At 54.7% G+C, this 57,671-nt stretch carries 52 protein-coding genes, 1 tRNA gene and 1 riboswitch; of the genes, 27 read left to right on the plus strand and 26 right to left on the minus strand.

Annotated elements, in window-relative coordinates:
• Nucleotides 1-444 precede the first annotated feature (444 nt).
• Entirely contained in the window at nt 445-1,197 is a 753-nt protein-coding gene (locus WBY09_RS00005) for a glycerophosphodiester phosphodiesterase family protein (RefSeq protein ID WP_336231717.1), read from the plus strand.
• 98 nt (nt 1,198-1,295) lie between these two features.
• Complete coding sequence (locus tag WBY09_RS00010) at nt 1,296-2,735, plus strand: MATE family efflux transporter (RefSeq protein WP_336231718.1); 1,440 nt, start codon at nt 1,296-1,298, stop codon at nt 2,733-2,735.
• 77 nt (nt 2,736-2,812) lie between these two features.
• Here WBY09_RS00010 and WBY09_RS00015 read toward each other — a convergent pair whose 3' ends face one another.
• Nucleotides 2,813-4,078, minus strand: a complete 1,266-nt coding sequence (locus tag WBY09_RS00015) for a hypothetical protein (RefSeq protein WP_336231719.1) — start codon at nt 4,076-4,078, stop codon at nt 2,813-2,815.
• A 145-nt stretch (nt 4,079-4,223) separates the two neighbouring features.
• A complete protein-coding gene (locus WBY09_RS00020; RefSeq protein WP_336231720.1) occupies nt 4,224-5,183 on the minus strand; it encodes a helix-turn-helix transcriptional regulator in 960 nt (319 codons plus the stop codon).
• A gap of 224 nt (nt 5,184-5,407) precedes the next feature.
• On the opposite strand from WBY09_RS00020, the gene WBY09_RS00025 reads away from it, so the two are divergent.
• From WBY09_RS00025 to WBY09_RS00035, 3 genes are read left to right on the plus strand one after another with little or no spacing between them, the layout of a single operon-like run.
• Nucleotides 5,408-5,884, plus strand: coding sequence for a low molecular weight protein-tyrosine-phosphatase (locus WBY09_RS00025; protein WP_336231721.1), 477 nt, complete (start codon nt 5,408-5,410; stop codon nt 5,882-5,884).
• 23 nt (nt 5,885-5,907) lie between these two features.
• Nucleotides 5,908-6,780, plus strand: a complete 873-nt coding sequence (locus tag WBY09_RS00030) for a fructosamine kinase family protein (RefSeq protein WP_336231722.1) — start codon at nt 5,908-5,910, stop codon at nt 6,778-6,780.
• 60 nt (nt 6,781-6,840) lie between these two features.
• Complete coding sequence (locus WBY09_RS00035; protein WP_158586094.1) at nt 6,841-7,290, plus strand: c-type cytochrome; 450 nt, start codon at nt 6,841-6,843, stop codon at nt 7,288-7,290.
• A gap of 85 nt (nt 7,291-7,375) precedes the next feature.
• Here the strand turns inward: WBY09_RS00035 and folE are convergent, their stop codons facing one another.
• From folE to metZ, 3 genes are all read right to left on the minus strand, one after another.
• Nucleotides 7,376-7,966, minus strand: coding sequence for a GTP cyclohydrolase I FolE (gene folE, locus WBY09_RS00040; RefSeq protein WP_008889129.1), 591 nt, complete (start codon nt 7,964-7,966; stop codon nt 7,376-7,378).
• 88 nt (nt 7,967-8,054) lie between these two features.
• Nucleotides 8,055-8,447, minus strand: a complete 393-nt coding sequence (gene apaG, locus WBY09_RS00045; protein WP_008889128.1) for a Co2+/Mg2+ efflux protein ApaG — start codon at nt 8,445-8,447, stop codon at nt 8,055-8,057.
• Between the two features lie 200 nt (nt 8,448-8,647).
• Nucleotides 8,648-9,850, minus strand: a complete 1,203-nt coding sequence (gene metZ, locus WBY09_RS00050) for an O-succinylhomoserine sulfhydrylase (RefSeq protein WP_336231723.1) — start codon at nt 9,848-9,850, stop codon at nt 8,648-8,650.
• 82 nt (nt 9,851-9,932) lie between these two features.
• A riboswitch (SAM riboswitch) is annotated at nt 9,933-10,007 on the minus strand.
• A gap of 226 nt (nt 10,008-10,233) precedes the next feature.
• On the opposite strand from metZ, the gene WBY09_RS00055 reads away from it, so the two are divergent.
• From WBY09_RS00055 to WBY09_RS00065, 3 genes are all read left to right on the plus strand, one after another.
• Nucleotides 10,234-11,028, plus strand: a complete 795-nt coding sequence (locus WBY09_RS00055) for a TVP38/TMEM64 family protein (RefSeq protein ID WP_008889126.1) — start codon at nt 10,234-10,236, stop codon at nt 11,026-11,028.
• Nucleotides 11,021-12,448 carry a dihydrolipoyl dehydrogenase family protein gene (locus WBY09_RS00060; RefSeq protein WP_336231724.1) on the plus strand — a complete coding sequence of 476 codons (1,428 nt, stop codon included), beginning with the start codon at nt 11,021-11,023 and terminating at the stop codon, nt 12,446-12,448. The genes WBY09_RS00055 and WBY09_RS00060 overlap by 8 nt, the downstream gene beginning before the upstream one ends.
• A gap of 80 nt (nt 12,449-12,528) precedes the next feature.
• Nucleotides 12,529-14,010 (plus strand): sensor histidine kinase, encoded by a 1,482-nt coding sequence (locus WBY09_RS00065; protein WP_336231725.1) that lies wholly within the window; start codon nt 12,529-12,531, stop codon nt 14,008-14,010.
• 371 nt (nt 14,011-14,381) lie between these two features.
• Here the strand turns inward: WBY09_RS00065 and WBY09_RS00070 are convergent, their stop codons facing one another.
• The 5 genes from WBY09_RS00070 to WBY09_RS00090 all read right to left on the minus strand — a co-directional run bounded on the left by WBY09_RS00070 (nt 14,382) and on the right by WBY09_RS00090 (nt 17,990).
• Entirely contained in the window at nt 14,382-14,990 is a 609-nt protein-coding gene (locus WBY09_RS00070; RefSeq protein WP_336231726.1) for a DNA-3-methyladenine glycosylase I, read from the minus strand.
• Nucleotides 14,991-14,993: 3 nt separating this feature from the next.
• Nucleotides 14,994-15,281 carry a YciI family protein gene (locus WBY09_RS00075; RefSeq protein WP_336231727.1) on the minus strand — a complete coding sequence of 96 codons (288 nt, stop codon included), beginning with the start codon at nt 15,279-15,281 and terminating at the stop codon, nt 14,994-14,996.
• A gap of 3 nt (nt 15,282-15,284) precedes the next feature.
• Complete coding sequence (locus WBY09_RS00080) at nt 15,285-15,881, minus strand: TetR/AcrR family transcriptional regulator (protein WP_336231728.1); 597 nt, start codon at nt 15,879-15,881, stop codon at nt 15,285-15,287.
• A 153-nt stretch (nt 15,882-16,034) separates the two neighbouring features.
• Nucleotides 16,035-17,594 (minus strand): TrkH family potassium uptake protein, encoded by a 1,560-nt coding sequence (locus tag WBY09_RS00085; protein WP_336231729.1) that lies wholly within the window; start codon nt 17,592-17,594, stop codon nt 16,035-16,037.
• A gap of 135 nt (nt 17,595-17,729) precedes the next feature.
• On the minus strand, nt 17,730-17,990 hold the full coding sequence (locus tag WBY09_RS00090; RefSeq protein WP_336231730.1) for a hypothetical protein: 261 nt from the start codon (nt 17,988-17,990) through the stop codon (nt 17,730-17,732).
• On the opposite strand from WBY09_RS00090, the gene WBY09_RS00095 reads away from it, so the two are divergent.
• On the plus strand, nt 17,977-19,464 hold the full coding sequence (locus tag WBY09_RS00095; protein WP_336231731.1) for a sensor domain-containing diguanylate cyclase: 1,488 nt from the start codon (nt 17,977-17,979) through the stop codon (nt 19,462-19,464). The genes WBY09_RS00090 and WBY09_RS00095 overlap by 14 nt on opposite strands.
• A gap of 86 nt (nt 19,465-19,550) precedes the next feature.
• Here WBY09_RS00095 and WBY09_RS00100 read toward each other — a convergent pair whose 3' ends face one another.
• From WBY09_RS00100 to WBY09_RS00110, 3 genes are all read right to left on the minus strand, one after another.
• The gene (locus tag WBY09_RS00100) at nt 19,551-20,558 is read right to left on the minus strand and encodes an aspartate-semialdehyde dehydrogenase (RefSeq protein ID WP_008889118.1); all 1,008 of its coding nucleotides are present in this window, start codon (nt 20,556-20,558) and stop codon (nt 19,551-19,553) included.
• 328 nt (nt 20,559-20,886) lie between these two features.
• Complete coding sequence (locus tag WBY09_RS00105) at nt 20,887-21,075, minus strand: DUF3012 domain-containing protein (RefSeq protein ID WP_008889117.1); 189 nt, start codon at nt 21,073-21,075, stop codon at nt 20,887-20,889.
• Between the two features lie 137 nt (nt 21,076-21,212).
• Complete coding sequence (locus WBY09_RS00110; protein ID WP_336231732.1) at nt 21,213-22,670, minus strand: TrkH family potassium uptake protein; 1,458 nt, start codon at nt 22,668-22,670, stop codon at nt 21,213-21,215.
• Between the two features lie 218 nt (nt 22,671-22,888).
• Here WBY09_RS00110 and WBY09_RS00115 point away from each other — a divergent pair, with 218 nt between their 5' ends.
• The 3 genes from WBY09_RS00115 to WBY09_RS00125 all read left to right on the plus strand — a co-directional run bounded on the left by WBY09_RS00115 (nt 22,889) and on the right by WBY09_RS00125 (nt 24,769).
• Nucleotides 22,889-23,620, plus strand: coding sequence for a thermonuclease family protein (locus WBY09_RS00115; protein WP_336231733.1), 732 nt, complete (start codon nt 22,889-22,891; stop codon nt 23,618-23,620).
• Between the two features lie 84 nt (nt 23,621-23,704).
• Nucleotides 23,705-24,163 carry an ArsI/CadI family heavy metal resistance metalloenzyme gene (locus tag WBY09_RS00120; protein ID WP_336231734.1) on the plus strand — a complete coding sequence of 153 codons (459 nt, stop codon included), beginning with the start codon at nt 23,705-23,707 and terminating at the stop codon, nt 24,161-24,163.
• Nucleotides 24,164-24,169: 6 nt separating this feature from the next.
• Entirely contained in the window at nt 24,170-24,769 is a 600-nt protein-coding gene (locus WBY09_RS00125; protein WP_336231735.1) for a sigma factor, read from the plus strand.
• A gap of 21 nt (nt 24,770-24,790) precedes the next feature.
• Here the strand turns inward: WBY09_RS00125 and WBY09_RS00130 are convergent.
• From WBY09_RS00130 to WBY09_RS00145, 4 genes are all read right to left on the minus strand, one after another.
• A tRNA-Gly gene (locus WBY09_RS00130) sits at nt 24,791-24,864 on the minus strand.
• 94 nt (nt 24,865-24,958) lie between these two features.
• Nucleotides 24,959-26,116, minus strand: a complete 1,158-nt coding sequence (locus WBY09_RS00135) for a PQQ-dependent sugar dehydrogenase (RefSeq protein ID WP_336231736.1) — start codon at nt 26,114-26,116, stop codon at nt 24,959-24,961.
• Nucleotides 26,117-26,441: 325 nt separating this feature from the next.
• Complete coding sequence (gene gpt, locus WBY09_RS00140; RefSeq protein ID WP_008889111.1) at nt 26,442-26,921, minus strand: xanthine phosphoribosyltransferase; 480 nt, start codon at nt 26,919-26,921, stop codon at nt 26,442-26,444.
• A 161-nt stretch (nt 26,922-27,082) separates the two neighbouring features.
• Nucleotides 27,083-28,636, minus strand: coding sequence for a tetratricopeptide repeat protein (locus tag WBY09_RS00145; protein ID WP_336231737.1), 1,554 nt, complete (start codon nt 28,634-28,636; stop codon nt 27,083-27,085).
• Between the two features lie 459 nt (nt 28,637-29,095).
• Here WBY09_RS00145 and WBY09_RS00150 point away from each other — a divergent pair, with 459 nt between their 5' ends.
• Nucleotides 29,096-30,754 carry a methyl-accepting chemotaxis protein gene (locus WBY09_RS00150; protein ID WP_336231738.1) on the plus strand — a complete coding sequence of 553 codons (1,659 nt, stop codon included), beginning with the start codon at nt 29,096-29,098 and terminating at the stop codon, nt 30,752-30,754.
• Between the two features lie 72 nt (nt 30,755-30,826).
• Here WBY09_RS00150 and WBY09_RS00155 read toward each other — a convergent pair whose 3' ends face one another.
• Genes WBY09_RS00155 through ubiE form a run of 3 tightly spaced genes read right to left on the minus strand, consistent with a single transcriptional unit; the run spans nt 30,827 to nt 33,658 of the window.
• Entirely contained in the window at nt 30,827-31,267 is a 441-nt protein-coding gene (locus tag WBY09_RS00155; RefSeq protein WP_336231739.1) for a GNAT family N-acetyltransferase, read from the minus strand.
• Between the two features lie 41 nt (nt 31,268-31,308).
• A complete protein-coding gene (gene ubiB, locus WBY09_RS00160; protein ID WP_336231740.1) occupies nt 31,309-32,871 on the minus strand; it encodes a 2-polyprenylphenol 6-hydroxylase in 1,563 nt (520 codons plus the stop codon).
• A 13-nt stretch (nt 32,872-32,884) separates the two neighbouring features.
• The gene (gene ubiE / locus WBY09_RS00165; protein ID WP_336231741.1) at nt 32,885-33,658 is read right to left on the minus strand and encodes a bifunctional demethylmenaquinone methyltransferase/2-methoxy-6-polyprenyl-1,4-benzoquinol methylase UbiE; all 774 of its coding nucleotides are present in this window, start codon (nt 33,656-33,658) and stop codon (nt 32,885-32,887) included.
• Nucleotides 33,659-33,814: 156 nt separating this feature from the next.
• Between ubiE and WBY09_RS00170 the strand changes: the two genes are divergently transcribed.
• From WBY09_RS00170 to WBY09_RS00180, 3 genes are all read left to right on the plus strand, one after another.
• Entirely contained in the window at nt 33,815-34,459 is a 645-nt protein-coding gene (locus WBY09_RS00170) for a phosphoribosylanthranilate isomerase (RefSeq protein ID WP_008889105.1), read from the plus strand.
• A gap of 109 nt (nt 34,460-34,568) precedes the next feature.
• Nucleotides 34,569-35,561, plus strand: a complete 993-nt coding sequence (locus WBY09_RS00175; protein ID WP_336231742.1) for an ion transporter — start codon at nt 34,569-34,571, stop codon at nt 35,559-35,561.
• 228 nt (nt 35,562-35,789) lie between these two features.
• Nucleotides 35,790-38,054, plus strand: coding sequence for an anthranilate synthase component I (locus WBY09_RS00180; RefSeq protein ID WP_336231743.1), 2,265 nt, complete (start codon nt 35,790-35,792; stop codon nt 38,052-38,054).
• A gap of 143 nt (nt 38,055-38,197) precedes the next feature.
• Here WBY09_RS00180 and WBY09_RS00185 read toward each other — a convergent pair whose 3' ends face one another.
• The gene (locus tag WBY09_RS00185; RefSeq protein ID WP_063085702.1) at nt 38,198-38,815 is read right to left on the minus strand and encodes an RNA methyltransferase; all 618 of its coding nucleotides are present in this window, start codon (nt 38,813-38,815) and stop codon (nt 38,198-38,200) included.
• A gap of 275 nt (nt 38,816-39,090) precedes the next feature.
• Between WBY09_RS00185 and WBY09_RS00190 the strand changes: the two genes are divergently transcribed.
• Together WBY09_RS00190 and WBY09_RS00195 are read left to right on the plus strand one after the other, a co-directional pair.
• Nucleotides 39,091-39,288 (plus strand): CsbD family protein, encoded by a 198-nt coding sequence (locus WBY09_RS00190; protein ID WP_063085705.1) that lies wholly within the window; start codon nt 39,091-39,093, stop codon nt 39,286-39,288.
• A gap of 138 nt (nt 39,289-39,426) precedes the next feature.
• Entirely contained in the window at nt 39,427-39,624 is a 198-nt protein-coding gene (locus WBY09_RS00195) for a DUF1289 domain-containing protein (RefSeq protein ID WP_336231744.1), read from the plus strand.
• On the opposite strand, the gene WBY09_RS00200 is transcribed toward WBY09_RS00195, so the two are convergent.
• Both WBY09_RS00200 and WBY09_RS00205 read right to left on the minus strand, forming a co-directional pair.
• A complete protein-coding gene (locus WBY09_RS00200; RefSeq protein ID WP_064780420.1) occupies nt 39,625-41,592 on the minus strand; it encodes a sensor histidine kinase in 1,968 nt (655 codons plus the stop codon).
• Complete coding sequence (locus WBY09_RS00205; protein ID WP_157097710.1) at nt 41,585-43,819, minus strand: EAL domain-containing protein; 2,235 nt, start codon at nt 43,817-43,819, stop codon at nt 41,585-41,587. Before WBY09_RS00205 ends, WBY09_RS00200 begins: the two co-directional genes overlap by 8 nt.
• A 423-nt stretch (nt 43,820-44,242) precedes the next feature.
• Here WBY09_RS00205 and WBY09_RS00210 point away from each other — a divergent pair, with 423 nt between their 5' ends.
• From WBY09_RS00210 to WBY09_RS00220, 3 genes are all read left to right on the plus strand, one after another.
• Nucleotides 44,243-45,016, plus strand: coding sequence for a HugZ family pyridoxamine 5'-phosphate oxidase (locus tag WBY09_RS00210; protein ID WP_336231745.1), 774 nt, complete (start codon nt 44,243-44,245; stop codon nt 45,014-45,016).
• A 218-nt stretch (nt 45,017-45,234) separates the two neighbouring features.
• A complete protein-coding gene (locus WBY09_RS00215) occupies nt 45,235-46,860 on the plus strand; it encodes a phosphoenolpyruvate carboxykinase (RefSeq protein ID WP_120223664.1) in 1,626 nt (541 codons plus the stop codon).
• Between the two features lie 255 nt (nt 46,861-47,115).
• On the plus strand, nt 47,116-47,916 hold the full coding sequence (locus WBY09_RS00220) for a substrate-binding periplasmic protein (RefSeq protein WP_336231746.1): 801 nt from the start codon (nt 47,116-47,118) through the stop codon (nt 47,914-47,916).
• A 67-nt stretch (nt 47,917-47,983) separates the two neighbouring features.
• Here WBY09_RS00220 and WBY09_RS00225 read toward each other — a convergent pair whose 3' ends face one another.
• Nucleotides 47,984-49,666: an EAL domain-containing protein gene (locus tag WBY09_RS00225; RefSeq protein ID WP_336231747.1), complete on the minus strand. Its 1,683-nt coding sequence runs from the start codon at nt 49,664-49,666 to the stop codon at nt 47,984-47,986.
• Nucleotides 49,667-50,125: 459 nt separating this feature from the next.
• On the opposite strand from WBY09_RS00225, the gene WBY09_RS00230 reads away from it, so the two are divergent.
• The 4 genes from WBY09_RS00230 (at nt 50,126) to WBY09_RS00245 (ending at nt 54,359) form a co-directional block, all read left to right on the plus strand.
• Nucleotides 50,126-50,821: a pyrimidine 5'-nucleotidase gene (locus tag WBY09_RS00230; protein ID WP_336231748.1), complete on the plus strand. Its 696-nt coding sequence runs from the start codon at nt 50,126-50,128 to the stop codon at nt 50,819-50,821.
• Between the two features lie 263 nt (nt 50,822-51,084).
• Entirely contained in the window at nt 51,085-51,930 is an 846-nt protein-coding gene (gene dapD, locus WBY09_RS00235) for a 2,3,4,5-tetrahydropyridine-2,6-dicarboxylate N-succinyltransferase (RefSeq protein ID WP_336231749.1), read from the plus strand.
• Between the two features lie 154 nt (nt 51,931-52,084).
• Nucleotides 52,085-53,230 carry a succinyl-diaminopimelate desuccinylase gene (gene dapE, locus WBY09_RS00240; protein ID WP_336231750.1) on the plus strand — a complete coding sequence of 382 codons (1,146 nt, stop codon included), beginning with the start codon at nt 52,085-52,087 and terminating at the stop codon, nt 53,228-53,230.
• Nucleotides 53,231-53,276: 46 nt separating this feature from the next.
• A complete protein-coding gene (locus WBY09_RS00245) occupies nt 53,277-54,359 on the plus strand; it encodes a 2OG-Fe(II) oxygenase family protein (protein WP_197146496.1) in 1,083 nt (360 codons plus the stop codon).
• A 17-nt stretch (nt 54,360-54,376) separates the two neighbouring features.
• Here the strand turns inward: WBY09_RS00245 and WBY09_RS00250 are convergent, their stop codons facing one another.
• Nucleotides 54,377-55,045: a TetR/AcrR family transcriptional regulator gene (locus WBY09_RS00250; protein WP_197146495.1), complete on the minus strand. Its 669-nt coding sequence runs from the start codon at nt 55,043-55,045 to the stop codon at nt 54,377-54,379.
• Nucleotides 55,046-55,191: 146 nt separating this feature from the next.
• Here WBY09_RS00250 and WBY09_RS00255 point away from each other — a divergent pair, with 146 nt between their 5' ends.
• Complete coding sequence (locus tag WBY09_RS00255; protein ID WP_197146494.1) at nt 55,192-55,860, plus strand: glutathione S-transferase family protein; 669 nt, start codon at nt 55,192-55,194, stop codon at nt 55,858-55,860.
• A 127-nt stretch (nt 55,861-55,987) separates the two neighbouring features.
• Here the strand turns inward: WBY09_RS00255 and WBY09_RS00260 are convergent, their stop codons facing one another.
• Complete coding sequence (locus tag WBY09_RS00260; RefSeq protein WP_197146493.1) at nt 55,988-56,596, minus strand: glutathione S-transferase family protein; 609 nt, start codon at nt 56,594-56,596, stop codon at nt 55,988-55,990.
• 157 nt (nt 56,597-56,753) lie between these two features.
• Here WBY09_RS00260 and WBY09_RS00265 point away from each other — a divergent pair, with 157 nt between their 5' ends.
• Entirely contained in the window at nt 56,754-57,632 is an 879-nt protein-coding gene (locus WBY09_RS00265; protein WP_197146492.1) for a LysR family transcriptional regulator, read from the plus strand.
• The last annotated feature ends 39 nt before the right edge of the window (nt 57,633-57,671 follow it).

A 57,671-nucleotide genomic window follows, 5' to 3' on the forward strand; every position in this document is an offset into this window, starting at 1 on the left:
CGCCGTCTCGTTGGCGCCGCACCCCGTCGGTGGAGGCGGGTTATAGGGCCCCTATCCCGACCTGTAAACACCTTTTTTCGAGATTTATCGAGATTTTCGGCGTTTGTTTTTTTCACCCCCGAAACGGTCCGCACAAACCCTTGGCTTTCGGGGGTTTCACGTAGAAATCGGATATGTGCATAGCTCGACCCACATCGGTGCATAACGCCGAAAACCACAGGGAAAACCGACTCTGCGCCAATAATTACAATATGGAGTCCAATGACTTCGCAGCAAAAACGAAAAAGGAAACGTTCAAATCGCAACAAGATTTTCGCTTTTTCGCACAATCCAAGTCGCGTAAGAGAATCGCATTGATGTTCTTGCACCACCAGAACAGCCGATGGCCTGATCCATCATCTGTTTTGGCGGTTGCAGCCCCACATATATAAAAGGCCCATATCCGTGATCGATATCCCGCACATTGTCGCCCATCGCGGCGCTTCGATTGAAGCCCCGGAAAATACCATTGCCGCATTCCGGGTTGCCGGCGCACGCGGCGCCAAATGGATTGAGTGTGATGTCACGCTAAGTGCGGATGACAAATGCGTGCTTATCCATGACGACACGCTTGAACGGACCACCGACGGTACCGGCCCCATCCATCACAGCGATTTCGACGCCTTACGCAACCTTGATGCCGGGGGATGGTTTTCAGACATATATAAGGGCGAACGAATCCCCAGCCTGAAAGACACGCTGGAAACCCTGTATTTCATGGATATGGGGGCCAACCTTGAAATCAAGCCATCAGGCTGTGATCCGGTCCGCCTGTGCGAGGAAGTCATCAAGGAACTCCGCACGTCAAAAACCGTACCGCCAATTCTGATTTCAAGTTTTGATGACACCGCGGTTGCCCATATGCGCAAACATATGCCAGACCTGCCGTGCGGCTGGTTGCTGGAAACCCTGCCAAAAAACTGGAAGGCCGAGTATGCGCGTCTTGGCGCATCGGCCATTCATATTGACCACAAGGCACTGACACCGGTGAGTGCTGCCGAGATTGTCGATGCTGGTGTCCCGCTGGTTTGCTATACCATCAATGATGTCGAACGCGCCAAGGAGCTTTTTTCCTGGGGAGTAACATCGGTGATTACCGATGATCCGGCCAAATTGCTGATGGCGATTCCCCGCCGACCGTTCGCTGCTCACAGATAGACCCTGGATCAAACCAAACCAGGGCAAAACGGTATCACGGCTCTGATCGCCACCACGACCCAGAGCCTGATCGCCAGATAAAAACAGGAAACAGTCCAATGTCCATTGCCCCACAAGATGGTGCTCCGGCTCCGCCGCCACTTGATCCGGCACTTGATCCGACACTTTCGCCAACCCCGCTTTATCCCAATAACCGGGTAAAGCGTCATCTGAGCGAATTATTCAGACTGGCCCTGCCGGTGACAATTGCCCGTCTTGGCATGCTGATCATGGCGGTTGTCGATACCATCGTGGTTGGCAACTATGACAGTGCGGCACTGGCCTACCTTAATATTGCACATGCGCCCTTTACATCCTTGATGGTGACCGGCATCGGACTTCTGACCGGGGTCATGGTCATGACGTCGCATGCCAAGGGTCGCGACAACCTGATTGCGGCCGGGGCTGTGTGGCGCAATGCCATGCCTTATGCTGTCCTGATCGGCATTGCCTTTACCGTTCTGACCATGCAATCGGACTGGCTGTTTAAGATCACCGGTCAGCCGGTCGAAATCACCGACCATGCCGGCGATCTGGCCATGATTCTGGCAATCGGAATGCCCGCCGCACTGATTTACATTACCTGTGCCTTTTTCCTTGAAGGATTGCAGCGTCCGCTGCCGGGCATGGTGTTGATGATCGCAGCCAACCTGGTCAACCTCGTTCTTGATTACGGGCTGGTTTACGGGGCGTTTGGTTTGCCGGAACTGGGTGCCGAAGGTGCGGCATGGACATCAAGCGTCATCCGCTGGTTCATGGCGCTTGGTCTGCTGGGTTATATCCTGCTGATGAAAAGCCATCACCTTTATGGCATTCGCAACGGCTTTGCCGGGTGGTGGCGCGGATCGCGCGATGCCCGCCATCTGGGCTATGCTGCGGGTGCCAGTCAGGGGATGGAAACCGGCGCCTTTGCCGCCATGCAGCTTTTCGCTGGCCGTCTTGGCGTGATTGCCGCGGCAAGTTACGGCATCAGCATGACGCTTTTGGCCCTGATGTTTATGGTAGCACTTGGTCTGGCCTCGGCAACATCGGTTCGGGTCGGCATTGCCTATGGCAGGCGGGACCGGCCGGACATGGCGCTTGCCGGGTGGATTGGTCTTTTGACCACGATGTGCGTGATGCTGGCCCTTAGCATTCCGCTTTATCTGTTCCCCGATGCGGTTGCGCATCTGTTTACCCAGGATGTTGCGGTGCTTGCCACCACGGTTTCAGTGCTGGTTTTGATGCCGATCATTTTTCCGACCGATGGCGGGCAGAATGCCGCGATCAGTGCGCTTCGCGGGGCTGGCGATAAATGGGCACCAACGATTTTGCATCTGGTGTCCTATATCTTTGTCATGATCCCGGTTGGCTATTACCTGTCATTCGTTCTTGAGATGGGGGTGCGCGGCCTGTTTTGGGGCATTGCGATTGCAAGCCTTGTCGCGGTCAGTGGCCTGGCGATCCGGTTCCTGATCGTGTCATCGCGCGACATTCCGGAACATCCCGAACAGATCTAGTCATCGACAGCCAACAAACAAAAAGCGCCGCCGGTTTCGCCCAGCGGCGCTTTTTTTAACCCATGCCATGCACGTGATCAGGAACGCGCGGCATCAAATTGGCGCTTCGGCATCAAAAGATCACAGAACGGCAGGACCAACGTGTCGAACGCCGATGCGGCGCGCGCGGCATCAATCCGGATGATGTGCTGTTCGATATCGCGCTGGGTGGCAAACGCGCCAAGCGGTGCCAGTTCCGGCAAGGCATCAACCATGATCGCGTAGAATGCGACCTGATCCTCCCGCGCTGTTCCCGCCGCCAGATTGCCCAGATGGTTATAAAGCGCCATGGCCAGGAACCAGCGGCAATAGGGCATCAGACCTTGCAATATCTCGGATCGTTGTTGCGGCTGGACATATTGTTGCAGGTCATGATCAAGCCAGACGGCATTTTGCACGCCGGCCACAAAGGCATTGCGAAGGGCGGGATATTCATCACTAAAGAACACGGTCGTCAGCCAGGATGACACATCATCAAGGGCTGCACGGCGCGATGCCGGTGTGCTGTCATTCCCGAAATCAAGGGCCGGCATCGGCGGTTTGCCCGACATGGCAAGACTTGCCACCGCCGGATCAATCAACGCATTGGCAAGCCATGCCTGATGCCAGATTTTCATCGGACGGAAATAGGGTTCCTTTTGCGAACCACCGGCTTCGATCCAGCTTTCGATCAGATGCGCGCGCCCCAATGCGACACCAAGGCGCAGGGCGTCTTCAAACCCCATGCCGTTTTGCAAGAAAGCATCACCGAGCATATCTTCAAGCAAGGGCAGCATGCTTGTGACATTGTCAGACCGAAGTCCTGCACCAAGTGGCTGATAGAATGATGCCGCATCACTGTGCCCAAGAATGGCGCGGGCATGCTTGGCAAAATCACCCCAGAAAACAAGCTTTACCGGCTCGGCGCGTTTGCGCCAAAGCGGACGGGTCATGTGCCAGCTTTCGCATTCAAAACTGGCCATCGGCAGGGCATCAACAAGGCGCGCCAATGGTTTGGCCACCGCCCGTTCCAGATCGTCCTCGGATCCGACATGCCCGATGGACAGACGCCAGCCCGGTTCTTCATGCGGATGACGATCGAGCCACAACATGGCAAACCCGGTTGCATTCGACCGGCCCGCTGCCGGGGCAACCAGATCAAAAAACAGCGACAGCGGTGCTGGCATTTCCGGCACGCTATGATCGGTCAGTGCGTCCCCAACGGTCCATGTTTTGACCAAAACATCATCGGCATCCGGTCGATTGTCAAAACGCGGCGGCAGAAAACCGGAATATTCGTTTGCAGGACGGATTGGGTCAGTCATGACAGCCTCATGGATGCGAAGGGGCACGATGATTTAAACGAAATCATTCATGGCGCTGCTGATACCCAAGGAAACCGGGCAGGTCAATCACCGGGCAAACAGCTAGTCCCCTTAAATAGCCGCAGCCGCCCAGACGGGTTGGGTATCACGCCCGGGTCAAACCGGCATGGCCTATGCTGGCCTCGCGGTAGACCGAGGGCGGCATCGCCATCAAACGTCTGAAATCGCGTGAGAAATGCGCATTGTCTGTAAAGCCGCACCAGAACCCGATTTCACCAACCGAAAGGGTGGTGCCATATAAAAGTCGGCAGGCTTCGCGCACGCGCACCAGACGCAAAAGGTCGGAAAACCGGCTGTTGGCCTGTTGCAAGCGGCGCTGCAAGGTGCGCCCGGATGTATCAAGTGCTGCAGCAACTTCATCAATCGTCCAGCTGCGCCCGATGTCATGTTCCAACACCGTACAAAGTTGTTGCACGATCGGGCGTTGCGCCCCGATTGAGGGCGCGGTGCCGGGCATATTGGCCATGAATGGATAGGAGGACGAAACCTGTTCGAAACTGCCCCAGTTAATCCGAAAACGAAGGCCGCGACCGGAAAATGCCAGTTTGTCGCTAATGCGGCCCTTGCGCGTTACACGCACTGCCGGACCGTGGCTGGGCAAAATGGTCGCGTCAATATTCTCGGCCCCGGCCGCCTCAAGCAGGCCGATCAAAAATCCCAGCAAAAGTAGGTTTTCCACCCGTGCCGGTGGCTGACCGCGCACGACCCCGCGATGGATGGTCATGGATTTTCCGGTGACAGAAAAGTCGCTGCGCGCACGTGCGTGTGAATAGCCTTCAAGCCGGCGCCAGCGATCTGCAATCACCGACGGTGTTGCCGAGTGGCGCAACATGGTCAGGACCGGTTCCTGTTCCTTGGCGGCCAGATACCGCCCAAGACGCACCAGCACCGCCGGACCATTGATCTCTTCAAGTGCGAGCATGATGCTACGCAGCTTGGCAGAAGTTACAACCGTCCCGCCCGGGACAAGGTCATAGCCCCGCGGCAACCATGCCAGTTGCCGGATCAGGGCAACATGCAAACCAAAAGAAACAAATTCCTGCATCAAAACGCGCCAAATTAAAGGTAATTGGCGCGATCATACAAACTAATGACTGACCTGTCAGTGTCACATTCAAAATGTCACGAAGCTGTTACATTGATCACGATTTTTAAAATACCTGCTGAGATGAAGGTCACTTGGCGCAACGACAAGCCATTGCCGACCGGGTGCGGACATGGCACTTTTAAACATCTCCTGCCCCTTCCCAGACAATACGGATTGATAGTGTGATCAAGGTTCTTTTCGTCTGCACCGGCAATATATGTCGTTCGCCCACGGCCGATGGCGTTTTCCGCAAGATGGTTCGCGACGCCGGACTGGATGACCATATCAGCGTCGATAGCTGCGGGCTGTCGGCCTATCATGTTGGTGAACTGCCGGACCCGCGGTCGCGTGAAATGGCCAAAAGTCGCGGCATTGATCTAAGCGATATTCGATCCCGCAAGATCAGGCCTACCGACTACCATGAATTTGACTATGTTCTGGCCATGGATGACGGACATTTGCGCGATATGCGCCGCCAGGCACCCAATACCCATCAGCACCGTATTGAGCTGTTTCTCGATTATCATCCAACGATGGCCGGACAAAGTGTCCCCGATCCCTATTACGGCGGTGCCAACGGGTTTGTCGATGTGTTTGACATGATTGAGGAAGCCTCAAACAACCTGCTGTCGCACATCCGCGAAAAACACGAAATCTAGGAGTCCAGCCCCCGGATAGGATTATGGACAAACGCGCGCTTGCAGATTTGATCAAACGCCATACCGGGGCGTCGGTGCGATCCGTCGCACCACTTTCGGGTGGGTGCGTTGCCAATGTAATGCGCGCCGATCTGGATAATGGGCGGCAACTGGTGATCAAGCACAGCCCGACAAATGATGTGCAAAATGATGCGGGTCTTTTGATCGAGGCGGAAATGCTGCGTTATTTCAAAACGCACTCTCCGATCCCCTGTCCCGAGGTCATCCATGCCGACGCAAATTGTCTGGTGATGACATTTATCGCCAACGACAACCGGATGACTGGACGTGTGCAGCGCGATCTTGCCGAACAGTTGGCAAGCCAGCATCAGGTAACGTCCGAAACGTTCGGACTTGGCTTTGACACTTTAATTGGCGGCCTGGCGCAACCAAATACACCCGAGGAAAGCTGGATCACGTTCTTCGCCGAACACCGTTTGCGTCATATGGCGCAACACGCACATCGCGAGGGCAAGCTACCGGGTAGTATGGCCGCACGCGTTGATCGATTGATCGACAGGCTTGGTGATCTTTTGCCAGACCAGAGCACAGCGGCACTGCTGCATGGTGACTTGTGGGGTGGCAATATCCTGTGTCAGTCTGACAAGCTTGCGGGCTTGATTGATCCGGCGATCTATTACGGCGATCGGGAAATCGAACTGGCCTTTGGGACGTTGTTTGGGGATCTGACACCGGAATTTTTCGCGCGGTATGATGAAATACTGCCGATAGAGCCGGGGTTCTTTGAAGAACGCCGTGATTTGTATAATCTTTATCCGTTACTGGTCCATGTTCGCCTGTTTGGCGGCCATTATGTCGGTTCGGTTGACCATATCCTTGCCCGATTTGGGCACTAAAGCACGTGAACAAACACAAAATACTATCAGTTAGGCACGCCTAGAATGGGGAAGAGAGAGTTGAAAGTACTAGCAGGAGCCGCCATCGCCTTGACCATGACGGTCAGCATCGCCGCCATCGCTCATGAAGGCGCGACCGGTGTTGTCAAGGAACGCATGGAAGGCATGAAGGCCATTGGCCAACAGGTCAAAATCATGGTCCCGATGATGAAGGGTGCATTGCCCTATGACCCGGATCAGGTCGCGAAAGCCGCGACGATTATCGAAGGTCACTCAGGCGAGACCTTTACCGCCCTTTTCCCGGAAGGCAGTAATGGCAAACCGTCTGAAGCACTGTCAGACATCTGGGAAGACTGGTCAAAATTCACCAATCTGGCAAACGAACTGCACGCCAAGGCCAGCGATCTAAAATCGGTCGCAGTTAGCGGCGGATCAGAAGACGACTTCAAGGCATCACTTGGTGAAATGATGCAGACCTGCAAATCCTGCCATAGCGATTTCAAGGAATAGATCGCGCGAATTTGCGGTCCCGACGCAAAAAAGGTCGCAGCATTTTGGTGCTGCGACCTTTCTTTTTGGATCATCTGACTGCGTCTTAGCGACCGATCATGGCAAAGAATTCGCGGCGTGTGATCGGGTCATCGCGAAATGCGCCAAGCATCCGGCTGGTCACCATTGATACGCCGGTCTTGTGCACGCCACGGGTGCTCATGCATTGGTGATTGGCATCAATCACCACCGCCACGCCAAGCGGATCAAGCTCTTCCTGAATGGTGTTGGCAACCTGTGCGGTCATCTTTTCCTGAATCTGCAGGCGCTTGGCATAAACCTCGACCACGCGGGCCAGTTTGGAAATACCAACAACACGGCGGCGCGGCAGATAGGCGACATGTGCGACACCAATGATCGGCACCATGTGATGTTCGCAATAGGATTCGACGCGAATGTCGCGCAGAACGACCATTTCGTCATAGCCGTCGGTTTCTTCGAATGTCCGACGCAGAATCTCGGCCGGGTCTTGCTGATAGCCAGCAAAGAATTCACCATAAGACCGTGCCACACGGTCAGGGGTTCCGCGCAAACCTTCGCGGTCGGGATCATCCCCGGCCCAACGCAGAAGTGTCCGAACCGCTTCTTCTGCTTCTTCGCGTGTCGGACGCTTCACCGGGTTATGTTCGCTGCACATACCAAATCCTTTGTCATTTTATTACAGGATTGAACCTGCCTTGGTGGGGCTCTCGGCCCGCGCTACCTGATACTGTTTTTTGACGCGATCAGTTCACAGTGTGTTGCCCATGCGGACTGTCCAGCGAAAAGGCTGGAATCGCAATATCAAAATGATTGCCGTCCATATCCGTCATTTCGAAAGTGCCCACCATGAAGCCGCTTGGCGTGGTCAGTGGCGCGCCACTTGTGTAGTTGAAACTTTCGCCACATGCCAAAACAGGCTGTTCGCCGACAACCCCCGGGCCTTTGACTTCCTGGGTTTCGCCGCGCGAATCCGTAATCCGCCAATGACGGTTAAGCAACTGAACAGTTTTCGAGCCGAGATTCTCGATCTCGATGCGATAAGCCCAAATGTAACGATGGGTGTCCGGGTCTGATTCGTCCTCAAGGAACATCGGCTTTACCGATACCTTGATGTCGTGGGTTACGGTCGAATACATGCATATCTCCGGGCCAAGTGTGTTCCAGTCAATTTGCATCAGCCAAGAATGCGATGGATGGACCCTTTATGTAGACAATCCTTCCCGAAAGTACCAGTCAGCAGTCAAAACAAACTGGCATTATCCCCCGGATCGGAAACGAAAAGGCCCGCACAATGTACGGGCCGGATCGATGTCAGGATTACTGTTGGTCCATGCTTTTAAACGGCAAGGGCCGCCAACAGGTCTTCCTTGAGGTCATCAATATCTTCCAGACCGACAGATAGACGCAGCATGCCCTCGGTAATGCCCATTGCGACCTTGTCCTCGGCCGGTACACGCTGATGCGTGGTGGTCCAGGGATGGGTTGCAAGGCTTTTTGCATCGCCAAGGTTGTTGGAAATATCAATCAGCTTGAGATTATCAAGCAACGAGAAGGCTGCTTTCTTACCACCGGCAAGCTCAATTGCGATCAATCCACCACCACGGCCAGACATTTGCTTCATTGCCAGTTCATGCTGCGGGTGACTTTTCAGCCCCGGATATAGAACGCGTGACACTTGCGGCTGTTCCGTAAGAAACTCAGCCAATGCAGTTGCATTGCGAATATGCTGATCGACACGCAGGCTAAGTGTCTCAAGCCCCTTAAGAAGAACCCAGGCATTGAACGGGCTCATGCTTGGCCCGGTATGACGCAGGAAGGTGGTCAGATGTTCGTCATGCCATTCCTTGTCATTAAACAGGATCGCCCCGCCAAGGCAGCGCCCCTGACCATCGATATGCTTGGTCGCGGAATAGACGACAATATCCGCCCCCAGTTCCATCGGCTTTTGCAGGATCGGTGTGGCAAAGACGTTATCGACAATCACCTTGGCACCGGCCTTGTGCGCCAGTTCGGAAATGAAGGCGATATCAAGAACCTCAAGGGTCGGGTTCGACGGTGTTTCAAGGAAAACCGCATCGGCCGGTTTCGAAAGTGCCTTCTCCCAAGCGTCCTTGTCCGTGCCGTCCACCAGTTCGGTCTCAACACCAAACCGCGGCAAAAGCGTGGTCAGGATAAATTCACACGACCCGAACAGCGCACGTGACCCAACCACACGGCCACCAGCCTTGGTGCTGGCCGCCAACGCATTCCAGACAGCCGACATGCCCGATGCCGTCGCGCGGCAATATTGCGCGCCCTCGATCAGGGCAAGGCGTTCTTCGAACATGCCAACGGTCGGGTTGGCGAAACGCGAATACACAAAACGTTCCGGACCGCTGCCATCAAAGGAGGCCTCGGCCTCGGCGGCAGTTTCATACACATAGCCGGAATTCATAAAGATGGCTTCGGAGGTCTCGCAGAATCCGCTGCGCGCTGTACCGCCACGCACGGATCGGGTCGCTGCGCGCCAGTTATCGGAAGCCTTTTTGTCGGTCGTCATCGTCTTGCTCCTACATGCCCGGAATGTATGCATACCGTAATCCGGACACAAAAAAACCCTGACCGGCATGAATGGGTCAGGGCCGAAGCCATAGCACCCCTCTTTAGCGATTTTTTACGTGGCCGCAAGCCGGTCGACAAATCCCACGATGCGCAGACGATACGTCCAGTTTTCCCCTACGTCAAGCGCCTCTCCCTCAGGTTTATTGCGCATGTTCCTGCGCCATCCGGCCAGGCTTTGTACAATTTGCCCTCACGCAATGGTGAAGGCAGTTCATAAGCAAGTTTTGAAATTTCTCTCTAATGTTGGGTCAAATAATGCGATCCTGTCTTCAGGGATATGCATTTCGACCCGAACGAACGACTTGCAAGAGCCTGAAATCAATGACCAAAACCAGCTCAATGGCGTCACACTTGTCCGACCAGAAACCAGATACCCACAGCGAAATCAAAGGCACGTCAAAGCCCCTATGGCGCAAGCTTTTGCCGGTGATTGTTCTGGTTGTCGGACTTGTCATTGCATGGGCCAGCGGCGTTGTGGATTTGCTGTCATTTGAGTCCCTGCGTGAAAACCGCGACCTGTTGCAGGGCTTTGTTGCCGATAACCCGGTTTCCAGTGTTCTGGTCTTTATGGGGCTTTATGTCGTTTCGGTCGCACTTTCCCTGCCAATCGGGTCGATCCTTACCATCACAGGGGGCTTTCTGTTCGGGGCGTTTCTTGCCACCAGTTATGTTGTGGTCTCTGCAACCATCGGCGCGACGATCGTTTACCTTGCGGCCCGCTATGCATTTTACGATCTGATGCGCGCCAAGGCTGGAAACGCCGTCCGCAGGATGGAGGAAGGCTTTGCTGAAAACGCCTTTAGCTACTTGATGGTTTTGCGCCTGATCCCGATCTTCCCGTTCTGGCTGGTCAATCTTGTGCCGGCCCTTCTTGGCGTCAAACTACGATCCTTTGTCTTTGGCACCATGATCGGCATCATTCCGGGCACTTTTGTTTATGCCTCGATCGGGGATGGTCTTGGCGCACTGTTTGATCAGGGCAAGACACCTGATCTTGGCATCATCTTTGAACCCCGTATTCTGACCCCGATCATCGGGCTCGCCGTGCTGGCGCTTTTGCCGGTGGCCTACAAGAAATTGCGTAAACGTAAAATCGGGGCGAACGCCGATGAATAAGATCATCACGACCGACATTTGTGTCATCGGGGCTGGATCGGGGGGCCTTTCCGTTGCTGCTGGTGCGGTTCAGATGGGCGCAAAGGTTGTCCTGATTGAAAAGGGCAAGATGGGCGGTGATTGCCTTAATACCGGCTGTGTTCCGTCCAAGGCGCTGCTGGCGGCTGGCCATGCCGCGGAAAATGCACGCAGGGCTTCACGGTTTGGCGTATCGACCGGGCCAGTGGAGATCGACTTTGGCCGGGCAATCGACCATGTTCATTCCGTGATCGCGGGCATCGCGCCCCATGATTCGGTCGAACGGTTCGAAGAACTCGGCTGCACCGTCATTCAGGCCGAAGCCCGTTTTACCGGTCCGGGTGAAGTCGTTGCCGGTGACACCACAATCAAGGCCAAACGCTTTGTCATCGCCACCGGATCGCGTGCGGCCGTACCGCCGATCCCGGGGCTTGAGACCGTTTGCTATTTCACCAATGAAACCATTTTTGAAAATCGGGTCCGCCCCGAACATCTGATCATCGTTGGCGGCGGCCCCATCGGGCTGGAAATGGCGCAGGCCCATCATCAGCTGGGCGCAAAAGTTACCGTGATTGAAATGGGCACCATCCTGCCCAAGGATGATCCGGATCTGGTGGCTGTTGTCCGCGACCGCATCAAGGCCGATGGCATCAGCCTTTATGAAGGTGCCAAGACCAAGGAAATCCTTGATGTGAATGACCAGATCCGGGTCGTGATCGAACATCAGGGTATCGAGATTACCTTGGAAGGCAGCCACCTGTTGCTGGCAACCGGACGCAAACCCAATGTCGAGAATCTCGGCCTGAAGGATGCCGGTATTGAATTTACCGACCGCGGTATCTCCGTCGATGCGCGATTGCGGACATCAAACAAAAAGGTCTTTGCCATTGGCGATATCACCGGCGGCCTGCAATTTACCCATATGGCAGGATATGACGCAGGCATCGTCATTCGCAATGCGCTGTTCCGTCTTCCGGCCAAGGTCGATCACAGTGCCGTACCGTGGGTGACCTACACCAACCCGGAACTGGCTCAGGTCGGCCTGACCGAAAAGGCCGCCCGCGAACAATATGGCGATGACATCCGCGTTGTGACCTGGGATTACGCCGAAAATGACCGCGCCCGGGCAGAGGCCGAGACCGAGGGCTTCATCAAGGTCATCACCAAACCAAATGGCCGGATTCTGGGGGCTGCCATCGTCGGACGGCAGGCGGGTGAACTGATCGGTGTCTGGTCACTTGCCATCAGCAAGAAGATGAAGATTGGCGCGATTGCGGGCATGATCGCGCCTTACCCGACCTTGGGCGAACTTTCCAAACGCGTCGCCGGGGCCTGGTATACCCCCAGCCTGTTTGGCGAAAAAACCCGCAAGCTTGTGCGTTTCCTGCTCAGGTTCGCATAAGCGGCTTGCTTGCCATCGCGTGAGAAAACAAGCATCTGTATTGCTGTACTTTTTTCGTTTTATCGGCCTAACATCATTTAATGAATAACCGGCATCTGAAATTGCCCCCATGGGCCAAATCGCTTTCCGCGCGCCTTCTGGTGCTGACGGTAAGCTTTGTGATGCTTGCCGAGGTGTTTGTCTTTGCCCCCTCTGTCGCGCGCTTTCGGATTGACTGGTTAAAGGCGCACCTTGATTCAGGCTACCTTGCGGCCCTTGCCCTTGAGGCCACCCCCGATCAAATGATCCCCGATGATCTTGAACGCGAACTTCTGTCCAATGCCGGGATCGAAGCTGTCATCCTGCGCCGTGAAGATCGCAAATTACTGCTGCAACGCGATGATATGCCCGCCAAGGTCGACAAGGACATCAATCTGAGCGATTTCTCGATCCCGATGGCCTTGATGGAGGGGCTGGCAACACTCAGCCAGACCGAAAACCGGGTGTTACGCGTGGTCGGCATGCCCTCCATGGCGCCGGATTTCGAGATCGAGGTGCTTGTGCATGAAGACCGCCTGACCGAGGCGATGCGCAATTTCGGTTGGCGGGTATTTGGCCTGTCGCTGATGATTTCGTTCTTTACAGCCGGGCTTGTTTATTTCGCACTTAACCGCTTGCTGGTGCGCCCGATGCGAACCCTGACCAGCGATATGATCCGTTTTCGCGAAGACCCGCAGGACAAGGCATCGCTGATTAATCCCGGCGAACGTGATGATGAAATCGGTGTTGCCCGCCAGGAACTCGCCATGATGCAGCAAGACATCCAGGCGATGCTTAATCAGCGCCGCCGACTTGCCGCCCTGGGCACGGCTGCCACCAAGATCAGCCATGATCTGCGCAATGCGCTGGCAACCTCGATGCTGATGACAGAACAGCTTGCCAAAAGCGAAGATGACGAAGTCCGTGCCGTCGTCCCACGTTTGTTGTCATCGATGGAACGCGCGGTTTATATCAGCGAACAAACCCTGTCCTTTGCCCGCGAAACCCCGCCACCGCGCGATCTGGCAACCTTCACGCTGATCGAACTGATTGAGGAAATCCGCGATCAGATCTTGCTGCAAAAATGCGAACCGTTGCTTGATGGCGGCATGGGCGACGCACCTGTCGCCAGTGAACCCTGCCCGGCGCGCATTGAGATCGACCTGCCTGATGATGTCATGCTTGAAGCCGACTATGACATGCTGTTTCGCGCCTTCAGCAACCTGATGCGCAACCCGCTGGAGGCCGGGGCGACTACCGTCACCATCAGTCACAAAATTCAAACCGAACCTGAAAAGGGTGACGAATCGGCTAGACCCCGCCGCTCCATTGAGGTTTTCATTGCCGACAACGGGCCGGGATTGCCCGAAAAGGCGATCAAGAACCTGTTCGTCCCGTTTGCCGGCAGTGGGCGGCAAGGCGGTACCGGACTTGGCCTTGCCATCGCACGCGAACTGATCAGCACCCATAACGGTGAACTTCGCCTCACTGCAACAGGGCCGGATGGTGCTGTTTTCACAGTTAAATTGCCACTTGGTAACTGATTTCGCGGCATTCCCATGCTGCGGCGCATCCCATCAATAGATTTTTTCTATCTATTTTAATTTTATATTCGATTTTATCTTTTGATCAGCATTTGCGACCTTGGGTTATGGCGATACCGGGCTTGATCCCGATCCCCGATCCGCTCCTGACCCAAAGTTCGGTATCGCCAAACTCGCTTGAGTGTGCACCGTATTCTTTTTGAAGCCTTCCTACCCCTGTTGCACCCTCCCTTGACGTTGGCACATCAAGTGAGACCGCATGTCGAAGACCCCATAATCCTTGCCGGATTATCATCAGGGGATCTGCAATGGTCCCAGCCCTCAAAACCCCTTGTCCAGATACGGACAAGGGGTGTTTTTTTGACGTCACATCAGCTTGGGCGGATCAATGACGCACGCATGTCGTCAATCTGTTGGCGCAAAAAGCAGCCTTGCGCGTGATCATTGATCAAACCCATCGCCTGCATGAACGCAAACACCGTGGTCGGCCCGACGAACTTCCAGCCGCGTTTTTTGAGATCCTTGGAAAGCGCCACGGACGTTGGCGACGTTGACATCGATTGTGGCGGGTCTACCTCATCCTGTTTCGGTTCAAACCTCCAGAAATAGGCGGCAAGTGATCCTTCCTCGGCCAACATCTCGCAGGCCCGCTTGGCATTGTTGATCGATGCTTCGATCTTGCCGCGATGGCGGATGATCCCGGCATCACCAAGCAAACGTTTGACATCCGCATCATCAAACTGCGCGACCTTGTGAAAATCGAAACCGGCAAAGGCTTTGCGGAAATTCTCGCGCTTGGTCAGGATCGTGCGCCAGCTTAATCCCGACTGGAACCCCTCAAGACAGATTTTCTCAAACAACCGGATGTCATCGGTCACCGGAAAACCCCATTCCGTGTCGTGATAGGCGTTAAATTCCGGTGCTGCATCACACCAGGCGCACCGGCATTTTCCATCCGTTCCGATTGTTGTTTTGCTCATTGCTCAGGCCATCAGGAAATCAAGACGTTGATCGGCACGCGCGGGCGAGATTTCCAAAATCTCGGCGCTAACGATCCCTTCGACAACGAACGGATCTTCATTCACGCGGGTTTCAATCTCGTCGCGTGACACACCATGGGCCAGAACCGCACCGCCCATATTGGGTTGCAGGCTGCCGACCATCAGAAACACACCATCATCAAAGCCCTGCTGGATCCACGCTTTGTGCGCGTCCATGAATTCCGGGGCCTTTGGGCGGTTTTCGGCAAATTTCAAAAAGATGGCAAACATCGTCTACTCCCTGTCTGGATTATTTTTGTTGGCAAGATCGGCAATCTGGTCATCCAACCAGGCGCACATCAGATCGACCTCGTGATGCAGGAACCGGTCATCATCAAACACATTGGCAAGGGTCGCCACACCCTGACTTCGACCCAGGATATGCATGGCCAATTCATCGGATTTGTCGCCAAAACCCAACCGTTCGAACTGCCGACACAACCAACTGCGAAACAGGGTAAACAGTGCGGCGGCATCGCTTTTGGCCGCGTGATTCAGTTTCGCCAGTTCTGACGACAACGTACCCACCGGGCAGCCGTATTTTCGGATTTTCTCGCCATTGACGATCAGAATATGAATGAAACTTCGAATACGCTCCGCCGGGTCTGATCCGGAAACTTCCCAGCGATCAAGCATCTGCTCGGTATTGGCAAGGCGGCGATTGATCACGCCATCAAGGATGTCATCCTTGGTCTTGAAGTGGTGATAAAAGTTGCCGCGCGATATGCCGACGGTCGCTGCGATATCGGCAAACGATGTTGCCTCGAACCCGTGCTGGTAAAATAGCAGGTCCGCTGCCTCGACAATCCGTTCTCGTGTTTCTGCTGCCATTTTCCAATATGCCGCTCGATTAACTACGATTAGGACAAATGTCCCAACCCCGAAATTAGGTCAATTGTCCTATTCTGTCAATAAGACAAAAAACACCCGCAAGCATTGCCTGCGGGTGCCGGAAAATTCGGTGATAAATATCCTGGGTTTCGATCAGTCGCGCCAGAAGGCGGGGAACAGCAGAACCAGAACCGTAAAGACCTCAAGGCGGCCAATCAGCATGCCAATCGACATCAGCCACTTTGCGCCATCCGGCAGGGTTGCAAAGTTGCCCGACGGGCCAACAATCGGGCCCAATCCCGGTCCGACATTGGCAATCGCCGTACCGGCACTCGATACCGCGGTGATGAAATCAAGTCCCATTGCGCCAAGTGCTGCGGCCAGAACCACAAAGCAGAAAACAAACAGGAAGAAGAAGCTGAGCACCGATTCCGTAACATCTTCCGAAAGCGGTTTGCGGTTGTAATAGGCAATAAAAACGCCATGCGGACGCAGCATGTGCGAAAGCTGGATCTTGGCGATTTCATACAGAACCTGAAGGCGGAAGATCTTAACCCCGCAGGTTGTCGATCCTGCACAGCCGCCAATAAACATGACAAAGAAGAACACTGTCACTGCGAACGGGCCCCAAAGCCCGTAATCGGTGGTGGCATAGCCCGTACCGGTCATCACCGACACAATGTTGAAGGACGTAAAGCGCAGCGCATACAGGAAATCGACATTGTTGGTTTCCGAATGCCAAAGCGCGAGGCCGACAACAATCGAAACCGCAATTGTGATAAACCAGCGCACCTGACTGTCGCGGAACAAGGCCCGACCCTGCCCACGCAACATCTGAAGATACAAAATAAACGGCAATGCCCCCGTCGCCATGCCCAGGGTGATGATCACATCAATCGTCGCACTGTCATAATGCCCGATCGACGCATCCTTGGTCGAAAAGCCGCCGGTGGCAATCGTCGTCATCGCATGCGCAATCGCATCAAACGGCGTCATGCCCGCCGACCACAACATAATCGCCCAAAGCCCCGTAAAGCTCAGATACAGCATCGCGATACCCATCGCGATCTGGGTTGCGCGCGGGAACGCCTTGTCCGATTTGTCGGAGTTTTCCATGCGGAACAACTGCATCCCGCCAACGCGCAGCATCGGCATAACGGCAATCGCCATCACGATAATCCCGATCCCGCCAAGCCACTGCAAAAGTGCCCGCCACAGCAAGATCCCCTGCGGCGCGGTATCAAGGCCGACAATCACGGTCGATCCGGTGGTGGAAATGCCTGACATCGCTTCGAAAAACGCGTCGGTATAGGACATATCAAGATCGGAAAAGGCAAATGGCAGCGCCGATGCCGCCGTCAGAACCAGCCAGCTAAGCGTGGTCAGGATAAAGGCCTGGCGTGAATTGATCTTAAGATTGTCCATGCGGTTCATCATGATCAATGCCCCGCCGATAAACAGCGACACAAAGGACGCCGCCGAGAACACGATCCAGTCACGCTGCCCGTAATAAAGGTCGACCAACGCCGGGATGAACATGCCAATCGACAACGTACAGAGCAAAATGCCGACGATGAAAAGAATGGGACGGAAATCGATCAATGAAGCGCCTCTTGGCACATACACCGCGAAATCCCCCCGGACAAACGGCATATGGTGCGTCTGATGTTCTGTTTTCGGAAGCCACTGCATACCCGAAAATTCGGTCTGCATGTACCCCCTTCATCACAAGCAGCGAAATTCTTGGCATATGGGGCCACAATGTCCAGTCCTTTTAAGCTGTTGCAAGCTGCCTTGCGGTCGGAATTTCGCGATCATCAGCACGACTTGTTCGCGCCCGCACCCTGATTAATGAACCACCGTCACCTTTGATACGACTTTCAATATCTCCACACTGCGCGACGATATCCGCATAACTATCTCTAAATTTGCCAATGATTTCTGAGCATTCTCATAATGATCATAATCATTCCAATATAATCGCCGGTTTCTTTTGCCTTTTTCCTCATCGCCCAAAAACGGCAAACAGGCCTGTATTTGATATTGTGTCGTGCAACATGGCGCGCTTTCCCCTAAATTAGCCGGACTAAAAACGATGAGTTCAATCATCGGTGCCTGCCTTGTGACTATCCTTGGGGAGCTTCCCGTGTGGGGAAAGAAATTATACTTCGCGATCATTCTGTGCGTTCTACTGGCGGTCGGGTTTCTGACCACGAGTTTTGTAAGCTTCTATGTCGCCCGGGATTCTCTTGAAGAACAGATCTCCGAAAGCACGCTTCCGCTAACCAGCGACAATATCTATTCCGAGATCCAGCGCGATCTGTTGCAGCCGATCTTCATTTCCTCGTTGATGGCCCATGATACGTTCGTTCGCGATTGGGCCCTTTCCGGCGAAAACGATCAGGAACGGATCACCAGGTATCTTGGCGAAATTCAATCGCGCTTTGACACGATCACGTCCTATTTCATCTCTGAAGAGACCCGGAACTATTATCACCCAACCGGCGTGATCAAACAGGTCAGCGAAGATGACCCGGCCGATGGCTGGTATTTCCGTGCGCGCGACGGGAAGCAGCCATACGAGATCAATATCGACCACGACACGGTTGATCGGTCGCGCCTGTCGATCTTTGTCAATTATCAGGTGCGCGATTATGACGGCAATGTCATCGGCATTACCGGTGTTGGCCTGGCCGTCAGTTCGGTCACCAATCTGATCGAAACCTATCAGGCGCGCTATGGTCGGACGATCTATTTCATCGACACCGAAGGCCATGTCACCCTGCGTGGTAGCGGCTTTGGCGATGCCCACAGCCTGCAAGAACGGCCGGGCATGCGCACCCAGGCCACCAAAATTCTGACCTCGCCGGGCGCTTCGATCAGTTATGAACATGGCGGACACACCTATTTCGTCAACAGCCGCCTGGTGCCTGAATTTGGCTGGCTTCTGATTGTTGAACAAAGTGACTATTCATCTGACGCGCGTCTTCAGAACACGCTGTTCATCAATATCGCGATTTCGTTGCTGATCACGATCGTGGTCGGGCTGATCGCCTTCCTGACCGTGCGCAATTATCAAAAACGCCTCGAAGAACTGGCATCGCGCGACAAACTGACCGGCGCCTTCAACCGTCAGATCTTTGACATGATCTTTGATCAGGCGGCTCAGACCTCAAAACGCCAAAAGGCGCCCCTGTCGGTGATGTGTTTTGATGTTGATGGCTTCAAGGAAATCAATGATGGCTATGGCCATCCGGGCGGAGACGCCGCGCTTCGCGAAGTTCTGACAATGGTCCGCCAGAATGTGCAGGACTCCGACGTGATCTGCCGCTGGGGTGGGGATGAATTTGTTGTTCTGTTCCCCGGAAAAGATCGCAAGGAAGCCATGACAAAGGCCCGCGAACTTGCCGACTCTGTCCGCAATGCCCCGGTCCGTTTCGGGCGTGATCATATTCCGGTCACCATCAGTGCCGGCATCACCGAATACCGCGATGGCGAGGATCTTGATACCTTGATGGCCCGTGTTGATAACGCGCTTTATACCGCCAAGGCATCCGGCCGCGATCACATCTCCCTGTCCTGATCCATTGGGCGGCGACCAGATACAAAACACCCCCGGCAGAATGGTCTGCCGGGGGTGTTTTTTGTTTAATTCGCTTCGGTCCGCAATCAGTCGGCGATAGATGCCTCGGCGATCTGAACCGCGTTAAGCGCAGCACCCTTAAGCAACTGGTCACCGGCAACAAACAGTTCCAGACCATGATCACCAAAGATCAGGTTGGTACGAATGCGGCCAACTTCGACGTCATACTGTTCGGTCGCGGTCAGCGGCATCGGGTATTTGTTGTTTGCCGGATCATCGACAAGTTTGACACCCTTGGCCTTTGCCAGCACTTCACGGGCCGCCTCCGGGGTAACAACCTTTTCGGTTTCAACCACGATGGCCTCGGAATGGGTACGTTCGGTCGGAATACGAACCGCAGTGCACGATACCGGAAGGTCCGGCGCGCCAAAGATCTTGCGCGTTTCCCAGGTCACTTTCATTTCTTCACGGGTATAGCCGTTGTCCTGGAAAGTATCGATATGCGGGATCACGTTAAACGCCAGCGGCGATGAAAACACTTCGGCAGGGACCGGCTTGCCAGCAAGACCGGCCGCCAGACCTTCGCGCAGTTCGTTCATGCCCGGCTGACCGGCACCCGATGCGGCCTGATAGGTCGACACGATCACTTTCTTCAGACCAAAGGCCTGATGCAGCGGCCAAAGGGCAACTGCGGCAATCGCCGTGGTGCAGTTCGGGTTCGCGATCAGTTTTGCCGTTTTGGCAAGGTGACCATTGATTTCCGGCACGATCAGCGGAACATCGTCATTCAGACGGAACGCCGAGGAGTTATCAATCACCAGCGCGCCTTCGGCAATCTTGGGCGCATATTCCTTGGCGAAATCACCGGAAACGGCAAGGAAGACAATGTCGCACTGCTTGGCTTCTTCAACAGAAAACAGCGCGACGGTCTTAGTGCCGAATTTAGTCTCCACGGTCTTGCCCGCTGAACGCTCTGATGCGAACAGGGTGAGTTCACCCACAGGGAACTTGCGATCAAACATTACATTGATCAGCTCGACGCCAACCGCACCGGTTGCGCCAATGACACCGACATGGAGATTTTCGGCACTCATAATAGTTGTCTAACCTCGCAATAAATTTGTTGTCATATTCGACTGCCGCGATCATTCGCGGGCCGCGCATTATAAGGATTAATCAAGGTAACGCAAATGTACCTTGCTGCATTGCATTCATGCGCGGTTCTGATTGGGTAAAAACGCACCGGACAAAAGATTGTTCCATGGCGATTTTAAACGGGCGGACATAAAAAATCCGCCCTTCAACAGTACCACCGCCAAGCAGACGTCAAAGGGCGGATTTAGCCGCCATAAAGACGACATATCCAGACTATGAAAGAGAATCGGCTGATCGTTTTATTGTCCGATCAGGCGAATGCACTGATCACATCAGGCAATGTTTGGCGAAATCGGTCGCCTCGTTTGCCGTCCAGTCGCCCTTCGGCTTTTCCTTAAGGTCATTGCACCATTCCTCGCTGCCCACCTCGGGCGAGCATGCGGAAACAGCACCAGCCAGGAAAAGGACCGCAAGGGCCCCGGCGATTTTGGTCGTGATCGTTTTCTGCAGTTTCATGTCCGTGTCCACTGTTTGTGTGTTTGTTATTAACGCTACAAACTTATACACGGCGCGAAAATGACGCAAAGTAAACCTGCGGTCTGTGGCAACCATCACAGACCGACACCAACAATCGACAAAATGAAAATCAGGGATCAGTCGCGCCAGAAGGACGGCATCAACAGCACAAGAAGCGTCTCGAACTCAAGCCGGCCCAGAACCATCGCAACATCCAAAATCCACTTCGCAGAGTCTGGCAAGGACTGGAAATTGCCCGCCGGTCCAATGATATTGCCAAGCCCCGGCCCGACATTGGCAAGGGCTGTTGCCGCCGCACTCATCGAGGTAATCAGATCAAGTCCCGTCAAACCAAGGGCAATCGTCACCGCGATATAGCTGACGGTCAGAAGAAATACATAGACCGTTACGGCGTTATAGATGTCGGATGTGATTTCGTGGCGGTCAATGCGGCTGACCACCACGGCTGACGGGCTGCGCAAGCGCATGAAATGGGCACGAAGTCCGGTAAACACGACATACAGGCGAAACATCTTGAACCCGCCCGACGTTGATCCCGAACAGCCGCCAATAAAGGTCGCAAAGAAAAACAGCATGACCGAGGCCGGGCCCCACAGCAAGTAATCCCCCGATGCATAGCCCGTGGTCGTAATCACCGACACAAGGTTGAACGCCGCCATGGTCAGCGACCGGAAGAAGCCGTCATCTGAAATCTGCAACAGCCGCAGCGTCAGCAAAAATGTAAAACCTGCAATGATCAGGCAGAACAATTTGATTTGCTGATTGCCGATCACGGCCTTGATCGCGCGTTTGCGCAGAAAGACCGCATAGGCAGTAAACGGCAACCCACCAAAGAACATGAACAGGATGGCAATCCAGTGCAGCGACAGGCTGGTGTCAAACTTGGCAAACGAAAGGTCCGACGTGGCATAGCCCCCGGTCGACAGCGTCGTCATGCCGTAATTGATCGCATCAAACCATCCCATGCCAAAGATGCGATACAGCACAATGCACACCAGGGTCAGAACCGAATAGATCATCACGATCTGCAGGCACATGTCGCGCATGCGACCACTAAGTTTTTCGGATCGATCCGAACTTTCCATCTGGAAAAGCTGCATACCGCCAACCCGCATCATCGGCAAAAGGGCAAGGGCAGTCACGATGATCCCGATCCCGCCCAGCCATTGCATGATGGATCGCCAGATCAACAATCCCGGCGGCAGTTCATCCAATCCCGACAGGATGGTTGATCCGGTCGTCGTCAGGCCCGATACGGTTTCAAACACCGCATCACAGAAACTGATTTCAAGCGATGAATACCAAAGCGGCAAGGACCCGGTCAGGCTAATCGCAATCCATGACACCACCGTCAGGACATAGCCCTGACGTGCTGTCACACGCGGGCCGATATCAGATCGGCAGGCAAGACACGCCATACCGCCAAGCCCGATGGTCGTGATCGAGGCTTGCGCGAAAATTTTCCAGTCCGGGTTGCCATATGCAAGATCAACAGCAGCAGGCACCATCATCGATATACCGATGATAATGACCATGACCCCGACAACGAAAAAGATGGGTTGCAGACGGAACAAGCAAGCTTCCCTGACAGCAAAAGACAAACCCGCTTGTAGCGCTAATTGACAATTGATGCATCCGGTTATTGTGCATGACACCATTGATGGCAATTCCCGCTGCCCGCCACCCACCCGAGATGGGCGTCATCATTTTGCCGTTCTTTTTGCTTGTTCTTTTGCCATGACCGTTGTGTCATTCTTGCCAAATACTCACCCCGCAGATCTTTGAGGCCAGTGTGAAACGCGTTACCCGCCTGATCATCCTTCTTGCCATTCCGGCCTTGATTGCCATTGGCCTTCACTGGCACAGCGCACCGGTCCATGCGGCTGACACCGCGGGCCAAGACAACACGCCCCAACTCGCTGACCCGGCCGGGCTGGAAGCCAGAGGCCGCGATGTTCAAGTCATTGACGGCGATACCATCATGATTGCCGGTCAGGTGCTTGATATCGCGGGCATGGATGCCCCGGAACTCGGTCAACAATGCCTGCATAACGGCAGTTTCTGGGACTGCGGCATGTCTTCGGCCATGCAATTGCGCAAATATTTCGCCATGGCGCCGTTTGATGTCCATTGCTGGCCCGGTGATCAGGAACGCGCAGGCAAGGCCGGTGATTTCCCCATCGTCGAATGCGGCATCGGCGAACGTGACGTGGCGGCGGCAATGATCAGCGACGGCGAAGCACTACCGATTGCGGGCTATTCCCATCGCTATGACCGGCTGTCGCGCGATGCCGACAATGCCGGCATCGGCATCCATGGTGGCGATATGATTGCCCCGTCTGACTGGCGGGCGGGCAAACGGCTTGACGGTGAAACCGGACGCTGCCTGTTTATTGCTGACGGCAAGGGCAATTACCTCAGCACCCTTGATCCGCGCTTTGCCGATTTTGCCTCAGATACCAAAATCTGCAGCGACGAAGAGGCGCGTGACATGAACCTGAATTATCTGCCGCCATCACCGTAACCGGCCCCTTTTTGGTGGCAGGTGCATCTTTTGGCGTCTTCGCGCGTCTTCCTGTTTATCGCTTCGATCAAACAGGAGAATAAGATGCGCCTGCAAATTGCCTTGAATGTGAAAAACCTTGACCGTGCCATCGCGTTTTACAGCGAAATGTTCGCAAGCCCGGTGCACAAACAACGGCCGGGATATGCCAATTTCGAAATTCAAAACCCGCCGCTTAAGCTGGTTTTGTTCGAATACCCGGCAGCAACCGAAAACCTGAACCATATCGGTGTCGAATGTCTCAGCGAACAGGCGTTTGAAACCGCCTCAGCCCGTCTGCATCAAAGTGATCTTGTCACCAGCGACGTTGCTGAAACCGGATGTTGTCACGCAAAGCAGACCAAGTTCTGGGCAACAGGACCAGACGAACTTGACTGGGAGTGGTATCGTATTCTTGACGATGCGCCACATGACCAGTCTGGCGATCAACAATCGTCCGGGGCTGGTTGTTGTGGCCAACAACCGGGCAAGGAAATGCAACCCGATCAGGTGTGCTGCGCGTAAAGAACCATGAAGTTTGCATCGACACCTCATACAAACTCAGACTGGCAGGCCTTGCAAAAAGGCCTGCGCAGTTTCGTTTATCACCGCCTGCCCCAGGACGCGGTCGGCGATGTCGTTGCCGACATCCTTGAAACGATCATCCGCAAAAAATCGGATCTTCGGTTGGCATCCAATCCATCTGCTTGGATTTATGCCGTCGCACGCAGCAAAGTGGCAGACTTCTATCGACGACAGGGGCGCGAACATACCGCACTTCAGACCCTTAATACCGACCCGACCCTGTTGAACCATGACGAGCCGCACGACAAACCCGGTTTGCATGACTGCGTGATGGGCTTCATTGGTCGATTGAGCGAAACCGACCAAGCCATTCTTGAAGAAATCGATATCAACGGCACACGACAAACCGACTTCGCCATCCGCAATGCCATCGCCCTCCCTACAGTGAAGTCACGCGTCCAACGCGCCCGAAACCGTCTGCGTGATCGGTTGGTTGCCTGCTGTCCGGGTGGCGACAAGGGCCATAATGAAGATGCCGGTGGCGATGCCACGGCATGCAATGGCGCATGCCAAAATACGGGCGCCTGTCCGCCGGACCGGATGTGATGATGTCTGTGGGAAAAGGCTTGGAGCGGGTGAAGGGAATCGAACCCTCGTATGCAGCTTGGGAAGCTGCCGTTCTACCATTGAACTACACCCGCGAAGCGCGCGATTTATAGCCCGCTTTTCCGATCAACGCAAGCCGGTCCCATCCAGATCCATCCAATTAATTGCCTTACCAAATGCCGGAAAACTTTAGCCTTCCGGCACCATGCGCCAGATCGCACTGGCATGGTCATCGGAAATCAGGATCGATCCGTCGATATAGTGTTTCACATCAACCGGACGGCCAATCACTTCGCCATTGCTGCGCAGGAAACCAACAAGGAACGGGTTTTCTGTCACCGGCTTGCCATTGATGAACTCAACCCGGACAACCTCGTACCCATCGGGAATGGTGCGGTTCCAAGATCCATGCAGCGCCACCAGCGCATCCCCGCCATCGAAGGTGAAGCCAAGCGGCGCATTATGGGCATTAAAGGTAAATTCCGGGAAAGTGACTTCTTCTGGCACCGTTTCATCGGAAAATTGCGGGCTTCTGGTGTCGTTCCCCGCATACCACGGATAGCCATAGAACTGGCCAGACTGGCTGGCACGATTAAGTTCCTCACGCGGGATATTATCGCCCAGCATATCGCCGCCATTATCGGTAAACCAAAGCTCGTCCGTTTCCGGATGGAAGGTCAAACCGACAGAATTGCGAATGCCGCTGGCATAGATGTCTGGTGCGCCGCCAGTGACCGGGATGGAGATGATCGTGCCTTCAAGGCCGCTGACCTTGCAGATATTGCACGGTGCCCCGACCGCAACAAACAAGCGATCGCCATCCGGTGACAAGGCGGCATAGCGCCAGCCATGATGGCGTTCATCAGGCAGATTGGTAAACAGTATCCGCGGGCGACCAAGGCTTTCGCCATCAAAATTGGCAAGATCATAGGACACAATGCGGTGCTGATCGGCAACAAACAGGGTCCCGGGTTTATAGGCAATCCCGTTGGCCAGCTTGAAGTCATCCGCAATCAGATTGACGTCCTCGGCAACGCCATCGCCATCCTGGTCACGCACGAAATAAAGGTTCGGCCCGCGCGTCCCGACAAAAGCGCCGTTAAGCTCCGGGGCAACCGCAATCGTCCGGGCGTTGCTGACCTCGGCAAACACCGAAAGGCGATATCCGCTTTCAGCCGTTAGCATCGATTGAACGCGTGCCACACGTTCGGAAACCTGCTGGGCCTGTGCGGAGATACTTAGCGCACTCACAGCCGCGGCAGAGACAGCCCCCAAACACAAACGCCCGGCCCATCGGCGTGCGGTGTGCAACTGGCGACGGAAGTCCGGGCGTAAATATTGGGTCATCCTGAAATCTCCTTGTCTGGCAATCGGCCTTAAAAGGATACGGACAGTTTCCCCAGGTCGATCAGGGACAAGACCGCCTAATTTGATTGTATTGGCGGATATTCTATTGGCGAGATACTAGGAAAAGCCCGCAGGATGGGTCTCATCCCTTCCAAGGGTTTTGACGCAGGAGTTCGCCAATAGAATATCTGTCCTGCGGATCAATCGGATTTGTACGAGCTACTTTGTCGCGAAGCCTTGAAAGATAAAAATCTTCCTTCGGCCCCGCTTCGCGTATTCGAACAAATCTGATTGACCAATTCAATTAAATTAGGCGGTCTTGTCCCTAACGAACGCGTTCAGAGATCGGGGCGTTGACCGACAGTTCCATGTCCCAGGGGAAGTAAATCCAGGTGTCCTGGGAGACTTCGGTCACAAAGCTGTCAACGATTTCACGGCCAAGCGGCTTGGCATAAACGGTTGCGAAATGCGCATGCGGCAGCTTTTCGCGCACAGCCTTGGCGGTTTTGCCGGTATCGACCAGATCATCAATGATCAGCATATCGGTACCGTCACCCTTGATGTCTTTCAGCCATTCCAGATCGCCACGCGTCTTGTCAGAGTAGCTGCGTACGCACACCGTATCAATCAGGCGAATATCAAGTTCGCGGGCAATGATTGCCGCTGGCACAAGACCGCCACGGGTGATTGCCACGATTCCCTTGAACGGGCCTTTTTCCAACAGTCGCCATGCAAGTGCACGGGCATCGCGATGCATCTGTTCCCAGGAAACCGGGAAACCTTTGTTATAAGCAGCTTCGCTCACAAGAATTCTCCTGCGCCAGATCGGTTCGCCAAATGAATGTGCCCAGAGATTACCTAAAGGCGTCACCCAAAGGCATCACCATCCAGACCCGCATTCCACAAAATTAAGCCGCTTAACTACGCCCTGTTGGGCCCGAAGGCAAGTATTCGCTGGCAGCGTTGTTACTGCGCGTTCATCCGCGCTTGAAGCAACGTAGAAAAATCACTGCCGAGTTTCTGGATCGCCGATGACCAGTCTCCCGGTTTATCCTGACGATAGATCCGCAAGGTCGGATACCACGGGCTATCGGCCCTATGCACCATCCAGCGCCAGTCGGTGGTGTAAAGCTGCAACATCCAGACCGGTACGCCAAGCGCACCTGCCAGATGGGCGGGTGAGCTGTCAATCGTGATCACCAGATCCATCGCCTGCATCAATGCGGCACTGTCGCCAAAATCATGAATATGATCGCCAAGGTCGGTGACAAAGGCATGCAGGCCAAGCTTGTCGATATCGGCGCGGCGCTCATCAATCTGGAAGCTGTAAAACGCTGCCCCCTTGGCCGACAAAATCGGCAGCAAGGTTTCAAGCGGGCAGGATCGATCGCGCGGGTTAAGCTTGCCCGCCCAGATCAGCCCGACCTTAAGCACCGTGCCCGGCGGCGGTGCCAATCGCGCGCGTTTGCCCTGCGGCGCGGAGATGTAGCTATCGGTCGAGATTTTCTGAAGCTCTTTGGATCCGATGCCCATCACATGCGGCAGGCTTAAAAGCGGCACATGCACATCAAATTCCGGAAGTGCGCGGCCCTTTTCCACAACGGTCCCAACACCCGAAACGGTTTTCATGATCGGGATCAGTTCCTTGCGGCATTCAAGGATCACATGTGCGGCCTTTTGCGCCACCAGCGGCACAAAACGGGCAAACTGGATCATGTCGCCAAAGCCCTGCTCGGCGCGCAGTAAAATGCGTTTGCCGCGAAGATCAGCTTTGCCATCCCACTCGGGGGCGGTTTCAAGCGGCCGGATCGGATTATCGGCAAGTTTGCGGCGCGTCTCATACCCCGCCCAACCTTCGGCATAGTTGCCAAGCGCAAGATGCGCCAATGACTTGTCCCAGTTGGCATCGACATACTCAGGGTCAATCGCAAGCGCACGCTCGAAATAGTCAAGCGCCTCTTCAAAGCGGTTCATATCGCGATACACAAGGCCGGTATTAAACGCATGCGACTTGACACTGTCATCAAGCTCAAGCGCCTTCTTGTGCGCAACAAGCGCCTCGTCAAAGCGCATCATTTCACGCAGACAATTGCCCATATTCGACCACAAGCCAGCATTGCCGGGGCGCAAATCTGCCGCCCGTCGATAGGCAATGAGGGCTGCCTCGAACTTCTTGCTGCGACGAAGCGCCACGCCAAGGTTGTTCCACACATCCGGTTGATTGGGGTTCTGGCGAAGGGCCGTGCTGTAAAGGCGGATGGCATCATCAATCTGGCCGGCCTGATGGGCGGCAAGACCGCGCTGAAACAGGTCACTGATCACTTGGCGGCGCTGAACCGCGGCATCACCATTTTTGGCCGACGGCATGCTTTGATCGCTGGTGGCAACGTCTTCGGTTTTTGGGGTGGCATCCTTGGCCGAAATCACCGGACCATCCTGTTTGGCCGCTGTATTATCCGCAGACGGCTTTGATGCTTTCTTTGCCGGTCGTTTTTTGCGCGTTGTCGCCGCTTTCGCCATTCCTGTTCCCCCCGGTGCCTTTGCCCTTATCTGGCAAAAGCCATCGCCCCCGTTAAAGGCATTTCACACAGACTGACCACGGCACTGACCGCCCGATTCGGCGGCATGTGGCCTTTCCTGCACAAAGCATAATTTACCAAAAAAGCCTTACCAATAAGTGGATTTATTCATTTGGTTTTATGGAAATGGAATATTCACCACGCCCATCGTTTCTTGTTTCAGTAATTTTACCAGATGGGGTAGCCTCAGCGGCATAACAACAAACCAGAATGTAGTCGTCACGCCTTTGTGCCTCATTACGGAAAAATAAACGCACGAATTGGTCACTGTGAACATCACGCAGGGCAACAATTCGTCACAACCTGACTGTCGGTAACATGATCGGAGCTTCAGGCCGATCACCGACATCAGATCTAGGGATTGGGTTAATTCTGCCTTTGAAGGATTGGGAGACCGTAAATGGCCGAACCTAAGAGATCCGGTGCCTCCGTCGGACGTAAAGTGATTTTTGTGATTGTGGGACTTCTCGTCGTTGGCTTCGCCGCGATGATGACCATCCAGACCGTCTCGCAACGCAATGCCATGATCGAAATCATGTATAATGAATCGGTCGAAAAAACCGAAATGCTGTCAACTGCGGTTCAGCCGGGCTTCATTGCCATGGACGGCGCATCGGTTGAAAAGGAATTCCGCAAGATTACCGACAAGGAAGGCTCGCAGCTGGCAAGCCTGATCGCGGCAAATCCTGATGGTGATGCCATCGGCACCTATCAATCAGAAACACTCAAAAAGCATGATCTGGCAGCCCTGATCGAGCCTTATCTCGGGCAGCTTGAAAACAAGGAAGTCATCAGCTTCATTTCCGAAGATGCTGTGATCGTCGGTGCCCCGATCACCAAATATTCCAAGCGCCGCGACGAAGATCAGTATCGTGGCATGCTGGTTACCGCCTGGTCGCTTGACCGCGTCAATGCCGAAGTCCAGCAGGCCGTTATCATTCAGGTCGCCCTGGCTGCGGCCATTCTGGTGGTTTTGCTCGGTGTCACATGGTTTGTCCTGCGCCATCAGATCCTGACTCCGATGGTCAAGATCAATGGCGCGATGCGGTCGCTGGTCGATGGAGAACTGGATGTCGATATCCCGGGCCTCAAGCGCAATGACGAAATCGGCGAGATGGCGTCATCGGTCGAAATCTTTAAGGAAAACGCCAAGCGCGTCGCCCAGCTTGATCGCGAACGCGAACAGGAACGCGAACGCGCCGAGGCCAAACGCCGCGAAGCCATGGCGGCCCTTGCCGGCCGGTTTGAACAAACCGTCATGGGTGTGGTCGATGGCGTGTCTGGTGCATCTGGCGAAATGCAGGAAGTCGCCCAGACCATGGTGGCCGCCGTGCAACAAAACGAAGCCGGATCACAGGCCGTGGTTGCCGCTGTTGAGCAGGCCAACCACAGTGTCGAGACCGTCGCAAGTGCCGCCGAACAGCTTGCTGTTTCGATCCGCGACATCAGCGCACGTGTGAATGAAACTTCGAACATCACCGCCAATGCCTCGACCGAGGCAAACCGGGTCAATGAAATGGTTCAGGGGCTTGATGTCTCGGCCCAGAAAGTCGGCGAAGTCGTCCAGATCATTCAGGCGATTGCCGAACAGACCAACTTGCTGGCACTCAACGCAACGATCGAGGCCGCCCGTGCCGGTGATGCTGGCAAGGGCTTTGCCGTGGTCGCCAACGAGGTCAAAAACCTCGCCAACCAGACCGCGCGTGCGACCGAGGATATCTCGGAACAGATTTCCGGTATTCAGGGCTCGACCCAGCAGGCGGTTGGCGCGATTGACGGGATCACCGGCATCATTGCCAATCTGAACGATATCGCATCCGAAGTGGCGGCTGCGGTCGAAGAACAGGGTCAGGCAACCACGGAAATCTCGACCTCGGTTCAGCAGGCTGTTCAAAGCACGCAGGAAGTCTCCAACCACATCCGCGAAATGCAGGAAGCCGCCCGCCAGACTGGCGAAGCAGCCCATCAGGTATTGGGCGCGTCTGACAAGCTTAACAGCCAGTCGGGCACGCTGCGCGGTGAGGTTGGCAACTTCCTTAATGAAGTGCGCGCAAGCTAAGCGTCATCTGGCTTAAAACCAAAAAACGCCGCCCGGTTTTCCGTGGCGGCGTTTTTGTTTTTCTATGTGGCCCTAGCGTAATGGATCGCGGTTTCTTGCATCCTCATCAAGGCGCATCATCATCATGTCGTCGAGATCGGCATAGCCATGCAAACGATATAGCGGCTGCATGTCCGATGTCGCCAGAAGCCAGCGTTTCACACGCCTTAGTTCCGGATGGTTATGCAACGCATCGATCATTTTGGCGGCAATACCCATACGGCGATAATCCGGATCGACAAACACATCGGCAACATAGGCAATAGCGATCTGATCGCTGACCACGCGCGCAAAACCCACCTGACGGCCATCGCAATAGGCGCCGACAGGAAATGACATCTCGACAGATCGATCAAACTCTCCGCGCGTCCGCCCGGCGGCCCAATAGGACGCGGCGATAAAATCATAGCAATATTCAAGATCGATCCGTGACCGATCCAGGCTGATTTCAATGGTTTTATCGCCATCTGCCATCATGGTCGTCCCACAAGGTGTCGTCCCGTAAGGTGATTGGGCTATTTCAGGTAAACCGCAACAGCCAGCGCCACAATCGCCACCCACATCACAAGGGATTGGCGCGAAAATCCGCTAGGTTTGCTTTGCCCGTTATTTGGCTTGCCACGCATGGCGGCAACCGTGTCGGGATGCAGGCGCAATCCCTGATCGGTAAAGACGGCGGATGCCTGTTCTGCAGCTTCGATCACGCGCGGAAGTCGGCGAAACATGGTACCCGCCTGAAGGGTGGCTTCCTTGATCTTGGCTTCAGGACCAAGGTTTTCACGCATCCAGTCTTCGATCAACGGACGCGACAATTCCCACATATTCTCATTCGGGCTGAGAATACGTGAAAGCCCCTCTGCAACGATCATGGTTTTTTGCAGCATCAAAAGCTGCGGCTGCGTTTCCATGCCGAACTGTTCGGTAATCTGGAACAACTGCCCCAACAACCGCCCGACGGAAATATCAGCCAATTCCTTGCCCAGGATCGGCTCGCCAATCGAACGGCAGGCCTGTTGAAAGTTTTCAAGCGACTGGTTGCGCGGAACATACCCTGCTTCGAAATGCACCTCGGCGACGCGATGATAATCACGCGTCAAAAAGCCCAGCAGCATCTCGGCCAGATAAAGACGCGTCTGTTTGTCCACCCGGCCCATGATGCCGAAATCAACCAGACTGACCCGGCCGTTTTCATCGACAAACAGGTTACCCGGATGCATGTCCGCATGGAAAAACCCGTCGCGGAAAACCTGTTGGAAAAATGCCCCGGCCGCCTTGGCCAACAAGTCAGACCGGTCAATGCCCATGCGATCAAGGGCTTCGACATTATCGATGCGCACGCCCTTGACCCGTTCCATGGTCATCACGTGTTCGGCGGTGCGTTCCCAATCGATCTGCGGGATGTAATAGGTCGGATCGTCTTCAAAGTTTTGGCGGAATTCCGATGCCGCTGCCGCCTCGAAACGCAGGTCCATCTCAAGATGGACACTGTCTTCAAGCGCCTTGACCGTTTCAATCGGTTTAAGACGACGCAGGCGTGGCTGGGTCAGTTCGACAAGTTCCGCAATCCAGTAAAACAGGTCCATGTCGCGCGCAAAGCGATACCGGATGTCCGGGCGCAGGACCTTGACCGCCACTTCGCGCCCATCGGTCGTAGTCGCGAAATGCACCTGTGCGATCGATGCTGCGGCAACAGGCGTTTCATCAAATTCGGCAAACAGCACGTCAAACGGTTCGGCCAGCTGTTCGGTGATGATGCGTTTGGCAACCTTGGCCGAAAACGGCGGCAGGCGATCCTGAAGCGACGACAGGTCGGCGGCCACATCATCCCCGATGAGATCGGAACGGGTGGCAAGAGTCTGGCCAAGCTTGATGAAAGCCGGGCCGAGTTCCTCAAGCGCGCGCGCTAGCCGCTTGCCCGGTGGCAAATCAGACCGGCGCGAAAACGGGGCGGTCAGGCGGGCCAGAAACGCGACAAGTTTCCCCCCCGGCACAAGGGCGAGTGGAAACAGCGCATCATAGCGCGCCAAAGTGCGCGCCATGGCAAGCAGGCGAAAGCTGTTACGAATAAAACGGATCATGCGTCAAACGCCCTTATATCCGCCAACCGGAATGAATAGCTGCAATCCCGCCAGACAGGTTGCGGTATTTTACCCGCTCAAAGCCGGCCGCCCGGATCATGGATGCAAATGTTTCCTGATCGGGGAACTTGCGAATGCTTTCCGCCAGATACTGATAAGCTTCGCGATTGCCCGCGATAAACCGGCCGATTTCAGGCAAAAGCTTGAAGGAATAGGTATCATACAGCTTATCGAACCCGGGCACGACGACCTTGGAAAATTCAAGACACTGGAACTTTCCACCCGGGCGCAGGACGCGATAGGCTTCTGAAAGTGCTTCTTCGATGCGGGTTACATTGCGAATGCCAAAGGCGATGGTATAGGCATCAACCGAACAGTCCGGCAGCGGCAATTTCTGCGCATCACCGACGGTCCAGTTGATGTTTTTCAGGATCCCGTGATCAACCGCGCGGTCGCGCCCGACATGGAGCATTTCATAGTTGATGTCACAGACCGTGACAGAGCCACCACCGTTTTTCAGGAAGCGAAACGCAATATCGCCGGTGCCCCCGGCAACGTCGAGCAACTTCATGCCCGGACGCGGCTTGAGCTCGTTGATGAAACTGTCTTTCCACAAGCGATGCACCCCACCGCTCATCAAATCGTTCATCAGGTCATATTTCGACGCAACAGTGTCGAAGACCTCGCGCACCATGGATGCCTTCTGGCTTTCGGGAACATCACGAAAACCAAAGTGGGTTGTGTTTTCGCCGGTTTCGCCCGCGGCAGGGTCTGTGTTCTTGCTCATGGCCGGGAAAATAGCGCAGCAATGATTATCCTGCCAGTGGAAAGCCACGACAAAACGCAAATATCCTGTTGGATCGTGGTCATTTCTGTTAAGTCAATCTGACGCGACAAGCGTTTGCCAAGAAGATTAGAGCGACGACAAGAACAGGATGCCCCGATGACCTGCATGGTAAAAATCTGTGGAATTAACAGCGAAGATGCCGCGATTGCAGCCATGAGTGCCGGGGCAGATGCCCTTGGATATGTCTTCTTCCCGCCAAGCCCGCGCCATATCTCGCTTAAGGGTGCCAAGACCCTCACCGAACGGGTCCCCAACAGCATCTATAAGGTCGGCCTGTTTGTTGAGGCCGGTGACGAGGCGCTTGAAAACGCGATCAAGGCCGGCAATCTCGATGTCATCCAGCTTCATGGCAAGGAAAGCCCGGAACGCGTGGCCGAGGTCAAGGAACGCTTTGGCCTTAAGGTCATGAAGGCCATTTCGGTCAGCACCGCAAACGATATCGAAAACGCCAAGAAGAACTATGACGGCGTTGCTGATTTTCTGTTGTTTGATGCCAAACCGCCCAAAGACAGCGTCCTTCCCGGCGGCAATGCCGTGTCGTTCGACTGGACGCTTCTGACCGGTCAGAACTTCCAAAGCAACTGGATGCTGGCCGGTGGCCTTGATCCCAGCAACGTCGCCGAGGCCGTCAAGATTACAGGCGCGCCCTGGGTTGATGTGTCATCCGGTGTCGAACGGAGCAAGGGCGTTAAGGACCCGCGCAAGATCTCGGCCTTTATCCAGGCGGCAAAAGGGTACTGATCCCTCTGAGCAACTGCGATCAGAGCTGATTTAACCATTTCTGAAATGATTGGGCGCAAAACTGCCCGGGCAATAGTGCACTCCATTGCCCGGACCGAGTACGCGCGACATGAAGCCGACCCTTCGATCAAGAACCCAGAAACTTCTGCACGGTGTTGACCGGGAATCGCGGTTTTCGCTGTTTGTACATCTGGTTCTGGCCAGCGCGATCATCGTCAATGTCGTCTCGGTGATCTTTGACTCGGTCGAAGCCTTTGCCGAACGCTATTTCATTCTGTTTGCCACAATCGAGATCGTCTGCACGCTGATCTTTGCCATCGAATATGGCCTGCGTGTCTGGTCCGCCCCTGACAATCCGCGCTTTAGTGGCCGATTTGCGCGTCTGCGCTATATGCTAACACCGATGGCGTTGATTGACCTTCTGGCGATCCTGCCGATCTTCCTGTGGTTCTTTACCAGCATTGATTTGCGCTTTATCCGTATTGTCCGGTTGCTGCGCCTGTTGAAATTCACCCGCTATTCCACCGGGCTGGAATTGATGATGCTGGTGTTTCGCCAGCAGATGGGCATTTTTGGCGCCGCCAGTGCCGCCCTTGCCTGCATGCTGGTTTTCAGTGCCGGGGCAATTTACCTCGCCGAACACGAAGCCCAACCTGAACAATTCTCCAACCTGCTTGATGCGCTTTACTGGAGTGTCATTACGCTTGCCACAGTCGGCTATGGCGATGTTGTGCCGATTACGCCGTTTGGCAAATTCCTTGCCAGCATCATATCGCTGACCGGGATCGGGATTGTCGCCGTCCCGGCCGGTATTCTGGCGTCGGCCTTTAACGCCGAACTGCGTCGGCGCGAAGCCGAATATCGCCATCAGGCCACCCGCCAGTTGCTGGGCAAACGTTTGACCGAACGGGTCCGCCACAAACTAAGGTCCCATCAGGAGGAACTCGGCATCAGCGAAGAACAGGCCCAATCCATCATCGAGGACATCCGCGATGTCCATCGCAATGAAAGCGATGAAATCCTGACCTGTCCGCATTGCCATCAGCCGCTTCATCTTGAACTGCACGACACCGAAACAACACCCACGCCGCAAAAGTCTTGACGCCCGGTTTTTTTGCGCACATGGTTGAGCCATGAAAACACACGGCATGAACCCGACCCGCATTGCAAATCGTTGGTGGTGGATCGCTTAAGCGGGCGGCCAAAACTCGTGCCCTAAACATACCGGCCGCCTCATTCTTGCAGGCGGCTTTGTGTTTTCAGACTTCTTCTTCCTTGTCTTAAGATCACATGGCTCCTGCGGCGAAAGGCCCACACAGGAGTAAAAAACGTGACGACCCCGACAAGCCAGACCGGCATTTCCACTGACAGCAGCGAATATCGCTACACCACCGATGGCGGTGTTTCGGTTATCCGCCGCATGACCGAAATGCCCTACGAAAACGCAACCGAAGGCCTGATTGATGCGCTTGATGCCACCAAGGGCGTGTTGCTGTCGTCAAGCTATGAGTTTCCGGGGCGCTATTCACGTTGGGATATGGGCTTTGATGCCCCACCGCTTGAAATCGTCGGGCGCGAACGCGGCTTTGCCGTGCATGCGCTCAATGATCGCGGTCGGGTTTTGCTTGATGTCATTGCAAGTACGCTTGAAAACCATCCCCATGTCGAAAGCCTGACCAACGGCGAAGACGGGCTTTATGGCGTGGTCAAAAAACCCGCCGCCTGGTTCCCCGAAGAAGAACGCAGCCAGCAACCCAGCCTGTTTTCTGTCGTGCGCGCACTGCGTGATCTGTTCGGGCACAAGGGCGATGAACGTCTTGGTCTGTATGGTGCCTTCGGTTATGACATCGCGCTTCATTTCGAACAGATCAATCTGGCGCAGGACCGCCCGGCCGATCATAAGGACATCCACCTGTTCCTGCCTGATCAGATGGTCACAGTCGACCATGCATCGCGCGTCGCCACCCGCTTTGATTATGAATTTATCGCCCCCGATGGTCGCAGCACTGCGGGCCTTGAGCGCATTTCCCAACCCCATCCGCCATCACGCGGCAACAACGCCGCCATCGAAAACGACATGAAACAGGGCGAATATGCCGCCATTGTTGACGATGCCAAGCACCGCTTTGCCCGTGGCGAACTGTTTGAAGTCGTGCCCAGCCGCGTTTTCCGCACCGCCTGCGATGTCAAACCGTCGGAAATTTTCCGCCGTCTCAAGCGTCGCAACCCCGCCCCTTACGGCTTCCTGATCAATCTCGGCGACGGTGAACACCTGATCGGCGCATCGCCTGAAATGTATGTCCGGGTCAAGGGACAGCGTATCGAAACCTGCCCGATCTCCGGCACCATCGCACGTGGCCGTGATGCGATTGAGGATGCCGAAAATATCCGCACATTGCTGAATTCTGCCAAGGAAGAGTCGGAACTCACCATGTGCACCGATGTTGATCGCAACGACAAGGCACGCGTCTGCAAACCCGGCAGCATCCGCATTCTGGGCCGGCGTCAGATCGAAATGTATTCGCGCCTGATCCACACGGTTGATCACGTTGAAGGCCGCCTGCGGGATGGCTTTGATGCGCTTGACGCCTTCCTGACCCATTGCTGGGCGGTCACGGTTACCGGTGCGCCCAAACGGGCCGCGATGAAACATATCGAGGCCGTCGAACGCAGTGCGCGCGCCTGGTATGGCGGGGCGATTGGCGCTGTTTTGTGCAATGGCGATCTAAATACCGGCCTGACGCTGCGCACCGTGCGCCTCAAACAGGGTGTCGCCGAAGTCCGCGCGGGCGCGACGCTGTTATTTGATAGCGAACCGGACGCCGAAGAAGCCGAAACCGTGCTGAAGGCATCGGCGATGATTGATGCCGTCACCCGCGATGCCAAGGATGAAGTCACCCTTGATCCGACGGTGTCAGGTGTCGGCAAACGCGTGCTTCTGATCGATCACGAAGACAGCTTTGTGCAGAACCTTGCCAGCTACATCCGTGCGACGGGGGCTGAAACGCTCACACTCCGTCCGGGCTTCCCCGATCAGGCGTTTGAGGATTTCAAACCTGATCTGGTGTTCCTGTCACCGGGTCCCGGGCGGCCTGATGACTATCACCTGCGCGACAGCATCGAACGCGCCCTTGCCGCGGGTTTGCCGGTGTTCGGGGTTTGCCTTGGTCTTCAGGGGATTGTCGAATTCTTTGGCGGATCACTGGGTCAACTTGTCACACCGATGCATGGCAAACCGTCAAAGGTGAAACTCGATACAACTGATCCGCTGTTTGATGGCCTACCCGAAGACATCGTTGTCGGACGTTACCATTCCCTGTTTGCCAAGGCGGCTGAAATGCCAGCCGACCTTACGGTCACGGCGCGCAGTGACGACGGGGTGATCATGGGCATCCGCCACAAAAGCCTGCCGATCAGTGCCGTGCAGTTCCACCCCGAAAGCCTTTTGACCCTTCAGGGCGAAGTCGGCATGCGCATGATCGCAAACCTTCTGCGCAACCCGCATGGCCAGCGCCCTGATGACAAGATCGAAGACCCCGAACAGGACGACACGACAAACAAGGAAGATACAGCGACCGATCACAAGGCCGCCTGACCATCATCAAACACCCTGATCTGCGTGGCGTGCCAAGCCCCCCCTGTCAAGGCACAGCAAACCGCAGATCACACACAGCAACGGCCGTGCTCCTCCCTCGCGGCCGTTGCTGCTTATTTACTCAGGGTCGTTAGATGCCGTGATCAGGCATCGTCGTCATCAAGCGAACCGTCGATTACAGAGTAATCCGGTGGCGGGGCCTGACGGAATTTTTCCGGGTCACCCTTGCGTTTGTCGCGCGTGCGCGAAATCCAGCCGCCGTAATGGGCTTCGGGCTTGGGTTCGGTGGGGCCACCAGCACGCACCGGGCGCGGGGCAAACCGGCCCAGATTGATCACCCGGTCATACATCACGATGTTGGCGGCAATCGCCACATTGACACAAAAACTCATCGGGATCTTGATGATGAAATCGCATTTTTCCTGCATTTCATCTGACAGGTTGCCGCGTTCCGGACCCAGGATATAGGCCGCTTGCGACGGATGCTTGAAGCTTGGCAGTTCTATCGCATCGGGTGTCAGTTCGACCCCCACCATGCGGCAGCCTTGCGGCAGGAACAGGTTTTCGTGATCGGGGAAATGATAGTAGGGCATCTGTTCGCCCGACTTCGATGTATCGGTGATGTTGGAGCGTTCCTCACGGAAATCTGCATCCACCGTAAACGCAAAACTTGCGCCAAAGGCATGGGCAGAACGAAACAGGGTGCCCACATTCAAAGGCTTGCTTGCCCCTTCAATTCCAATCCCGAAATAGCCGCGCATATCTTCCTCCGTGCCGCACCAGACAGCCGGTCTCGGGCCGGTGCGAAAACAACTCCATAAAAAGAACTGTAGGGGGCTATAGCGCCCCGGGCACGATATGGCAAGCACACCACGGGCAATGCTGCCACCCGTTGATGCAACCGGTTGCTCTATCCGGTCGCCCTAACCGATCTGGCAAAACAATTTGGAACAACACCGCTGCTGCTTCGTTGATTCTAACAAAGGGCACAACATCCCTTGGTCGAGCAAACCGTCAACCAAAACAGGAGACGATAATGAATTGGGACCAAATCGAAGGACGTTGGAAACAGCTTACCGGTGACGTCAAAAAACAGTGGGGTCGCCTGACCGACGATGATGTCGATACCATTGATGGCCAGCAAGACAAACTGGTCGGCAAGATTCAGGAAGCCTATGGCATTCAACGCGAAGAGGCCGACCGTCAGGTCCGCGAGTGGTTCAACCGCCTTTAAGTGATTTGATTTAAGCCATAACCGGCCATCCCCCCGTTCGTTTCGCGCGCAGCCCAAGATCCTCCCCTTGATTGCTGCGCGCGAAACTGCTTTTTATGGGTCTGACATCTTTGTTTTCGCGTTTACAGGCCCATCATCATGCCCGTCAAATCCCCGTGCAACGGCACCTGCATGTTTGACCCAAGATCGGGTTACTGCATGGGTTGTTATCGCACCGGCGATGAAATCGGTTCCTGGATGACCATGAGCGACGGCACCAAAAAACGCGTCATTTCCAAAGCCAAACAACGCCGGGCTGATCACAAAGACGCAGCCCTTTCCCCCTGTTCAGATTAATTAACCCGATTGGGTCATTTCCAAACCGGCCGGGCTTATCGGCGCTTCATCCTTGACCGAGAACGGGCTTTCTTGGGCGCCGTCACGGATCGGGGCGGTTTTGGGCAAGACAATCTGAAACACGGTCCCGGATCCTGGAACAGATGAAATCTTGATCTTCCCGCCAAGGGTGTTTTGCACCACGTTCAAAATGATCGCCAATCCAAGGCCGCTGCCACTCGTCGTGCCGTCAAGCGACCAGAACGGCTCGAAAATCTTGTCGTGATTTTCCGGTGCGATACCGATGCCGTTATCTGCAATTTCAAGAAGGAAATTATCAGCATCCCGTTCGCTTAACCGGATGCTGATTTCGCCTTTTTCGCGGCCGACAAACGCATGTTGATGGGCATTCATGATCAGGCTGAGGATCACCTGATCAATCGCGTCGCTGTAACTGTCGAGATGTGCCGAGGGCGGTAGAACTGCCGTCAGTTTAATGCCTGTCTTTTTGAACTGATTGCGCAATGTCGCCACCAGATCTGAGATAACCTTGCTCAGATCGAAACTGCGATGAATGTGCACAGTTTGATCCGTGGCTGTCTGGTTGAAATGTTTCAGCAATTCTTTGGTCCGGCCAATATTTTTTTGAACAATCCGGTTGCCATCAATAAGCGCATTGATCATCTCAGTGCGTTCTTCGTCGAAATCCCCCGCCGTGATCAGGGATTGCTGCAAATCCTGCAGATCATCGGCCATGGTCGTCGTCACCGTAAGGGCATTGCCAAGCGGGGTGCGCATTTCATGCGATACCCCGGCCACAATCCGGCCAAGGGATGCCATGCGCCCCTGAACCAGCAAATCCTTGGTCAAAAGTGCCTGCAGTTCTGCGGTTTGTCGCCGCCGCAACATAAGATACCCGATCCCGCCTGAAAGCACCCAAATCAGTACCAGAACAAGGCATACAAAGATCACCTCTAAGGCCTTGTTTCCCGCCCAGACCTGATAGGCGGGCGAACTTGCGACAATATGGTACCTAGCGGATTCTGATCGCATACTGCCACTTGTAAAACTGCTCAGCATCCGTTCAATCGGAAGGGTTTCGACCTCGTAAATACGGCCCGCATATTCAAAGCCACCTTGCGATTGCACGGATTTGATCCGTTGCCAAAGTTGCGGGTCCACCTGCGCGACCGAGGCGTTATGTTGCAACATAAACCCCCAATTGCGATCATCTTCTGCCCCGGCCAACCAGTATCCATCCGGATTGACAAGCTCGGTTCGTGTCACGCCGTTAAGTGCCGTTCCATACGGCACCAATGGCGCGCCCATATCCAGATTAACAATCAGATAGCCGACAACGCTCTCATCGATCCCGCTGATCGGTGCAACCAAGCGGGTCGTCGGACGCCAGGGTACTTCGATCTCGCCATTTTCGACATTCAGATCAAGCCTGCTGACATAGACCTGCCCCGGGCTCAATGACCGGGCCGCCTCCATATAGTATCGATCCGATTTATCCTGTAGTTCGTCTTCCGGGGTAACAATCACCTCATTACCGCGCGCATCTACCCGGACAGCTTCCATGCCAGACGGCAAAACGATACGAAGCTGGCTGAAACGTTGCACTTCGCGGGCCAGGGATCTGAAATATCTGATGGTTGCCTCAGGCTGGGTTTCAAATTCCTGTACCGCCGGATGCAGGATCGACAGGTTCACGGTCTGGATGGCGGTTTCATACCATTGCTGCAGATCTGCCGCGCGATGGGTGACGTCAACGACCAACCGACGCACCGTCTGTTCGTCTTCACGACTTGCTTCAAGCGTGTGCCAGAATGTCATCAAACCGAAAAAGATCAGCATCCCGCAAACCGCAAGAAGACTGGTGACCCGCCAAAAGTAACCGTCCTGATGCCAACGGGATTTCCGGCCTTCCACCAGTGGCAAGGTATGGTCCGTCACAGATGGCGAATTTTGCTGCGCGTCAACCATTGTCAGATCGCCCGTCGTTATCGTGGCTTTTCACCCATTCGACAAATTTTTCCGGGGGAAGTCCGGGGCTGTAGAGAAAACCTTGCGCAAACTGAATGCCAAGATCCTTGCAAATTTCTTGCTGATCGGTGGTTTCAATACCCTCTGCAACTGCTTCGATACCAAGGGTTTGCGCAATTCTTGCAGCAGTTGCAGCAACATGACTGGCATACCCGCCTGCCGAAAGGCCGCTGATGAAGGACTTGTCAATCTTGATGCCACGCACTGGCAAAATATCAAGGTGATTGAGCGACGAATATCCCGTGCCAAAGTCGTCCAGCCAAATCTCAAATCCCTGGCGTGCCAGCTTTTGAACACAGGCTGTTGCCTCACCATCATTGGTAAAACGCTGGGTTTCGGTAATTTCAAAACCGACATTTTCCGGGCCAAGCTGATGGTCTTCACAAGCTTCGATCAACCGGTTAATGAAATCGATATTGTCAATGTCATTGGCTGCGAGATTAATCGCAGCCCGCAGAGGCTGAAGACCCTGTTGCCTGAGCATTGCGTTCAGCTTTGTAACCGCCTCTAGGCACTGCAAAGTAATCTCGCCGCTTAGTCCGGCGCGCTCGGCAACCGGGATAAACCGACCGGGGGAAACCGGTTGTCCTTCATCGATCCAACGACACAGAACCTCGCTACCGATGACGGCACCGGTTTTCAGGCAGATTTTGGGTTGGAACACGAAGGTCAGTTTTCGATCCCGCACCGCTTCGCGCAACTTGCCAACCATTTGCAAGGCACTTTGTACTTCATCGGCCATGGACGGCTCAAACTCAGCGGTACCCCCCGGGGCCCTCTGCTTTTGTTTCAGCAATGTCAGCCTTGCTGCGCGCTGGATGTCGCTGGCACGGCGGCCTTGCGGATTGCCGCGCACAATCCCGATGGTCCCGCGCACCACCACCGGGCTCCCGACCACTTCGAACGTCTCATCAAAAATTTCTTCAATGGCTGAAACTTCGACCTTTCCGGTGCTGTCAACAAGACCAAGCGTGTATTCCCCGACGCGCGCGACCAATACGTTGTCACCAACAACCGAGCGCAGCCGATCATAAACCGCGGTGATGACCCGATCGAAGTAATTCACGCCAAAAGCAACGCAAAACTGTGCGGCATCTTCAATCGCGACCATCGCAACAATTGCCGCGTCACTGCCATTTCGCGTCATATGCATCAGTTCGCGATCAAACGCGTTCTGATTGGGAAGTCCGGCACGCTGATCGACAAATGCCAGCTCCGCCAACTCTGAAATCAAGGCCAGATTGTCAAAACAGATCGCAAGATTGGTGGCAAACACCTCAACCAGGACGATATTTTCCGGGCTTAAGACCTGATCATGAACGAAATAGATCAACAATCGGCGTCCGGTGTCGCTTCGATGGCTAAACAGGATCTTGTTGCCGGAAATGACCGGTGCCGTACCGTTGTTATCCCCCGCTGAAATCAGGTCATGATCGATATCTTCGACGTCCGTAAGTCTTTTCCCGACGTAGGATGCAAACCGCCCGATACCGGAAAGTACCACAAGGTTATCTTCCTGATCAGACAACTCGGCAAGTGCGCAGACACCACCTTCCGGGCTAACCCGCAGGATGGCTGCAAGCTGGGTTAAAACCCCCTCGGCAAAGATATCGATACTCTTGTTTTGGTAAAGGTACTGGGTGCCCTCGATCACCATTTCCAGACCGGCGCGCGTTCCCTTAAGCGCCCTGACATAATCAACCGTCCGGATCGCCGTTGTCAGCGACGTGACAAGACGGGTACGGGTCAACTCGTCCTTGGACCAGTAGTCGTCAATCTCGTAATCACGGATGACCTGTTTTTCAGGCGCATCACCGGGATAACCGGTCCGTAAAATGATGCGTTGCTCGCGATATCCTTCGGCGCGGAGTTCCTCGACCAGACGCAATCCGCTGTCGGGTCGTTCCATGACGACATCAAGCAAAATCACTGCGATGTCGGGTGTCATATGAAGGATTTTAAGCGCTTCTTCAGCCGAAAAAACATGAATCAACTCAAGCGGTCGGCCAAGAATCTGCACCCTGCGCAGCGCGAAGTCAGTCGCCTCATGTACGTCATTGTCATCATCAACGACAAGAATCCGCCACGTTCGATCACCTTGCCGCTCATCATCCGTGTGAGAACCTGCCTTCAACGGCCAGGTTTCCGACATAACTGGCTCAATCAACGTTGTATCCTTTGTTCAATCGCGCCGCTGGAAAACGAAATCCGTTTCCCAGACCGCCAATTGTTTTTCTGCACACACCAGATCGGTAACACCCATTTCCCTCAAAATGGATACGAACGACCTTGGCAGTCTCCCCGAAACCTCTCGCTAAAATTCATCACAACAACACATGCTGATATGCGATATGGGATCACGCAAAACGGATTACAGCCCTGTGACCGGCAATTTTCGAGCCCATCCGTCGTCACATCGTCCGTCACGCGATCCCATTACTACAGGTGCGTACGCGATTTATTTTTTCAACCTATGGATTACTAACCTTTGCAACTTTATCGTGATCAAAACAGGTTTTAGGTTTGGTTGCGCGGCAGGCCAGTTGGCTTTATCTGTTGATGGGCAACAACCACAAGGCACCGGCATTCCATGTCATCAGATACCGCACCGTCATCACACGCCCTGCGCCAGATGCTGCGTCATGCCAGACGGGCCGTTCTGGCAACAACCGCGCACGATCATGCTCAGATCCCTGATGGCTGGCCGGTGACATCGATGGTTGTTCCGGCCTGCGACATCGATGGCACGCCCTGCCTTCTGATTTCTGAACTTGCTGATCACACCCGTCATATCAAGGCCGACAATCGCGTTTCGCTTCTGGTGACAAACCACGATCTGGCCGAAAACAACGATGGTACGGCCACAATTGAAACCGATACCGCCCGACTGACCATCTTCGGGCGCGCCATGCCGGTAACAGCCGCCACTGACCTTGACCGGGTGAAAAAACGCTATCTGCAAACCCATCCCGATGCCGCCCAATATGCCGGGTTTGCCGATTTCGGGTTCTATCGGGTTTCTGTCGATGCAGCCTACTGGGTTGGCGGATTTGGCAAACAACGCCGCCTTTCGGGTGACAAGCTTATACCAGCAAACATCACCCCCCTGATCGACGGCCATGACGGGATCGTTGCGCATATGAATGCAGATCATGCCGATGCCCTTTCCGGCATTGTTGGTCACTTCACCACCGCCGATCCCAACGCCGGCTGGCAGATGCAATCGATTGATTGCGATGGCATGGTTTTGATTGCCAATTCGGTCGATATCGCACCGCTTAGAATCGACTTCCCGACCCCGGTCCGAACGCCGGACGAGGCACGCGAAATTTTGGTCAAAATGTGCAAAATATGGCGCGCATAAGTCGGACCATTTGTATTCTGAACATTAAACCCGCGACCCTGAAAATGTAATTTTCGCAAACGCAAAAACACTTACGTTTTCCTAGGTATAAGGCAAAAGGAGCGGTTGCTTTTAAGACACCTTTGTAACAATATGTCTCAGCGCTTCCGATTACCCACAATTGGCAGTGTAAAATAGGACATTAACCCCCAGATTTTCATTCCCACCAGGAGAGTTTCGTGCTGCAATCAGGACCCGTTGTCAGCCGTGTAGGCCTTGAAACCCATGGCCTCAAAAACCTTGGCGCCGTTCACTGGAACCTTGACGCTGCCGGCCTTTACGAACATGCGATCCGTCGCAACGAAGGTAAAATCGCCAAAGGCGGTGCCTTTGTCGCCCTTACCGGCGAACATACCGGCCGTTCCCCGCTGGATCGCTTCATCGTCGAAGAAGAAAGCACCAAGGCAGATATCGATTGGGGCGATGTAAACCGCCCGGTCAGCCCGGAAGTATTTGAGCGCCTCTATCAGAAAGTGCGCGCATATTTCCAGGGCACCGAACTGTTCGTTCAGGATTGCTTTGCCGGTTCCGATCCGCGTTTCCGCCTGCCGGTGCGCGTGATCAACGAAAACGCATGGCATAACCTTTTTGCCCGCAACATGTTCATCCAGCCGCAGAAAGAAGAACTGCGCGACTTCGCGCCGGAATTCACCATTCTGCATGCACCGGGCCTTCAGGCAGACCCGCAAGACGACGGCACCCGCTCCGAAGTCTTCGTGATGGTCAGTTTTGAGCGCAAAATGGTCATCATCGGCGGTACCTGGTATGCCGGCGAAATGAAGAAATCGATCTTTTCGGTTCTCAACCACATCCTGCCGGCCAAGGGCGTCATGCCGATGCATTGCTCGGCCAATATGGGCAAGAATGGCGACACCGCCGTGTTCTTTGGCCTGTCGGGTACCGGTAAAACAACGCTTTCTGCCGACGCATCGCGCACCCTGATCGGGGATGACGAGCACGGCTGGGGCGAAGACGGCGTCTTTAACTTCGAAGGCGGCTGCTACGCCAAGGTGATCAAACTTTCGCGCGAAGCAGAACCGGAAATCTTCGCAACGACCGAGCGTTTCGGTACCGTTCTTGAAAACGTTGTGATGAACAAGCAATCGCGCGAGCTTGATCTCGACGATGCCCGTCACACCGAAAACACCCGTTCTTCCTATCCGATCGAATTCATTCCGAATGCTTCGGAAACCGGTCGTGGTGGTCACCCGAAAAACATCATCATGCTGACCTGTGATGCGTTTGGCGTTCTGCCGCCGATCGCAAAACTGTCCTCGGCACAGGCGATGTACCACTTCCTGTCGGGTTACACCGCAAAAGTTGCCGGCACCGAAAAAGGTGTCAAGGAACCGACTGCTGCGTTTTCGGCTTGCTTCGGTGCGCCGTTCATGCCGCGTCATCCGTCAGTTTACGCCAAGCTGCTTGGCGAAATGATGGAAAAACACGAAGCCAATTGCTGGCTGGTCAATACCGGCTGGTCCGGCGGCGGCTATGGCGTTGGTTCGCGCATGAAGATTGCCTATACCCGTGGCCTGCTCAATGCTGCGCTGAATGGCGATCTGGAAAATGCCGAATTCGCCACCGATCCGTTCTTCGGTCTGGCCTATCCGACCGCATGCGGCGACATCCCCGCAAGTGTTCTGAACCCGCGCGAAAGCTGGAAAGACAAGGCTGCCTATGACAAGGCTGCCACCAACCTGACAGGCCTGTTTGAAAAGAACTTCGCGAAGTTCGAAGAACATGTCACCGACGATGTCCGCGAAGCGGCCATCCGCAACAGCGCGGAAGTCAAAGCCGCCGAATAAAATCGGGCATTGATATTCTAAAAGGCCGGTGTCAAACACCGGCCTTTTTTGTTGCGTGACTATTTGTAAATCTTTCTACCTTAAATTGTTTCATGCATCGCGCGAATAACGCATCCTTATCCATAAAAGCGTGATAGCATATTGATTCCGTTATTCTTTTTAGAGCGGTTAAAAAAAATCGTGGGAAAGTGGGCCGGTATTCTTTCATATGTGTCTTTGCGCCGTTCTGCTATCGGCGCGCACCAACATCTGCGCATGTGCAGCAAGGTCATTTGCCTGACCCTTGGTGCCTTGGTCCTGCTTGGCACAATCAGCACGGCATCGGCCCAGAACACCCTGATCCCCCCCGCTGGCAACCAGCGTACCGTTACGCTCGCGTGCAATCCGTTCCCGCCTTCAAAAATTGCCGAGAACGCCACTTTGCCGGGCTACGACATCGAAATATTGCGCGCCGCATTTGCCACGCGCAACATCACCCTGATCACGCCGTTTTACCCTTGGCGACGGGCCTATTTCCTTGCCCGTACCGGACAGGTCGATGGCCTGTGTTCGTGCAGTTACCTGCCTGAACGCGAAGAGGACCTGTTTTATTCTTATCTGCTGGGACATGTCGGCGTGGCGTTCTATGCCATGGGCGAGAATGCCCTGACATCAATTGAAAAGATTGCCGATGCCAGGAACATGATTGTCGGCGTCGTCAACGGCTATAGTCTCGAAGTAACTGCACGCCATGCCGGACTTGATGTTCTCGTGGTTAATAGCGAAGCCACCCTGCTTGATATGCTGCTTTCGCGCCGTATTGATGCCGCCTTGTCCTATAAGGCGCCAATGGAGTACGAGTTGCACAATTCGGAACACAATTTTAGCGGGGCCGGTCAAATTCACTTCAAGGTGATTTCGAACAATCCCTACTATTCTTGCATCTCGCGTAAAGCCAAGGACCCAAAGGCCCTCTTGACCGAGTTAAACAACGGCCTTGTCACGATCCGGGAAAATGGCCTGTTTGACAAAATCCTCGCCCGATATGGCGTGACTTCCGAGGACAGCAAAAACTGATCTTACCAGTCAGCTCCGCATCTCGCGGCTCAATATCCCCGCCGGGAAATGTCCTCGCCTGCAAGCATCACCGCTTATAAACAGAATCACGCCAATACAGCGTAATGTCGGCTTCTGGCTTGCCGAACAGATAGCCCTGCGCATAGTCAAAACCGGCCTTGGTCACAAGTTCGCGCATCTTGTCTGTCTCGATCATCTCGGCGACAACCTCGACATTGATGTCGTGACACAGATCGACAAGCGATCGCAGGAACGCCAGTCCCTTGGCCGTCTTGGTCGATTGCCGGATTGATTCGCCATCAATCTTTACATAATCGATATCCATTGCGCTAAGATACCGGAAGTTCGACGCACCCGTGCCGAAATCATCAAGGCAGATCTCGACCCCGAATTCACGGAAACGGGCAATCCACTTTGCCGCCGTATCGATATCTGCGATTTCGGCGGTTTCGGTGATCTCAAGCATCAATTGGCCAAGTGCTTCGCGATGGCGCTCAAACAGCGCGATCACGGACCGGCAAAAATCCGGATTTCCCAACGAATGGCCGGAAATATTCACAGCCACACGGGCGGTTATCCCCTGATCAAGCTGGGAGGTGATCCATTTAAGGTTTCGGCGCAACATCGCCAGATCAAGGCGATGGACCATATTGACCTGCTCGGCAAAGCTGACCAATTCCTGTGTCGGGATCAGTTTGCCATCATCGTCATAGAACCTTACCAGCACTTCGAAATGATGGATTTCCGCATTCGGCAGGCGCACGATCGGCTGATACACCGTGTCGAACTTCAACTGATCGACCCGGGTGCCAAAATCCTGCATCGCCGAAAAGGTATTGTTGACCAGATTATCCGCCTGCCCCATCAGGCGCGAAAACGTAAAGCTGTGCTCCTGCCGGTCACAGAACCGCCGGATGGAATACAAAACCCCGCGCGCCAGATCGCCCGGCGGGATCAGCTCGGCGGTAAAATCGGTCACGGATGAACTGACCTCGATGCCAACCCCGGTCGGATCGGCATCGCGCACACATTCCTCGATCCGTTTTTCAAGATCGCCAATCGGGACATCTGCCCGATGTAACATGCCAAATTGTTCTGTCCCCAGTCGCCCGGCCGTGTCGCCCGCAACCGAATGGGCGCGCAGAAAGGCTCCGACGCTGGCCATCATTTCCGCCTGTTCGATCTGTTTCATCCGCGCGCATAGCGGATCAAACGCATTGAGGGTCATCAGGGTAAATTTGTGCTCGATCCCGGTTTCCCGGCGCGCCATCAACCGTTCCGTGACGACCTTTGACAGGCTTTCCTCATCAAGAAGTCCCGTAGCAGTGTCGCGCTGAAGGCTGGCGGCAACATCAGGCGACAGGGCATTGATAGCAACCCTGAGTGCGACAAAGAAATGGTCACCAAGATCAGGCAGGAAATAGCCGCTCATGGAAACCGGCGGGCTTAACATGTCGGCCTGCTGATTGAAGCGGACCTGAATATTGTCCATGCGCCCGCGACGGCGCGCGACCCGCAACATCTCTGTCACCAGCGGGCGATACTGTTTTGCCAGGAATTGGATGAACGACTTCCCCGACAGGTCTTGTGGCCGATGCCCCAAAATCCCGTCTGACGCGCCAGAGGCAAAAACAATGCGCAGATCCCCGTCCAGTTCCAGAAGAAGATCCCCCCAGACAAAGGCCAATGCCGCAAAACGGTTTCTTTCCTTGCGCAGTTCGGTTGTTCGCGCCTTTATAAGTTTATCCAATGCACCCTCTCACGCTGCCCGGATCAACAAGTGATTCCCTTCCCCCGAGCACGGAAACCAGTCTGATCGCCTTAATGGCTTTCGGTCATTTTCGCTGCTTCTACTTAACAAGGGTTTTACAAAACCTGAATTTCCTATGCGGACGGATAATAATGTCCTCGCTCGGTTTTCCGGGCCGATCCTCCATCACATTTGATACGCGCAGCCCAAGGCACCAGACATGGATCCCGGACAAGAACCCAATATATGTTTGCTCTTTTTGGCGGTTTTAAACCCCTATGCAGTTCACGCCTGGCACCCTGCAATTCAACGGCGAACAAATGACCACGGGTACACCATTTGTGGTTCTGATTGATCCTGATGGTTTGCAACACCGTAAGGATCGCATACAAATGTCGACTGCCTGACACGCGCGCCAGGCACGTCTGTCCAACAAGCATATCCGGAAGGCCCCAGATCATGACCACCGCCCCGAAACGCAGATCCGAATTGCCCCGTGTCGACGATGACAGCGTTCTGATCTTTGATCTCGACAACACGCTTTATCCGGCAGCGTGCAATCTGTTTTCACAGGTATCCGACCTGATCGGGCAATATGTGCGCGACGCGCTGAAACTTGAGGCCGACGAAGCCTACCGCGTGCAAAAGGACTATTTCCATCGCTATGGCACGACCTTGCGCGGGCTTATGACCGAACATGAAATCGATCCGGCCGATTATCTTGCCAAGGTCCATGATATTGACCTGTCGGTGGTGGCACCGGCCCCCGATCTTGCCCGTGCACTTGATGATCTTCCGGGACGCAAACTGATTTTCACCAATGCGTCACGCGGCCATGCCGAACGGGTGATGGATCGTCTTGGCATTGCCGATCATTTCGAAACCATCTTTGACATCGTTGATGCGAAATATATCCCCAAGCCCAAACAGGAACCCTATGACCTGCTTTTGGCGCGCGACGGGGTTGATCCGACCCGTGCGGTCTTTTTTGAAGACATGGCGAAAAATCTTCTGCCCGCCAAGGATATGGGCATGACCACGGTCTGGGTGCATACCGATGTCGACTGGGCAAGGGATGGCCGCGATGATCCGCGCATTGATCATCACACCGATGATCTTGTTGGATTTTTGCGCGGCCTTAACAACGGTTCCTGACGATACCCAGCAGATGGTCGCAAACTGCGGCGGCAATCGCCCAATGCAATGATCGACGGCAGTGCCCGCCAGCGATGCATTTATGGTCGTTGCAGGATTGAGCTTGGCCCCCTGATCGGCTATGTCTATCGGCCATACGGGATCAGGAACGGAAATCTGCCTGAAACAGGCGTTTCTACGTAAACTGGCGGAGTTGACTTGCGCGCGCGCATTGACCATTCTCCGCCAACGCAATTTTGGCTGACCGCAAGGACCTTCGAAAAATGAACAGAACCGAGCTTGAAGGCGTGATCAACGTCGCCTGGGAAAACCGCGACGAGATCAACTCCGCCACCCAGGGTGAAATCCGCAAAGCCGTTGAGCAGGCGCTTGGCGCCATGGATTCCGGCGACCTGCGCGTTGCCGAAAAGACCAATGGCAAATGGGTTGTCAATCAGTGGGCGAAGAAGGCGGTTCTGCTGTCCTTCCGTCTCAATGACATGACCACCATCGCAGGCGGTCCCGGCGAAAACACCAACTGGTGGGACAAGGTCCCCTCCAAGTTCGAAGGCTGGGGCGAGGCCGAGTTTAAAAAGGCCGGTTTCCGCGCCGTTCCGGGCAGCATCGTGCGCCGTTCGGCCTATGTCGCACCGGGCACCGTTTTGATGCCGTCCTTTGTGAACCTTGGTGCCTATGTCGATACCGGCGTGATGGTCGACACCTGGGCAACGGTTGGATCCTGCGCACAGATCGGCAAGAACGTTCACCTGTCGGGTGGTGCCGGTATCGGTGGCGTGCTTGAGCCGCTTCAGGCCGGCCCGGTCATCATCGAAGACAACGCCTTTATTGGTGCCCGTTCGGAAATCGTCGAAGGTGTGATTGTCGAAGAAGGTGCTGTCATTTCGATGGGTGTCTTTATCGGCGCATCCACCAAGATCATCGACCGCACCACCGGCGAAACCTTTGTCGGTCGCGTACCGGCCTATTCCGTGGTTGTTCCAGGCAGCATTCCGGGCAAGCCGCTTCCAGATGGTACGCCGGGGCCGAGCCTCTATTGCGCGGTCATCATCAAGCGCGTTGATGAAAAGACCCGCTCGAAAACCTCGATCAACGAACTCCTGCGCGACTGATCTGCAACGCGCTTTAAGATCATGATATAAGGGGCGAAACAGAGGACTGTTTCGCCCCTTAATGCATATTTGTTCCTGTTTTGTTTCACGTGAAACAGAAAAATAGGCAAAAATTCCTATTATCGTCTGACACCCAAAGACTAAGAGAATGCCAATGTCGACCGCCCTTGAACTTGCACAATCCCTGATCCGCTGCCCGTCGGTAACACCTGCCGATGAAGGCGCGCTTGATGTGTTGCAAAAGGCGCTGGAGGCACGGGGATTTAAGTGCACGCGCAAGGTCTTTGATGGTGATGGCAGTGATGCGATCGATAACCTTTATGCCCGTCTGGGGACCAAGGGGCGCAATTTCTGTTTTGCCGGGCATACTGATGTCGTTCCCGCTGGCGATGTTGCCGCCTGGACCGTTGATCCGTTCGGGGGCGAAGTCAAAGACGGCCGTCTGTTTGGCCGCGGTGCGGTGGACATGAAAACCGGCATTGCCTGCTTTGTTGGTGCGGTTGACGCGTTCCTTGCTGCCCATCCGGATTTTGATGAAAGCATCTCTTTCCTGATCACGGGCGACGAAGAAGCCGACGCGATCAACGGCACGGTCAAGCTGGTTGAATGGTGCGATCAGCAGGGCGAAAAGTTCGATTGCTGCATCGTCGGCGAACCGACCAACCCGAAATATCTGGGCGAGATGATGAAGGTTGGCCGCCGTGGCTCCATCACCGGCTGGCTGACGGTTTATGGCGCACAGGGCCATGTCGCCTATCCGCATCTGGCCGACAACCCGGTGCCACGCATGATCAAGACGCTTGATGTGCTTAATTCTCGCGCGCTTGATCAGGGCACCGATCACTTCCAGCCCAGCAACCTTGAAATCACCACGGTTGATGCCGGAAACACCGCGACCAACGTGGTGCCGGCCAAGGTCAGTGCGGCGTTCAACATCCGCTTTAACGATCAGCATAAGGGTGCGGATCTTAAAAAGTGGATTGAGGATGTCTGCGCCGAGCATGCTGGCGCGCACGATCTAAAGGTCAAGATTTCTGGCGAGGCGTTCCTGTCCAATCCGGGCAAGCTCGCCAACCTGATCGCCGATGCCTCGGAAAAAATCACCGGCAAGCGGCCTGAAATGAGCACGACTGGCGGCACATCCGATGCACGCTTCATCCAGAAATACACCGAGGTCGCCGAATTCGGTCTGGTCGGGCAAAGCATGCACAAGGTCGATGAACACGCCATGGTCGATGACATCGAAAACCTCACAAGAATTTACAGTGAAATTCTGTCCGGTTATTTTACGACTTCGTGATTAAAGAAGACGTGTTTCCTTTTTCTGATTTTTTGGATTTTCGGACATGACTGGTACATCGCAACAGCCCCCAAAGACCAAAAGTCTGGAAGTGGGAGACTTTGTCCCCAAGATTGTGCTCCCCGATACCACGGGGGAAAGCATCGACCTGACCTACCAGCTCATTGCCGGAAACACTTTGGCCTTGTGGTTTTTTGATGAAAAACCCGGCAAGGCCGAGTGGGAGAAAATTGATCAGCTTCGTGATGCGACCGCAGATGCCGAAGTGCTGCATTTCATCGTAATTGGCGGAAAGAAAAGCCCGAAGAAATCTGGCAAATCCAGCGCGAAGGCAACCGAGCTTTTTGATGCGGAAAACAAGTTGCGCATGCTATTTGCCTGTGCTGGCGGCAGTGTTGCCCTGATCGATCCCAACCATCGTCTAAGCAAAATCGGCTCGATATCGGAACTTGATGATCTGATCGCAGCCTGCAATGCAATTGCGGCACAAACTGCCCCGGAACCGGCATCCTATCAGGCACCGGTTCTGGTGATGAAGGATGTGCTTGAACCCGAGCTGTGCGCTGACTTGCTGGCTTACTGGGAGGCCGGTGAAAAGAAGGCTGATGGGGTATCTCAAGGTGATATTGGCAGCAACATCGCAAAGGCCAATATCAAGAAACGCAACGACGTGGTCCTGCTTGATGAAGGGCTTTTCAATCGGGTTAAAACCCGGCTTGTTAAGCGCCTGATGCCGGAACTGATGAAGGTATTCCATTTCAAGACTGCCAGTATGGAAGCCTTGCGTATCGGGTGCTATGACTCAGCCAATCAGGGGCATTTTGGCCGCCACAGAGACAATCGCACCGCCTTCACAGCCCATCGAAGATTTGCGGTATCTCTGAACCTGAACCCGATTGATTACGAAGGTGGTCAGGTGCGCTTCCCGGAATATGGCCGGGCAGTTTATGCGCCGCCGCCCGGTGGTGCTGTCGTATTTTCATGTTCGCTTTTGCATGAAGCATTGCCGGTTACCAAGGGTCGGCGATTTGCAATTTTCACCTTCCTGACAGACGAGGCCGGCGCGCTGGCCGAGCAAAAAATGATGGCTGAACGCAAAAAGCAAATCACCCCGCTTGCAATGAAATAGTCACGAGATCTCGGCAGCTATTTCGCAATTGCTGTCGCCAGATGTTGATGACGGGAGCGCGAAATACTTTCCCGACTTGCCGCGAGGATATCCTCGGCCGTCTCGTGATCGACCGCACGGCTCAGAACGACCGCACCGACCAGCATCGCCAGCATCGATGTGGCTTCGGTGCGGTAACCATCAGGAACATCTGGAAGCACGGACGCACCGTCAACCGGGACGGGCTTGTCCATACCCGGAACACCGTCTTCCTTTGCCAGTTTCCAGGCAAGCTTGCCCGATGCCTGCTCAATCAGTTTTGAAAACGCTGCACGTGCCTGATCGCCGGAACGTGAGACCTCGGATGACAGGGTCGGCAGGGCACATCCAAGTTCGGGGTTATCGATATGGACCCGTGACAGATAGAGTTCGGCAAAGGATGTCACCCAGTCGCTTCCGGACAGCTCGGCCTTGCGCAATTTTGCCAGCACCGGCGATGACAAAAGCGACATGCCGTTTTCAACGCAGGCAACAAACAGGGCTTCCTTGTTCTTGAAGTGGGCATAAAACCCGCCGCGGGTCAGCCCGGCCGCAGCCATGACCTGATCAATCGTGACATTTTCAAACCCGTGCTTTTTAAACAGCGCACTTGCCGCATTGACGATGCGAATGCGGGTTTTGGGCTTGTGCGTCGGCGCATAGGGCATTTCGAACTCCACCAGGTAATCAGCACGTCATCGGATGTTTGGATCGGACGACAGATCGACCATGACACATTCTGATAATATGTTCTTGAACATATTATGGGGGACGTAATCCTGTCTGCAAGTTCACCGAACAAAAGGGTCTTGCCATGTCGGATGTCACAATTATCGGAATGCCGCGTAGTAACCTGACACGCACGGTTCGCATTGCCTGTCTGGAAAAGGAAATACCGTTTACGTTCAGCAGCCGGAATGTCCAGCCACCCGGCCATCCGGCAACACCGGAACTGTTGCGCAACAACCCGTTTGGCAAGGTGCCGGTTCTGACCCACGGACCGTTCGTGCTTTATGAAACCGCCGCCATTTGCCGCTATATTGATGATAATTTCCCCGGGCCGTTATTGCGCCCGGTGCATGCCGAAAAAGCGGCCCGGATGAACCAGTGGATCAGTATCGCCATGACCCGGCTTGACCCGGACATCATCCGTAATTTCGTTATTCCGATGTTTTTTGCCGATGATGTCAAACGTCGTGACCCGGCATTTACCACCCGTATGAACGAAATGGCGGACCGCATCCGTCATGATCTTTCTGTCCTTGATGCTGCTTATGGCGATGGCTGGGTTTGTGGTGACCGTTTCACCATTCCCGACATGATGATCATGCCAATGATCCATTATCTGAACGCCATGCCGGGCGGCCCGGAAATATTGGCAAGCGCGCCCAATGTCGCCGATGCCTTTGCGCGTTTCAAGGCGCGAAGTTCTGCGGCCCAGACCGACCCGCTTTTGCCAGAAAAGCTTTTGAAATCAGCCTGAAAATTGTACCGCCACCCTGACGTTTCTCCCGTCAGGGTATTCAGCCACCACGGATGGGAACAACTCCCCCGCCTCCCCCTTGCCTTGGGTGACGTTCCTGTTTGTGGTGGCTGCTTTTTTGGGATTTTTATGGCGTCCAGGTGATCGGCACATAGCCCGGAACCGCCGTCATCCGGTCAAGCCAGGCGCGAATGCCGGGATAGGGTGCCAGACTGATTTTGCCAAGCTCGGCCCGGTGCGTGTAGGCATAAAGTGAGATATCAGCGATGGTAAGCGCGTCGCCCACCAGCCAGTTATGACCGGAAAGACGCTTTTCCATCAGATCAAGCGCACGCTTGGCCCCTGCCTGTTTCATCGGTCCGAGAATATCGGCATGTTCCGGCAGGCCCTTGATCGCATACCAGGAAATCAGAACAGCGACGTTCGGTTCATGGTCATACTGTTCAAAGAACAACCAGCTCATCATATCGGCCCGGTCATAGGCATCCTCGGGGATGAAATTGGTGCCTTCGGCCAGATAGATCAGAATGGCGTTGCTTTCAGCAAGGCTCCTTCCGTCATCAAGGACAAGGGCCGGAATTTTGCCGTTCGGGTTGACCTTTTCAAGGTATTCGGGCGTGCGGGTTTCGCCTTTCATGATGTCACGTTCGACATATTCAAACGGTTGACCCAGCATGGATAGCAGCAAACGGACTTTATAGCCGTTACCCGACATCAAATAGTCGTTCAAAATCATCAGACTCATCCTTGTGGCATATGCATCAAAAGCATTCGCGTTACAGCATTGGCCGGCCGGGTTTGATATTTGCCGCTGGATCGCAATCGGACAATCGAATAGTTTTGACCCTATTGTTCAAAATTCCTGATCAATTTTTCTGATCAAAGGAGAAGCCATGGATTCCGATCTTCTTCGAAGCTTTGTCGCCTTTGCCGAATGCGGCAGCTTCAACCGTGCCGCAGACCGGATCGGTCGCACGCCATCGGCCTTTTCCATGCAGATGAAGCGGCTTGAAGAACTGGTCGACAACAAGCTGTTTGAACGCGACGGACGCAACGTTCAACTGACCCACGAAGGCATCACCTTTGTCGGCTATGCCAGACGGATCCTGAGCCTGACGGATGAGGCGATGGGACAATTGCGTTCGCAGGAAGAAAGCCGTCCGATCCGCATCGGCTGCCCGGATGATTACGCGCAAAAGATTTTGCCAATTGTTCTGCGCGCCATAAGTGCGGTGCATCCACAGGCGCGCTTTTTCGTGTCGGTCAATCCGACGATCCTGCTGCGCCGGATGCTTGATCAGGGGGAGCTTGATCTGTCGATCATCAGCCGGTCGGAAAAAGGTGAAGAGGGATATTTCCTGCGCCATGAACTTGGGGTCTGGGTGACATCGGCAGTTCATGAGCAGCACCTTCTTGATCCGCTGCCGCTTGTTCTCCCGGCCGAAGATTGCAAGTTTCATGCATGGGCGATTGACGCCTTTTCGAAATCCAACCGGCCCTTCACGCTTTATGCGACCTCGCGGCAGGCGGCCTCGATGCTGCATCTGGTCCGCGATGGTTTGGGTGTTGCCGCCCTTGCCTCCGCCAGTGTGACCGATGAATTCAAAATCCTTGATGCGCGGGACGGATTTCCGCCACTGCCAGCCGTCGGTGTCGCTGTCATGCTGGCCGAAGAAGCCCATCCGCTGGTCAATCGCCAGCTTGCCGGTGCGATCCAGGAATATGTCACCCATCATCTTGATGATGACTTGACCAGACCGGCCGCAAGCTGATTGGATGCGCCCCGCGTCGTTTTACCTGTCACCAGCCCG

Source organism: Thalassospira sp. CH_XMU1458 (assembly GCF_037027205.1).
Lineage (GTDB): Bacteria > Pseudomonadota > Alphaproteobacteria > Rhodospirillales > Thalassospiraceae > Thalassospira > Thalassospira tepidiphila.

What these genes read in the sequence shown, in the direction of transcription:
- WBY09_RS00010 (WP_336231718.1), top strand. Translation starts at nt 1,296, where the DNA reads ATGTCCATTGCCCCACAAGATGGTGCTCCGGCTCCGCCGCCACTTGAT.
- WBY09_RS00015 (WP_336231719.1), bottom strand. Translation starts at nt 4,078, where the DNA reads ATGACTGACCCAATCCGTCCTGCAAACGAATATTCCGGTTTTCTGCCG.
- WBY09_RS00020 (WP_336231720.1), bottom strand. Translation starts at nt 5,183, where the DNA reads ATGCAGGAATTTGTTTCTTTTGGTTTGCATGTTGCCCTGATCCGGCAA.
- WBY09_RS00030 (WP_336231722.1), top strand. Translation starts at nt 5,908, where the DNA reads ATGGACAAACGCGCGCTTGCAGATTTGATCAAACGCCATACCGGGGCG.
- folE (WP_008889129.1), bottom strand. Translation starts at nt 7,966, where the DNA reads ATGTGCAGCGAACATAACCCGGTGAAGCGTCCGACACGCGAAGAAGCA.
- apaG (WP_008889128.1), bottom strand. Translation starts at nt 8,447, where the DNA reads ATGTATTCGACCGTAACCCACGACATCAAGGTATCGGTAAAGCCGATG.
- metZ (WP_336231723.1), bottom strand. Translation starts at nt 9,850, where the DNA reads ATGACGACCGACAAAAAGGCTTCCGATAACTGGCGCGCAGCGACCCGA.
- WBY09_RS00055 (WP_008889126.1), top strand. Translation starts at nt 10,234, where the DNA reads ATGACCAAAACCAGCTCAATGGCGTCACACTTGTCCGACCAGAAACCA.
- WBY09_RS00060 (WP_336231724.1), top strand. Translation starts at nt 11,021, where the DNA reads ATGAATAAGATCATCACGACCGACATTTGTGTCATCGGGGCTGGATCG.
- WBY09_RS00065 (WP_336231725.1), top strand. Translation starts at nt 12,529, where the DNA reads ATGAATAACCGGCATCTGAAATTGCCCCCATGGGCCAAATCGCTTTCC.
- WBY09_RS00070 (WP_336231726.1), bottom strand. Translation starts at nt 14,990, where the DNA reads ATGAGCAAAACAACAATCGGAACGGATGGAAAATGCCGGTGCGCCTGG.
- WBY09_RS00075 (WP_336231727.1), bottom strand. Translation starts at nt 15,281, where the DNA reads ATGTTTGCCATCTTTTTGAAATTTGCCGAAAACCGCCCAAAGGCCCCG.
- WBY09_RS00080 (WP_336231728.1), bottom strand. Translation starts at nt 15,881, where the DNA reads ATGGCAGCAGAAACACGAGAACGGATTGTCGAGGCAGCGGACCTGCTA.
- WBY09_RS00085 (WP_336231729.1), bottom strand. Translation starts at nt 17,594, where the DNA reads ATGCAGACCGAATTTTCGGGTATGCAGTGGCTTCCGAAAACAGAACAT.
- WBY09_RS00095 (WP_336231731.1), top strand. Translation starts at nt 17,977, where the DNA reads ATGAGTTCAATCATCGGTGCCTGCCTTGTGACTATCCTTGGGGAGCTT.
- WBY09_RS00090 (WP_336231730.1), bottom strand. Translation starts at nt 17,990, where the DNA reads ATGATTGAACTCATCGTTTTTAGTCCGGCTAATTTAGGGGAAAGCGCG.
- WBY09_RS00100 (WP_008889118.1), bottom strand. Translation starts at nt 20,558, where the DNA reads ATGAGTGCCGAAAATCTCCATGTCGGTGTCATTGGCGCAACCGGTGCG.
- WBY09_RS00105 (WP_008889117.1), bottom strand. Translation starts at nt 21,075, where the DNA reads ATGAAACTGCAGAAAACGATCACGACCAAAATCGCCGGGGCCCTTGCG.
- WBY09_RS00120 (WP_336231734.1), top strand. Translation starts at nt 23,705, where the DNA reads ATGCGCCTGCAAATTGCCTTGAATGTGAAAAACCTTGACCGTGCCATC.
- WBY09_RS00125 (WP_336231735.1), top strand. Translation starts at nt 24,170, where the DNA reads ATGAAGTTTGCATCGACACCTCATACAAACTCAGACTGGCAGGCCTTG.
- WBY09_RS00135 (WP_336231736.1), bottom strand. Translation starts at nt 26,116, where the DNA reads ATGACCCAATATTTACGCCCGGACTTCCGTCGCCAGTTGCACACCGCA.
- WBY09_RS00145 (WP_336231737.1), bottom strand. Translation starts at nt 28,636, where the DNA reads ATGGCGAAAGCGGCGACAACGCGCAAAAAACGACCGGCAAAGAAAGCA.
- WBY09_RS00150 (WP_336231738.1), top strand. Translation starts at nt 29,096, where the DNA reads ATGGCCGAACCTAAGAGATCCGGTGCCTCCGTCGGACGTAAAGTGATT.
- WBY09_RS00155 (WP_336231739.1), bottom strand. Translation starts at nt 31,267, where the DNA reads ATGGCAGATGGCGATAAAACCATTGAAATCAGCCTGGATCGGTCACGG.
- ubiB (WP_336231740.1), bottom strand. Translation starts at nt 32,871, where the DNA reads ATGATCCGTTTTATTCGTAACAGCTTTCGCCTGCTTGCCATGGCGCGC.
- ubiE (WP_336231741.1), bottom strand. Translation starts at nt 33,658, where the DNA reads ATGAGCAAGAACACAGACCCTGCCGCGGGCGAAACCGGCGAAAACACA.
- WBY09_RS00170 (WP_008889105.1), top strand. Translation starts at nt 33,815, where the DNA reads ATGACCTGCATGGTAAAAATCTGTGGAATTAACAGCGAAGATGCCGCG.
- WBY09_RS00175 (WP_336231742.1), top strand. Translation starts at nt 34,569, where the DNA reads ATGAAGCCGACCCTTCGATCAAGAACCCAGAAACTTCTGCACGGTGTT.
- WBY09_RS00185 (WP_063085702.1), bottom strand. Translation starts at nt 38,815, where the DNA reads ATGCGCGGCTATTTCGGGATTGGAATTGAAGGGGCAAGCAAGCCTTTG.
- WBY09_RS00190 (WP_063085705.1), top strand. Translation starts at nt 39,091, where the DNA reads ATGAATTGGGACCAAATCGAAGGACGTTGGAAACAGCTTACCGGTGAC.
- WBY09_RS00195 (WP_336231744.1), top strand. Translation starts at nt 39,427, where the DNA reads ATGCCCGTCAAATCCCCGTGCAACGGCACCTGCATGTTTGACCCAAGA.
- WBY09_RS00200 (WP_064780420.1), bottom strand. Translation starts at nt 41,592, where the DNA reads ATGGTTGACGCGCAGCAAAATTCGCCATCTGTGACGGACCATACCTTG.
- WBY09_RS00210 (WP_336231745.1), top strand. Translation starts at nt 44,243, where the DNA reads ATGTCATCAGATACCGCACCGTCATCACACGCCCTGCGCCAGATGCTG.
- WBY09_RS00220 (WP_336231746.1), top strand. Translation starts at nt 47,116, where the DNA reads ATGTGCAGCAAGGTCATTTGCCTGACCCTTGGTGCCTTGGTCCTGCTT.
- WBY09_RS00230 (WP_336231748.1), top strand. Translation starts at nt 50,126, where the DNA reads ATGACCACCGCCCCGAAACGCAGATCCGAATTGCCCCGTGTCGACGAT.
- dapD (WP_336231749.1), top strand. Translation starts at nt 51,085, where the DNA reads ATGAACAGAACCGAGCTTGAAGGCGTGATCAACGTCGCCTGGGAAAAC.
- dapE (WP_336231750.1), top strand. Translation starts at nt 52,085, where the DNA reads ATGTCGACCGCCCTTGAACTTGCACAATCCCTGATCCGCTGCCCGTCG.
- WBY09_RS00245 (WP_197146496.1), top strand. Translation starts at nt 53,277, where the DNA reads ATGACTGGTACATCGCAACAGCCCCCAAAGACCAAAAGTCTGGAAGTG.
- WBY09_RS00250 (WP_197146495.1), bottom strand. Translation starts at nt 55,045, where the DNA reads ATGCCCTATGCGCCGACGCACAAGCCCAAAACCCGCATTCGCATCGTC.
- WBY09_RS00255 (WP_197146494.1), top strand. Translation starts at nt 55,192, where the DNA reads ATGTCGGATGTCACAATTATCGGAATGCCGCGTAGTAACCTGACACGC.
- WBY09_RS00260 (WP_197146493.1), bottom strand. Translation starts at nt 56,596, where the DNA reads ATGATTTTGAACGACTATTTGATGTCGGGTAACGGCTATAAAGTCCGT.
- WBY09_RS00265 (WP_197146492.1), top strand. Translation starts at nt 56,754, where the DNA reads ATGGATTCCGATCTTCTTCGAAGCTTTGTCGCCTTTGCCGAATGCGGC.